Origin of the sequence: Prevotella sp. tc2-28 (assembly GCF_900107705.1) — a bacterium.
Classification (GTDB): Bacteria; Bacteroidota; Bacteroidia; order Bacteroidales; family Bacteroidaceae; genus Prevotella.
The window spans coordinates 230,687-271,784 of sequence record NZ_FNRE01000003.1; the positions used below are offsets into that span (position 1 = coordinate 230,687).

Annotated in this window: 32 protein-coding genes (1 of these 32 only partly in view); 17 read left to right on the top strand and 15 right to left on the bottom strand. The window is 47.9% G+C overall.

Features of this window, described 5'->3' with window-relative positions:
• A protein-coding gene (locus tag BLU47_RS04270; RefSeq protein ID WP_176780448.1) for a DUF4270 domain-containing protein crosses the window boundary here: on the top strand, positions 1-938 show its 3' portion. The gene continues 517 nt to the left of window position 1, outside the view; the window shows 938 of its 1,455 coding nt (coding positions 518-1,455); the start codon falls outside the window, past its left edge; it ends in the stop codon at positions 936-938.
• Positions 938-1,069 carry a dehydrogenase gene (locus BLU47_RS04275; RefSeq protein ID WP_091958872.1) on the top strand — a complete coding sequence of 44 codons (132 nt, stop codon included), beginning with the start codon at positions 938-940 and terminating at the stop codon, positions 1,067-1,069. The genes BLU47_RS04270 and BLU47_RS04275 overlap by 1 nt, the downstream gene beginning before the upstream one ends.
• 21 nt (positions 1,070-1,090) lie before the next feature.
• Here the strand turns inward: BLU47_RS04275 and BLU47_RS04280 are convergent, their stop codons facing one another.
• Positions 1,091-3,415 (bottom strand): ATP-dependent helicase, encoded by a 2,325-nt coding sequence (locus BLU47_RS04280; RefSeq protein WP_091958875.1) that lies wholly within the window; start codon positions 3,413-3,415, stop codon positions 1,091-1,093.
• 470 nt (positions 3,416-3,885) lie between these two features.
• Between BLU47_RS04280 and BLU47_RS04285 the strand changes: the two genes are divergently transcribed.
• Positions 3,886-5,394 (top strand): leucine-rich repeat domain-containing protein, encoded by a 1,509-nt coding sequence (locus BLU47_RS04285; RefSeq protein WP_143025463.1) that lies wholly within the window; start codon positions 3,886-3,888, stop codon positions 5,392-5,394.
• A 604-nt stretch (positions 5,395-5,998) separates the two neighbouring features.
• On the opposite strand, the gene BLU47_RS04290 is transcribed toward BLU47_RS04285, so the two are convergent.
• The 3 genes from BLU47_RS04290 to BLU47_RS04300 are packed head-to-tail and all read right to left on the bottom strand — an operon-like array spanning position 5,999 to position 7,583.
• Positions 5,999-6,349 (bottom strand): DUF4293 domain-containing protein, encoded by a 351-nt coding sequence (locus BLU47_RS04290; RefSeq protein WP_091958881.1) that lies wholly within the window; start codon positions 6,347-6,349, stop codon positions 5,999-6,001.
• 6 nt (positions 6,350-6,355) lie between these two features.
• Complete coding sequence (locus tag BLU47_RS04295) at positions 6,356-6,697, bottom strand: DNA-directed RNA polymerase subunit omega (protein ID WP_091958884.1); 342 nt, start codon at positions 6,695-6,697, stop codon at positions 6,356-6,358.
• 58 nt (positions 6,698-6,755) lie between these two features.
• Positions 6,756-7,583 (bottom strand): outer membrane protein assembly factor BamD, encoded by an 828-nt coding sequence (locus BLU47_RS04300; RefSeq protein ID WP_091958887.1) that lies wholly within the window; start codon positions 7,581-7,583, stop codon positions 6,756-6,758.
• A 116-nt stretch (positions 7,584-7,699) separates the two neighbouring features.
• Between BLU47_RS04300 and uvrB the strand changes: the two genes are divergently transcribed.
• The 4 genes from uvrB to BLU47_RS04315 all read left to right on the top strand — a co-directional run bounded on the left by uvrB (position 7,700) and on the right by BLU47_RS04315 (position 12,988).
• Positions 7,700-9,721 carry an excinuclease ABC subunit UvrB gene (gene uvrB, locus BLU47_RS04305; RefSeq protein WP_091958890.1) on the top strand — a complete coding sequence of 674 codons (2,022 nt, stop codon included), beginning with the start codon at positions 7,700-7,702 and terminating at the stop codon, positions 9,719-9,721.
• A 108-nt stretch (positions 9,722-9,829) separates the two neighbouring features.
• Positions 9,830-10,453 carry a DUF4468 domain-containing protein gene (locus BLU47_RS04310; RefSeq protein WP_143025460.1) on the top strand — a complete coding sequence of 208 codons (624 nt, stop codon included), beginning with the start codon at positions 9,830-9,832 and terminating at the stop codon, positions 10,451-10,453.
• Positions 10,454-10,455: 2 nt separating this feature from the next.
• Complete coding sequence (locus BLU47_RS14705; protein WP_176780430.1) at positions 10,456-10,626, top strand: hypothetical protein; 171 nt, start codon at positions 10,456-10,458, stop codon at positions 10,624-10,626.
• Positions 10,616-12,988 (top strand): putative porin, encoded by a 2,373-nt coding sequence (locus BLU47_RS04315; protein ID WP_091958896.1) that lies wholly within the window; start codon positions 10,616-10,618, stop codon positions 12,986-12,988. The genes BLU47_RS14705 and BLU47_RS04315 overlap by 11 nt, the downstream gene beginning before the upstream one ends.
• On the opposite strand, the gene BLU47_RS04320 is transcribed toward BLU47_RS04315, so the two are convergent.
• Complete coding sequence (locus tag BLU47_RS04320) at positions 12,985-13,617, bottom strand: HD domain-containing protein (protein WP_091958899.1); 633 nt, start codon at positions 13,615-13,617, stop codon at positions 12,985-12,987. The genes BLU47_RS04315 and BLU47_RS04320 overlap by 4 nt on opposite strands.
• 43 nt (positions 13,618-13,660) lie before the next feature.
• On the opposite strand from BLU47_RS04320, the gene menA reads away from it, so the two are divergent.
• Positions 13,661-14,572, top strand: a complete 912-nt coding sequence (menA, locus tag BLU47_RS04325; protein ID WP_091958901.1) for a 1,4-dihydroxy-2-naphthoate octaprenyltransferase — start codon at positions 13,661-13,663, stop codon at positions 14,570-14,572.
• On the opposite strand, the gene BLU47_RS14710 is transcribed toward menA, so the two are convergent.
• Genes BLU47_RS14710 through BLU47_RS04340 form a run of 4 tightly spaced genes read right to left on the bottom strand, consistent with a single transcriptional unit; the run spans position 14,565 to position 18,397 of the window.
• Positions 14,565-14,720, bottom strand: coding sequence for a hypothetical protein (locus tag BLU47_RS14710; protein ID WP_176780449.1), 156 nt, complete (start codon positions 14,718-14,720; stop codon positions 14,565-14,567). The two genes, menA and BLU47_RS14710, sit on opposite strands and share 8 nt — an antisense overlap.
• 6 nt (positions 14,721-14,726) lie before the next feature.
• A complete protein-coding gene (locus BLU47_RS04330; protein WP_369796963.1) occupies positions 14,727-15,617 on the bottom strand; it encodes an RluA family pseudouridine synthase in 891 nt (296 codons plus the stop codon).
• 15 nt (positions 15,618-15,632) lie between these two features.
• Positions 15,633-17,306, bottom strand: coding sequence for a glycoside hydrolase family 43 protein (locus tag BLU47_RS04335; RefSeq protein ID WP_091958907.1), 1,674 nt, complete (start codon positions 17,304-17,306; stop codon positions 15,633-15,635).
• Positions 17,303-18,397 carry a hypothetical protein gene (locus BLU47_RS04340; protein WP_091958979.1) on the bottom strand — a complete coding sequence of 365 codons (1,095 nt, stop codon included), beginning with the start codon at positions 18,395-18,397 and terminating at the stop codon, positions 17,303-17,305. Before BLU47_RS04340 ends, BLU47_RS04335 begins: the two co-directional genes overlap by 4 nt.
• A 151-nt stretch (positions 18,398-18,548) precedes the next feature.
• On the opposite strand from BLU47_RS04340, the gene BLU47_RS04345 reads away from it, so the two are divergent.
• From BLU47_RS04345 to nifJ, 7 genes are all read left to right on the top strand, one after another.
• Entirely contained in the window at positions 18,549-19,721 is a 1,173-nt protein-coding gene (locus BLU47_RS04345) for a PP2C family protein-serine/threonine phosphatase (RefSeq protein ID WP_091958909.1), read from the top strand.
• Entirely contained in the window at positions 19,718-21,262 is a 1,545-nt protein-coding gene (locus BLU47_RS04350; protein WP_091958912.1) for a WD40 repeat domain-containing protein, read from the top strand. Before BLU47_RS04345 ends, BLU47_RS04350 begins: the two co-directional genes overlap by 4 nt.
• Positions 21,259-24,027 carry a sensor histidine kinase gene (locus BLU47_RS04355; protein ID WP_091958915.1) on the top strand — a complete coding sequence of 923 codons (2,769 nt, stop codon included), beginning with the start codon at positions 21,259-21,261 and terminating at the stop codon, positions 24,025-24,027. The genes BLU47_RS04350 and BLU47_RS04355 overlap by 4 nt, the downstream gene beginning before the upstream one ends.
• A 12-nt stretch (positions 24,028-24,039) precedes the next feature.
• Positions 24,040-24,864 carry a sensor histidine kinase gene (locus tag BLU47_RS04360; RefSeq protein ID WP_091958918.1) on the top strand — a complete coding sequence of 275 codons (825 nt, stop codon included), beginning with the start codon at positions 24,040-24,042 and terminating at the stop codon, positions 24,862-24,864.
• Positions 24,861-27,308, top strand: a complete 2,448-nt coding sequence (locus BLU47_RS04365; protein WP_091958921.1) for a TonB-dependent receptor plug domain-containing protein — start codon at positions 24,861-24,863, stop codon at positions 27,306-27,308. The genes BLU47_RS04360 and BLU47_RS04365 overlap by 4 nt, the downstream gene beginning before the upstream one ends.
• A 131-nt stretch (positions 27,309-27,439) precedes the next feature.
• Entirely contained in the window at positions 27,440-28,627 is a 1,188-nt protein-coding gene (locus tag BLU47_RS04370) for an ATP-binding protein (protein WP_091958924.1), read from the top strand.
• Positions 28,628-28,668: 41 nt separating this feature from the next.
• On the top strand, positions 28,669-32,238 hold the full coding sequence (gene nifJ, locus BLU47_RS04375) for a pyruvate:ferredoxin (flavodoxin) oxidoreductase (protein WP_091958926.1): 3,570 nt from the start codon (positions 28,669-28,671) through the stop codon (positions 32,236-32,238).
• Positions 32,239-32,314: 76 nt separating this feature from the next.
• On the opposite strand, the gene BLU47_RS04380 is transcribed toward nifJ, so the two are convergent.
• The 5 genes from BLU47_RS04380 to BLU47_RS15100 all read right to left on the bottom strand — a co-directional run bounded on the left by BLU47_RS04380 (position 32,315) and on the right by BLU47_RS15100 (position 37,685).
• Positions 32,315-33,820: a radical SAM protein gene (locus BLU47_RS04380; RefSeq protein WP_091958928.1), complete on the bottom strand. Its 1,506-nt coding sequence runs from the start codon at positions 33,818-33,820 to the stop codon at positions 32,315-32,317.
• Between the two features lie 2 nt (positions 33,821-33,822).
• Positions 33,823-35,580 (bottom strand): MATE family efflux transporter, encoded by a 1,758-nt coding sequence (locus BLU47_RS04385; protein WP_176780450.1) that lies wholly within the window; start codon positions 35,578-35,580, stop codon positions 33,823-33,825.
• Positions 35,564-36,949 carry an N-acetylmuramoyl-L-alanine amidase-like domain-containing protein gene (locus tag BLU47_RS04390; RefSeq protein WP_091958935.1) on the bottom strand — a complete coding sequence of 462 codons (1,386 nt, stop codon included), beginning with the start codon at positions 36,947-36,949 and terminating at the stop codon, positions 35,564-35,566. The genes BLU47_RS04385 and BLU47_RS04390 overlap by 17 nt, the downstream gene beginning before the upstream one ends.
• Positions 36,936-37,463, bottom strand: coding sequence for a hypothetical protein (locus BLU47_RS04395; protein WP_143025461.1), 528 nt, complete (start codon positions 37,461-37,463; stop codon positions 36,936-36,938). Before BLU47_RS04395 ends, BLU47_RS04390 begins: the two co-directional genes overlap by 14 nt.
• A gap of 87 nt (positions 37,464-37,550) precedes the next feature.
• Positions 37,551-37,685, bottom strand: coding sequence for a hypothetical protein (locus tag BLU47_RS15100; protein ID WP_255402087.1), 135 nt, complete (start codon positions 37,683-37,685; stop codon positions 37,551-37,553).
• Positions 37,686-38,221: 536 nt separating this feature from the next.
• Between BLU47_RS15100 and BLU47_RS04400 the strand changes: the two genes are divergently transcribed.
• Positions 38,222-39,160, top strand: coding sequence for a class I SAM-dependent methyltransferase (locus tag BLU47_RS04400; RefSeq protein WP_143025462.1), 939 nt, complete (start codon positions 38,222-38,224; stop codon positions 39,158-39,160).
• Positions 39,161-39,203: 43 nt separating this feature from the next.
• Positions 39,204-40,802: a dicarboxylate/amino acid:cation symporter gene (locus BLU47_RS04405; protein WP_176780451.1), complete on the top strand. Its 1,599-nt coding sequence runs from the start codon at positions 39,204-39,206 to the stop codon at positions 40,800-40,802.
• Between the two features lie 50 nt (positions 40,803-40,852).
• On the opposite strand, the gene BLU47_RS14715 is transcribed toward BLU47_RS04405, so the two are convergent.
• Positions 40,853-40,969 (bottom strand): smalltalk protein, encoded by a 117-nt coding sequence (locus tag BLU47_RS14715; RefSeq protein ID WP_176780414.1) that lies wholly within the window; start codon positions 40,967-40,969, stop codon positions 40,853-40,855.
• Between the last annotated feature and the right edge of the window lie 129 nt (positions 40,970-41,098).

A 41,098-nucleotide genomic window follows, 5' to 3' on the forward strand; every position in this document is an offset into this window, starting at 1 on the left:
ACGTCTACTCGATGGTCGACCTGACTAATAGTGACAGTCTGCGCAACGTTTACCGAACAAAAGGTTATTACGAAAGCATTGACGTCCCCTTGAACAAGACATACATCGACAAGGATGGCAATAGCTATATGAACTACGGTACTTATATCATGGAGACCTATTATAAGCATCCGGAGTATTTCAAGAATTCCCAGACCTTTATCCGTAAGGTATGCCCGGGGTTCTACTTCAAATGCATTGACGGACTGGGCGTTATGTCGGAAGTCGCCTACACCCAGCTAAGGGTTTTCTACCACTACTCCATCGGTGACGTAATCTACTCAGTAAGCCGCAATTTCAACGGAACGGAGGAGGTATTGCAAACTACCCATATCACCAACGACAAGACACGCATCGACCCCTTGGTTGAAGACGACGAATGTACCTATCTGAAGACGCCTGCGGGCATCTGTACGGAGGTTACACTGCCCGTCGAAAACATCAAGATGGGACATGAAAGCGACTCACTGACCTCTGCACGCATCGTTTTCAGCCGAATGACGGAGAAGAACGATTTCAGCGACTATGTATTGGAGGAGCCCACCAACCTGCTGATGGTGCCAAGCGACAGCCTTTACAGCTTCTTCGAACGTAACGGCATGCCCAACAACAAGACATCTTATCTGGCCACGTTCAACTCAACGTACAAGACCTATACATTCAACAACCTCTCCGCGCTGATTAACCACATGTGGGCACAACGCAACAAGACGCCCAACTGGAACAAGGTGATACTTATTCCCGTACAGGTGGAGACGACAGGTTCTTCTACAACAACGACAACTGTGGCTACCGTTTCCAACGAGATGAACATCAACAGCGTAAGACTGGTAGGCGGAAAAGCCAACAAGCACCAGCCCGTACGCATCAGTATCATCTACAACAGAGGATATGACTGATGGCAGATAATTTCCTGGAAAAGCACTACGAGGAGTACGAAGCGCGCAAGGCAGCCTATCTGCGTAAGAAGAAGCATCTGCCCAAAATAAAGCATCATCTTCCGGAACGTCCAGAGGATGATGCCTTATAGTATCTGACTCCTAGCGGTTGCCTATCCGACAATCGTATATTTCGCAAACTTCAAGAGCAGTTGCTTTGTGCCTGCATTCTTGAACTCCACGGTGGCTTTGGTGTTCTCGCCTGAGCCTTCAATCTTTATCACCCTGCCAATGCCAAAACGCTGGTGCTCAATGACGTTACCTTCTTGCAAGCCAATATTGCCGATGGCTGACTGGGCGCGTGGCGCCTCTTGACGGACAGGCACCAGACGAGGTTTCGGTTCTGCCATAAACTGGGTGGCAACAGGGCGTGGGTTCTGAACGGGACGACGGTAACTTGCGGAACTGCCAAAGCTCGGTGCTGTCGTACGGCTGCTCATACCAGGCAAGCCCGAATTTCCTTCTACCCGCAGCAGACTCGGGTCAATATCCTTGATGAATCGCGACGGGGTGTCATACTCCATCTTACCATAGCGAAAGCGGTTCTGCGCACAGGTCAGAATGCAATGTTTCTCCGCACGCGTGATGGCCACATACAGCAGACGACGCTCTTCCTCCAACTCACGGGCAGAGTTCACACACATGGGTGACGGGAAGATATTCTCCTCCAAGCCGACGACAAACACAGTAGGGAACTCCAAGCCCTTGGCTGAGTGAATGGTCATCAACGTCACCTTAGGCTGTTCCTCGTCACCCTCACTGTCCAGGTCGGTCAGCAAGGCCACCTCCTGCAAGAAGTCACTCAGTCCCAGTTCCTCCTCGCGGCCTTCCTCTCTGCGACTCTCCACAAAGTCCTGCATACCGCCCAGGAATTCCTCCAGATTTTCCTGTCGCGACAAGTCCTCCGGGTTGTTCGAGCTATAGATATCCTTGCTGATGCCACTCTCCATAATGATGCTGTGACCCAGTTCGTAGGCATCCTCTTTATCAATGCGCTCACGCCATCCCTCTATCAGCTGTTTGAACGCCTCCAGTTTCGTCAGCGTTCCCTTGGCCAATTTCAAGTCGAAGACGATTGGCTGACTGATGACCTGCCACAGGCTGACATTGTTTGCGTTGGCTGTCTCTACAATCTTACCCACCGTTGTATCTCCGATGCCACGAGTCGGATAGTTGATGATGCGTCGCAAAGCCTCCTCGTCATTGGGGTTTGCCACCACGCGGAAATAGGCTATCACATCCTTGATCTCCTTGCGCTGATAGAAGCTCAAGCCTCCATAGATACGATATGGAATACCATCCTTGCGCATCTGTTCCTCGAACGAACGGCTCTGGGCATTCGTACGGTAGAGAATGGCAAAATCACTATACTCACACCTATCCTGCCTGCGTAACCGTTTGATATCGTTGCACACGATGATTGCCTCCTCCTTATCGCTGTAGGCGGGTTTCAAGGTCAGGCGCTCGCCCTGTTCATTCTCGCTGAACACATCCTTGTGAATCTGCCGTTCGTTCTTGCGTATCAAGCTGTTGGCAGCCTGCACGATAAGTTGTGTCGAACGGTAGTTCTGTTCCAGCTTATACAACTTCGCACCATTGTACTGCTTCTGGAAGTCCAGGATATTGTCAATGTTAGCCCCACGGAAACTATAGATACTTTGTGCATCGTCGCCAACCACACAGACGCGTCCATGCTCCTTGGTCAGTTGCAGCACGATGGCCTGTTGCGCAAAATTCGTATCCTGATACTCGTCCACCAGCACGTATTGGAATCGCTCCACATACTTCTGGCGAATGTCCTCGTGGTCTCTCAGCAGCACGAAAGTATATACCAGCAGGTCGTCAAAGTCCATCGCATTCGCCTGTCGGCATCTTTCCGCGTACCTATTATATATATTAGTCACCATGGGGCGCTTATGCTGAATATCATCCTTCGACCACGAACTGACGGCATACTGCTGAGGGAGCAGCAAGTGGTTCTTCGCCATCGATATACGGTCAGCCACCGAAGCAGCCTTGTACACCTTGTCGTCAAGTTGCATTTCCTTGATGATGCTCTTCACCAGCGAACGAGAGTCCGACTGGTCATAGATAGTGAAATTGGAGCCAAAACCAATCTGCTCAGCCTCAGCCCTCAAAATGCGGGCGAATACCGAGTGGAACGTTCCCATCTGCAGACGCATAGCACGCTCTTGGCCAACCAGTCTGCCTATGCGCTCCTTCATCTCACGTGCGGCCTTGTTGGTAAACGTCAGCGCGAGAATATTCCACGGAGCCATATTGTACTGCGCTAGCAAATAGGCTATCTTATACGTCAGCACACGCGTCTTTCCCGAACCAGCACCGGCAATCACCAGCTGTGGACCGTCGCAATATACCACCGCCTCCCGCTGACTCTCGTTCAGTTGCGCCAACAAACTATCATCGAAATCTCCCATACCTTTTTTCTTTTAGCCCACAAATTTACAAAGAATCCATGAGATAACCAAATTTGTTTTCAGTTCTTCACTTACTTAATTCATCAATATGCCAAATTTTTGCATTTTGCCATATTACCATATTTTTCATCAAATTCTTTGCCGTTCCAGAATCTTTTACTATCTTTGCAAGCAGAACAATAATGTTTAACCCCTAAAACGATAGTTGCCTATGGGCTGAAGAAAGATATAAATTTAAAAAGGACATATAGGATGAATATCCACTTTTAGATTCTTGTTGTTCGAAATCGGCAAAATTTCACAAACAGTTTCAAGAACTGAAGTTGGAGTTCGCGCCTGATGGCGTGGGCTTTTACTCGTTTAAGAAACTAGGTGTTTGCCGATACCTGAACAACGTAGACGAAGTAAGTAGTCCACGTTTTCTTTTTGTATATATTCAATCTAAAAACAATATTAAAACTATGATGATTATGAAAAAACAACTACTTTTACTCGCTATGATTTTGCTACCTTTGGTGGCGAATGCTCACGACATTGAAGTTCAGAATGCCGATGGTGTGACTATTTATTACAACTACACTAATAATGGTACGGAACTATCAGTCACCTTTAAGGGGGCTAAATACAATTATTATTCAAACGAATATCAAGGCAATGTTGTTATCCCTGAGGAAGTAAACTACATGAACAGGACACGCAAGGTGACGAGCATTGGAAATTCTGCGTTCTCTGATTGCTCTAGCCTTACCTCTATCACCATCCCCAATGGTGTGACGAGCATTGGAGGTAGTGCGTTCTCTGGTTGCTCTGGCCTCACCTCCGTCACCATCCCCAACAGTGTGACGAGCATTGGAAATAGTGCGTTCTCTGGTTGCTCTGGCCTCACCTCCGTCACCATCCCCAACAGCGTGACGAGCATTGGAAATGATGCGTTCCATGGTTGCTCTAGCCTTAACTCCTTCACCATCCCCAATAGCGTGACGACTATAGGAGAACGCGCATTCCATGGTTGCTCTAGCCTTACCTCTTTAACCATCCCCAATAGCGTGACGAGCATTGGAGATCGTGCGTTCGAGGGTTGCTCTGGCCTTACCTCCGTCACCATCCCCAATAGTGTGACGTTCATCGGAGTTTATGCGTTCAGTAATTGCTCTGGCCTCACCTCTATCACCATCCCCAACAGTGTGACGAGAATTGGATATTATGCGTTCAGTAATTGCTCTGGCCTTACCTCCGTCACCATCGGCAATAGTGTGACGAGCATTGGAGATCGTGCGTTCGATGGAGTCGATATTCCAACTATCATTTCTCTGATAGAGAATCCATTTAAGATAACAGGAAAGACATCGGATTATAGAACTTTTACACAAAACACATTCAATAATGCGACGCTGTATGTTCCGAAGGGTACTATAGATAAGTACAAGGCAACTGATGGTTGGAAAGACTTCCTGTTTATTGAAGAAGGAACGGGCGGTGGTGACACACCAACTACGCAGAAGTGCGAGAAGCCTACCATCAGCTATGAGAATGGAAAACTAACGTTTAGTAGTGCTACAGATGGCGCCGTCTGCCAATACTCCATAACCGATACGGACATCAAGGCTGGAAGTGGAAATGAGGTGCAGCTAAACGTCACTTATACCATCAGTGTCTATGCCACCAAGTCGGGCTACGACAACTCTGAAACAGCAACGGCTACCCTTTGCTGGATAGATGCTACACCACAGACGGAAGGTATCACCAACGGCATCGCCAACATCCCTGCCCAGGCTGTACTGATTCAAAGTGAGGGTGGAGCCATTCACGTGCAAGGTGTAGATGAAGGCACGCAGGTCAATGTATATAGCGTCAATGGCACTCAGGCTGGTTCAGCTATCAGTCAGAGTGGTGCAGCAACTATCAATACGAACCTACAACCTGGCTCTATCGCCATCGTAAAGATTGGCCAAAAGAGCGTTAAAGTCGTGATTAAGTGAGAATAAAGCAGAGCTCTGGGTCGTGATTAAGTAAGAGAAGAACCAACATTTCTCCGAAAGTAATTTCAATTACTCCGAATAGAAATTAAATTTCTCCAAAAGTAACGAAAATTACTTTCGGAGAAATAGAAATTTCAATTTTACCCTAACATCCTAACCTTTTTGCGTCAAACCACGATATACAGGGTGTTTGAGCACGTTAGGGACAAAGGGTTGTCCCTAACCTCTCCCTAACGTTTTTGCCTCTGGAGACTCACATCATTGAAACCCCAAGGTGAAAATGTAATAGGTTACCCAAAATGTGAGGGAGACGTTAGGGAGAACTAAAAAGGGTAACGTGGTTCAAACGCCCTGTACATCGGCATTTGAGAGGGGTGACGTTAGGGTGTTAGGGTAAATTTGAAAAAACTTTTTTCTGCGTCGAATAAGGGACACTTATTGATCAATAAGGAACGGTTATTGCAAAATAACCTTGGGTATTAATGGTAGCCGGGAGTCCGTAGGCTTCGGACTCTCAGTCCGAGCCGTTCGGACTGGCAGTTCGTCGGGACGGACAAAAAAAAGAGGCTGACTCAATGTGGTCGGCCTCTTTTGTGTATCAGTTTTATCGAATGCGGTCAGCTGAGCGGACTAGCTTTTCATCTGCAATGATGCCTCGTCGTGCCAAGAAGCACAGGATGGCTGCAATGATGGGGAAGCAGGCTGTGATGGGCAATTGCTCGGCGGCTTTACCTTGCTGGATAAGCGCTGCCAATGCAATGTACCATGCGAAGTTGGCAACGATGCTTACCAGACAGAGGGTGGCCTGTCGCTTGCGGTTCTTATAAAGGAATATGGCGTAGAGGGCTATAGCCGATGCGAAAATCTGTATCACGAAAAGGGGCCATGCCTGAAAATGTACCATTCCCAAGATAACGGCAACGAGCAGGAATAGCGTTTGCTTGCGCTGTATCATACCGGATTAGTCGTTAGCTTGCATTTGAGCCTCATGGGCAGGATCACGCCAATAAATCTTGTTCTCTACAAACTCTTGCGTTGCCAGGAGTGATGGTTTCGGCAGCTTCTCATAATAGCGTGAAATCTCTATCTGTTCGCGGTTCTCGAAGACCTCCTCGAGAGAATCGTTATAGGAAGCGAACTCTGCCAGTTTCTTTGACAGGTCTTCCTTGATCTGAATGCTAATCTGGTTGGCACGCTTAGAGATAATGGCGACACTCTCGTAGATGTTGCCAGTCTCTTCACAAAGATCCATAATGTTGCGGGTAACGGTGTTTACCGGTGCTTTTGATTTCTTGTAATCCATCTTTATTATTTGTTTGACTATTTACGTTTTGACTATTTTCTGTTGTCACTTTAACCATTTAATCGCCGGTGATGCGCTTGCATTTTGCGATATATTTCTGAGCAGTTTCACACTCCTTGGAATCGGGAAACTCGTTGAGGAATCCGTAGCACTCATCCTCAGCCTCACGATAGCGGTCTATGCGCTTTTCCTCAGAGCTATTCTCAGCCAACTGGTACTTGCTCTTCATGATGAGGACGGAGAATTTCTCGCGCAAATCCGTATAGGGATAAGCCTTGAGGGCGTTCTGAGCCGTGATGATACATGACTCGTAGTTCGACTCGGTATTGGAGTTGATATTACCGAAATAACCACCCAGGTTGTAATAGAGCTTAGCTGACAGATATTCCTTTTGAACCAAGTTGTCCTGCAAGACGAAAAGATGCTGCTGGGCATCTTCACGGCGTGGAGAGTCAGGATAGTTGTCAATGAAGTTCTGGTAGGCATTGATAGCAGCAATCGTAGGACTCTGGTCCAAACGCGGCTCGGGAACATTCTCGTAGAGAGACTGACCGATGTAGAAAGAAGCCTGCTCAGCAAAGTCGCCCTTGGGATAGCTGCTGTAATACTTTCGGAAGGTGGCACTGGCAGCATCGTAGTCGCGGTTGCAGTATTGTGCCATTCCCAGCATATAAAGGCTCTCCTGGGCATTTCCACGTCCTTTCTGGACGGTGACCAGTTCTTGCAGCAAGGCAGCACTCTGCTGGAACTTACCCTTGGCATAGCATTCTTTGGCATATTCGTACTTATAAGCGTTGTCGGCAACCTTATAAACACGGTTAAACTCAGTAGCACATCCAGTAAACAGGACAGCCATGCAGAGCGTTATGATATTGTTCTTTTTCATCAACAATCGATTTTGACGTGCAAAATTAATCATTTTCCCGCGAAAAGCAATGGTTTTTTGATAAAAATTAGGGAAATTAGCAGCGAATTAGGATATTTTTCGTACTTTTGCATGATATGAACTTTCAATTAACATCAAAATACAAACCCACAGGTGACCAACCGGAGGCCATCCGTCAGCTGACTGACGGACTGGAACGGGGTGACAAGGCACAGGTATTATTGGGCGTGACGGGATCAGGCAAGACCTTCACGGTGGCCAACGTGATAGCCAACGTGAACAAACCGACGCTCATCTTATCGCATAACAAGACGCTGGCAGCCCAGTTGTATGAAGAGATGCGAGGATTTTTTCCGGAGAATGCAGTAGAATATTATGTCAGTTATTATGACTACTATCAACCGGAAGCTTATCTGCCTACGACTGACGTCTACATAGAAAAAGACTTAGCCATCAACGAAGAGATAGACCGGCTAAGACTGCGCGCCGTAAGTGCCTTGATGTCAGGACGGAAAGATGTCATTGTGGTATCTTCGGTTAGCTGTATTTACGGAATGGGGAGTCCCGTTGCGCTCAACGAGAACATCATCGAGATTCATCGTGGACAGATTCTAGACCGCAATGCGCTGTTAAGAAAATTGGTTACTTCGCTTTATGTCAGAAACGACCTGGAACTGAAGCGTGGAAACTTTCGCGTGAAGGGTGACACCATTGACATTGCAATAGCCTATAGCGAAGTGATTCTACGTGTCACATTCTGGGATGACGAGATAGACATGATAGAGGAACTGGACAGCATGACCATGCAACGCATGGCGTCTTTTCAGGAATACAAGCTATACCCTGCCAACCTCTTCATGACCACTCAAGAGCAAACGAACATCGCCATCCGGCATATACAGGACGACCTGGTGAAGCAGGTGGCCTTCTTTGAAGAACAAGGTGATTCGCTGAAAGCCCAACGCATCAAAGAACGTGTAGAGTACGACATGGAGATGATTAAGGAACTGGGGCACTGCTCTGGTATCGAGAACTATTCACGCTATTTTGACGGTCGAGAAGCAGGAGAACGCCCCTATTGTCTGCTGGACTTCTTCCCCGAGGATTACCTGATGGTCATTGACGAGAGTCATGTCAGCGTGCCGCAAATCAGTGCGATGTATGGAGGCGACCGGGCAAGAAAGACCAATCTGGTAGAATACGGATTCCGACTGCCCGCAGCCTTTGACAACCGTCCACTACGTTTTGAGGAGTTCCAAGAGATGACGCACCAGGTCATCTACGTCTCAGCAACACCCGCAGACTACGAACTGAACGAAGCCGAGGGTGTGGTGGTAGAGCAATTAATACGTCCCACAGGACTGTTAGACCCCATCATCGAAGTTCGGCCTACAGAGAACCAGATTGACGACCTGATGGACGAGATACAGACGCGTATCAGCAGGAAGGAACGCGTGCTGGTGACGACGCTGACCAAGCGCATGGCCGAGGAGACCAGCGAATTCTTACTAAACCACGGTATCCAAACGGCCTATATCCACAGCGAGGTCAAGACGCTGGAACGAGTACAAATCTTAGAGAACCTGCGTAATGGCACCTACGACGTATTGGTTGGTGTCAATCTGCTGCGCGAGGGACTTGACTTACCCGAAGTGTCACTCGTTGCCATCCTTGATGCCGACAAAGAAGGTTTCTTGCGCTCACATCGTTCGCTGACACAGACAGCAGGACGAGCAGCCCGCAATGTCAACGGCAAGGTGATCATGTATGCCGACAACATTACAGCATCCATGCAGTTGACCATTGACGAGACCCTGCGCAGACGCTCGAAGCAGATGAAGTACAACGAGGAACATGGCATCACGCCTACACAAATCAAGAAGGCGCTGAACACATCACTTGTTGAATTAGAAAAACAAGCCAACGGTCAGAAACCAGAGACAAGCACGAAGAAAGCCACGGTCACCTTTGCTGCCGACCCGATTATTGAGCGCATGACACGCCAGCAACTGGAGAAGAGCATCAATGAGACGACCCGACTAATGAAAGAAGCAGCTAAAAACATGGACTTCCTGCAGGCTGCCCAGTATCGTGACGAAATTGTACGGCTGCAGCAAGAATTGGAGCTGAAGGATTAAAAAAATAAAAAAATGTAGAATTGAAAGGTCCGATGTCCTATTTTAAAAATATTATTTGTACTTTTGCAGCATCATAACAACAACGAAAAAACTTCAATACAAATATCTATGAGAAAGTTCATCCTATCATTGCTGGCATTGGCACCCATGGTTATGTATGCACAAGACAACACATGGGAACGTCCTGAAGAAGAACAACAGGAAGAAGTGGTAAAGCAAAAAGAAAACCCCAATGCAAAATACCTAAGGGGAGCTGTTCCCGAGGTTGACGGAAAGGTTGTATTCAGCACACATATCGCTGCTCCTGGCAAGACTGCTGCTCAGGTCTACGACATCCTGCATACCTACATGCAAAAGATGATGAAGGAAAAGAACCAGTTGGAGAACACGCGGTTCATTGAAGAAGACGCCCAGAAGCATGTGCTGACTGCCAGCTTTGAGGAATGGCTCGTGTTTAAGGCATCAGCCATCGTGTTGGACCGCACCCGTTTCTATTATGCGCTCAAGGCCGAGTGCAAGGACGGTGGTGCAGATGTATCGATAAGTCATATCCGCTATCTGTATGAAGAGGAGCGCAACCCAGAGCGTTACACCGCAGAGGATTGGATTACGGACAAGGAGGCTGTCAACAAGAAAAACACCAAGCTCTATCCTGGTTCGGGCAAATTCCGCAGGAAGACCATCGACCGCAAGGACTTTTTGTTTAACAAATTCGAGTCGTTGCTGAAATGAGCATGAAGGTTTTACGCAATTGGCTGAGCTTTATCTTTATAGTTGGCGCCATCGTGGGACTGATAGTCTATTTCTACCATTCCCGTGAGACGGGTATCTACATCATCCTTGCCTCGATGATTGTGAAGTTCACGGAGGCAGCACTCAGAATGATTAAACAAAATGAAGAATAAAAAACTCCTAATACTCCTGCTTACAGCCTGCATTGCCTCGTCATTGCAGGCTCAAGTGTATAATGAGATGGATGCCAGCGGCAATATTACACAACGTGGCTTTGGCAATGAAACAGATCTCTTCAACCCGAACAAGCGAGACAGTACCAAGGCCAGCAATAAAGTAGTGCCGAAAGGAGTCTGGGCGTGGACTGTGGACCGTCGGTTTGGCGATATCACCAAAATGCCCTTGGACACCATGCCACACCTGTATCAGAACACGATATACAACACAGGAATATACGGAGAATACAATTCTATAGGCAACAACTATACCGCTCGCCAGAACCGTATTTTCATCGACCGGAAGAAGTTCAGCGAGTTTTTCTTCATCGACCCCTATGACTATACAACCAAGGAACCAGACCAGTTCCTTTATCTGAACACCCTGTCGCCCTATACCAATATCAGCTACGACAACTGTGGTGACAAGCAGAATGGCGAGGACCACATCGATGCCAAGTTCGGCGTGAATGTCAATAAGCAACTGGGATTAGGATTCGACCTGGACTACTATTATGCGCGAGGATATTACCAAAACCAAGCGAACTCACACTTCCGCGCCTCGCTGTACACGACTTATGTGGGCGACCGTTACCAATTGCATTTCCTGGGGTCAGCCTATCATCGTAAGGCCAGTGAGAACGGTGGTATCACCAATGATAATTACATCACCCATCCGGAATTGGAAACCACCCAATATTCAGAGGAGGAAATTCCCACCGTGCTCTCGAAAAACTGGAACCGCAACAACTCACAGCACTTATTTCTGTCACACCGCTATAACATCGGCTTTTACCGTAAGGTGAAAATGACTGAAGAAGAAATCAAGGCGCGTCAGTTTGCCCAACAGTCGGCCAAGAAGAAAGAGGAACGCGAGATGAAGGAGAAAGGCGGTGTGATGCGCAATGAAAAATTGGGGCGCAAGGGCAACGAACCGGTAGCAGAAGTTCCCAAGGGTCGTCCTTCAGATGCAAAGATTATGGGTGATGAACCTGGCTCCAAGAAGACGGAGATAACGACGGACAGCACCCGTGTGAAAGTGGAGTCGCAGGAAATGATGGACAGTCTGATGGCGGCAAAAGCCATACAAGACTCCATCGATGCCACAATGAAGCGGGAATATGTACCAGTGACAAGTATCATCCACACCCTGGACTTGAACAACTACGACCGCATCTACCAAGCCCACACATCGCCAGAGGACTACTATGCCAACACGTACTACGACAAGAATTATGAAGGCGAGGCTGGCGGATTAGCCATCTACGACAAATACCAGTTTACTTCTATCAAGAATACCTTCGCCTTGGCATTGTTGGAGGGATTCAACAAATACATGAAGGCTGGCCTGAAAGGCTTTGTCGCTTATGAAATGGAACATTACAAGATGCCCGCACTCATGGATGGCGCCACCGACTATCATCTAGGCAAAAACACAGAAGGTGAATTGTCTGTGGGTGGACAGCTATCGAAGACACAAGGCAGGACATTCCATTTCAACGTAGGAGCAGAAGTAAACGTGGCTGGTAGAAAGCAAGGTGCGTTGGCACTCGACTTTAGTACTGATGTGAACTTCAAGTTCTTGGGTGACACCGTGCGACTTGCGGCAAAGGCATTCTTCCACCGTACGATGCCCAGCTATTTCCATGAGCATTTCTTGTCGAAGCACCTCAAATGGGATCAAAGCTTGAAAGGTGAAACGCATACGCACCTGGAGGGACTGTTCTCCTATGACAAGACAAATACCCAGTTACGCATTGCCGTCGACGAGTTGCAGAATCATATCTATTATGGTATGAGCTATGAGACAACGAGTAATGGTCGCGAGCAACTGACAGGTGGTGTTTTTCAGGAGAGTGGCAATATCAATGTACTGACGGCTCAGCTGAAACAGACATTTACGCTGGGCGTGCTGAATTGGGAGAATGTGTTGACCTACCAGAATTCTAGCAACAAAGACGTGCTTCCCCTACCCGACTTTAACGTTTTCACCAACCTCTTCCTAAAATTCAAAGTCGCCAAGGTGCTCTTGGTGGAGTTAGGCGGATGTGCTACCTACTTCACAAAATACAACGCACCAGACTATCTGCCTCAGATTGGACAGTTTGCCGTTCAACAGAACGCTGAAAGCAGGATGGAGATTGGAGGATATCCCTTTGTAGACGTCTATGCCAACATGCATCTGAAGCGTGCACGATTCTTTGTTTCAATGAGTCATGTGAATGCAGGATCAGGCAACAAGGGCTACTTCCTGGCTCCCCACTATCCTACCAATACGCGTGTGTTGCGCTTTGGTGTCAGCTGGAATTTCTACAACTAAGCTTCTTCGGAAAATATACGGTCAAAGACCTCACGCATTTTGGAGGGATTCACGATTAGCGAGCGCAACTCATTGAGTTTGCGCTCGTTTTCTGACCCTTGTATCCAAAGGCGCAGATAACCATTGACGGAATATTTCTCGTCCATGTGTTTCATGAATCGGTGCCAATGTCCTTCCTTGTCCAATTGCGGATAATTAGACAGTCCAAACTGAATGGTACGGCGTATGACCAGCTCAGGGTCGATATCACGGTCTGCTTCTGCTACAATTTTCCCGTAAATGCTGCGCGGAGCACGTGATGCAGAGGCCCGATGGTCTTCGACGGCTTCCTTCATCAGCTTTAACTGCTCAGGAGAAAACCAACGCTTCAGTCTGGCATCAGCCATCAGAATCTTTCCGCTTGTAATATGATGGATTGCTCGCGGACCTGTCAGTCCGAGGTCATGATAAGCAGCTATCGCATAGGCCATGTCAAGGTCGGCTCCTGTACGACGTGCCAAATCAAGTGAAGAACGGATAACCCTTGTTACGTGCTCCATATTATGAGCCTTATCAAACTGAGCATATTGAGGCAGAATCTGCGTCTCAACAAACTCCACCAAGTCAAGTGAGGGATTATTTGTCATCATATCGCTTGCAAAGATAATATTTTTTTGTAATTTTGCAAGCGTTATGGAAGAAAAAAACGTAAAACAAGACTCTTTCAAGGCATGGTTACTGGCTGCACGGCCCAAAACGCTGACAGGTGCAGCTGTGCCTGTAATCATCGGATTGGCGCTTGCATGGACTGATGCCCGTGAATATGGCGACGACGTATTTAGTTATTTTGCAGCAGCATTGTGTCTGTTGTTTGCCCTGACGATGCAGGTAGACGCCAATTTCGTCAACGACTTCTTCGACTATGCAAAAGGCAATGACGATGCAGAGACGCGTCTGGGACCATTACGTGCATGTACGCAAGGATGGGTAAAGATTGACTCTATGAAACGCGCAATAGCCTCAACAACTATTTTAGCATGCGTAATAGGTCTGCCCTTGGTCTATTATGGAGGATTGGAGATGTTGTTGGTTGGTGCCTTATGTGTACTTTTCTGCTTTCTGTATACCACTCATCTGTCGTATATTGGCATGGGCGATGTACTCGTGTTGGTATTCTTCGGTATCGTTCCTGTTTCTATAACCTATTATGTACAGCTTCACACCGTTACCTGGCAGGTATTCTGGGCTTCGATAGCCTGTGGACTAGTCATTGACGGATTACTCATCGTGAACAACTACCGCGACAGAGACAACGACAAGAGAGACGGCAAGAAAACACTGGTAGTGAAAATCGGTGCCAAGGCAACAGAGTGGCTTTACCTCACGTTGGGCATCGTTGCTGTGTTAATAGGCGGTGTGTTCTGGTGGAGCGGACATGTGCTGGCTTTCGTCCTGCCTTTTATCTATTTGGTGCTTCACACATTTACATGGCTGAAGATGCGCCGGATAAAAGAAGGACGAGCATTGAACGAGTGTCTTGGTGAGACCGCCCGTAACATGCTCGTCTATGGCTTATGTGTCGCTATTGGACTACTGGCTATCTGAGGTAGTAATAATAAATAGCAGCAGCTATCACTAGGAGCACGATGGTAAAGATGCTCTTAATAAGGCATGATGCAACTTTCTTAACTACGACAACGCCAATGATAACCAGTATCAGCAGGGCAATGTAATAAGTGATATTCGATTCCATATTTCTTTATTTAAACAGGTGACGGAATGCCGCAGGCACGGTGGTTTCAAACTCCATCGGCTCACGGGTAACAGGATGGTAGAAGCATAACAGCCAGGCATGTAGACAAAGCCGGTGAAGTGGGTCGTCGCCATTACCATATTTGACATCGCCACACACAGGATGTCCCATGTCAGCCGCATGCACACGAATCTGATTCTTACGACCAGTCTCTAACTTGAATTCCACTAATGAATGGTCCGTCGTCCGGTCCATCACATGGAAATGGGTAATAGCCAGTTTTCCGCCATTATCTACGGGAGACGAATAGGTGACGTAAGCTTTGTTATCCTTCAGCCAATTTTGTATGGTTCCCTCGTCCTGTTCCATTTCTCCGCTAAGCACGGCAACATAACGACGGTCATATACGATATCGTGCCAGTTATGCTCCAGTATCTGCTCGGTGTCAATGTCTTTTGCATAGACCATCAGTCCTGATGTGTCGCGGTCCAGCCGGTGAACCACATGAGCACGGCATTTCTGATGTGACTTATGGAAATAGTCGTCAAGTACTGATTTTACGTTGAGTGACGAATGTCCACCTGCCATCGAGAGAATGCCTGGCTGTTTTTCGATGACGATAAGCCACCGGTCTTCATAGACAATTCGCACATAGCGGCTCTTGAAGGTCACTTGGTTGCGTTTTGTCTTGCTTACAGCCACCTTCATGCCAGGCTGTAGCATATAGTCGAACTGCGTTATCGTCTTGCCGTTCACACGGATACCCTGTCCTTGCAAGGTTTGTTTGATTTTGGTACGTGTCTGATGGACATTGTCCAAGAGGAACTCCAATAATGGCCGTTCCTCGTTGACAACGTAATGTTCGTATTCTCCTGGTGAGTTTGCGTTATATCTCATTATGCTGTTATTGAATTACTTTGTTACGCGAATCCAGTCGGCTTCCAGCCAGCCCTTATCGACTTTCGGGTTTGTCTCAGCTGCCACAAAACCGAACTTGGCACCAATCCATTTGCCTTCCTTCATCTGATAAGCCGAACCGCAGTCATTGAATTTCTTGCCGTTCTGACTCCAAGCAAAGCTGACCTTGGGTTTTCCGCCGCCTGCTTGTCCGGCCTCCTCGTTGCGTACTTTCAGTTGCAAGTAGATGTCCTCGTGAATGCCGGGCTTATAGTCAATCTTATCTTCAGCAGTTGGTTTTAGTGTGGTTACCAGCTCTTCTTTCTGAACTTTTCCTCTGTCTGCATCCTCACAGGTCAGGATGAGCAACTGGAACTCCTTACCTACCCGCTTGACAACCAAAGCCTGATAGTTATGTCCCATCATGATGATGCCACCAAACTGACCGTCAGCCTTGGATGTGAAACGAACCTTCGCTGTTACGGTGAACTCGTCGCCAGGAGTCTTCTGCAACAGTAAGTTAGGTACTTCCCAAAGGTTCTTCCAGTGTTCGCTGAGTTTGTGGGTGTGAATTCTCATGGTTCCGAAAGCGGTTGGCATACCGTAGAACTGATGATAGTTTGCGTGCCATTGCCACTGCTTACCTAGAACAGGCGTATTGAACTCGTCACTTTCAACAGGGTTGACGACAACACTAGACGACGATTTCGGTTTTTTGTAAGTGGTGACAGGCTCACCTTTCTTGCCCATGATTGGCCAACCTGTAGACCAGTCGACAGGGTTTAGGTGAACCACACGTCCATAGGCTTCCTTATCCTGGAAGTGCAGGAACCAGTCTTCACCATATTTTGTGTGTACCCAAGCACCTTGGTGAGGTCCGTTGATATTCGTCTTTCCTTGTGCCAACACAATCTTATGCTCATAAGGTCCATAGGGCGACTTCGAACGCATGGCCAGCTGAAAACCTGTTGGCACACCGCCAGCAGGACACATAATCCAATACCAACCGTCACGCTTATAGAACTTAGGACCTTCACAGGTACGATTCTCCGTACCGTTTCCGTCAAACACGATGACAGGATTGGAGATAGCCTTCGTTCCTTCCTTGTTTAACTCACGGACACATAGCACAGAAGCAAACTTGCCACGAGAATTGGCCCAACCATTGACGAGATAGCATCGTCCGTCCTCATCCCACAGCGGAGTCGTGTCAATCATGCCTTTTCCTTCTATAACGCAGACGGGATTTTCCCATTCACCAGCGGGGTCTTTGGTCTTTACCATATATACGCCATAGTCGGGATCACCCCAATAAATGTAGTATTCACCATTATGATAACGGATAGAGGGAGCCCAGACACCTTCACCGTGACGAGGTTTCATAAAATGCTCAACCTTCTCTTTGTCACCCGTATAAAGTTCCTTCAGGGCATAGCCAACGATTTCCCAGTTAACCAAATCTTTGGAATGTAGGATGGGCAAACCTGGTGTACATTGAAACGACGAAGCTGTCATGTAATAGTCTTCTCCACTGGCTCCCACGCAGACGTCAGGGTCAGAATAGTCAGCATTGATGACAGGATTAGTATAGGTGCCATCTCCGTTATCAGGCGACCACACTCGTGATTTGTACTGTGCATTGGCAGATAATGCAACTCCTGTAAGTAGTAAAGCGATTGTTTTCTTCATAGTTTGTTTATTTTGAGTTTGTAGTGATCATTCAGTTCTATGCGCATCACACGCACCAGTTCGTCATCGTCAGGCATCAGCGAGAGTGCCACATGTCCCATCGTCCGACGCAGGTTGATTTCTATGCAAGGGTGCAACAGGCATCCGTCGTTACTGGCGACAATCATCATGTCAATACCGAAGGGACCCTCATAGCCTTTGAGGTTCAGAACTCTACAAATTTCTTGTTGAACATCATCAACCCATTCTACTGGAATATAACGACTTATCAAATTCCTCTTCGCACTCTCTGTAGCGAGAATGTTACCAACATAAGCACCATTTACTGTATGAAAAAGTGAGAGTCCTTCAAAACGGATTTGTCCCATACTGTCAGCATGGAATTCCATACCGAAATCTTTCACCTTATGATAAAGCGGTTCTACCATCACTGACCCTTGACGGGCAATAACGTTATTGAACCAACCTGCCTGCATGCTGAAAGGCGTCTGTTCGACAGACAAGAAACGGAGTCCTCTCCCACTCGACGACCAAGGAGCTTTCATGACTACTTGTCCATATTTAGCAAGTAAGGATTCTACCTCACTAGCCTCACGGCATTCAAAAGCCTCGCCGACGGTATATGAAGACTGTAACTGCGGCAACAACCAGGCTGCTGTCCGCCGATGCGACAACTGGCGGATATTTTCCAATTGGGCATCCGTAGGCAATAGCGAATCGGTGACACCCCTACGCTTCAGCTGTGCCTTAAGTGCTTTGTCCCATCCCCAAACGCTGATGCCAACCTCTTCTTGAGGTATTGAAGACAGCACTTCTCTTGGCGCATTGGTGTACGTCCCGAAGCGCACAAAATTGCTGTTACAATGTCCAGGCCCTAATGAGCGGGAAATTCTGCGTTGCACATTTCTCCATTCCTTTTCTGCGTATTCCACATTGTCCACCAACACGACATCACCCTCGTTAGCCCATAAAACAGGGAGGAACCCGAGGTCAGCCCTCAGCTGACGACCTGCGTGAGGAGCGGTAAAATTGGCAAGGTTGGAGGCCAATGCTATATCATGTTCCGGATTGAAAATGTGCAGTTTCTTCATAATCATGGGCAAAATTACAAAGAAACGGGGAAAAAGCCAAATTTAATGCAAAAAAAACATTTTTCTTTTAATTGTTTGCATATTTAACAAAATATCGTTACTTTTGCATCATTAAATAATTTAGTTCGCGAACATAAATAAATAAAAACCGATGAAATTACCCATCAAGATTTTAAGCGTCGATGACGAAACTGATTTGGAGCTGTTGCTGACCCAGTACTTCCGCAGACAGATTCGCAAAGGCCAATATGAGTTTTATTTTGCCCACAACGGACTCGAGGCGCTCACCATTCTTTTAAACCAGAAGGATATTGACATCATTCTGTCGGATATCAATATGCCCGAAATGGACGGACTGACCCTGCTGACAAAAATCAATGAGATGCAGAACCCGGCATTGAAGTGCATCATGGTCAGTGCTTATGGCGATATGGGTAATATTCGCTCGGCCATGAATAACGGAGCATTCGACTTCGCCACCAAACCCATTGACCTCGACGATCTCAGCGTGACCATTGAGAAGGCAATCGAACAAATTGACTATATCAAGAAAGCACAAGAGGAACACTCACAACTGGAGTCGTTGAAGACCGACCTGGCTGTTGCTGCAGAGATACAGCAAGCCATTCTGCCTCGTATCTTCCCGCCATTCCCCGAGAATGAGCAGGAATTGGACTTGGCGGCGCTGATGACTCCGGCAAAGGACGTAGGAGGTGACTTCTATGACTTCTTCCGCATTGACAACGACCATATCGGACTGGTTATTGCTGACGTCAGCGGAAAAGGCATTCCTGCAGCTATCTTCATGGCTGTCAGCAGGACACTGATCCGTACTGTTGGATTGCAAGGAGGTACTCCAGGCTACTGTCTGACTAAGTCTAACGAACTGTTAAGTAAAGAATCAGTAGACTGCATGTTTGTCACCGTATTCTACGCCATCTACAATATCCGTACCGGCGAACTTGAATTCAGTAATGGCGGACATAACTCACCATATATCCTGAGAGCAAACGGGAATGTAGAACAGTTGCCTGTAAGCACCAACTGCATCGTAGGAGCAATCAGTGACGTGGAGTTCAGCAACGACAAGACCTCATTAGGGGTTGGCGATACGCTCATCCTCTACACTGACGGTGTCAACGAAGCCACCAATGCGGACAACCAGGAATATGGTGACGACCGCATGGAACGTCTGCTCGGCACCTTGGCTGGCAAATCATGCCAGGATATCATCAACGCACAACGGGAAGATGTGAAGAACTTTGTCGGAGACGCTCCACAGAGTGATGACATTACGCTGATGGCCATCAAGCGAAAAGCATGAAAATCTTCAGAAGAACAGCACTGCTACTCATCGTGTTGCTATTAGCTGGAATCTGCATAAGTCTCTATCAGAAAGACAGCGATAAGCAACAAAGAATCAGCGAGTTGGAATCCGAGCTGATTAACCTTACTGCAAAGGAAAAACGCTCTGCAGTCATGCAGAGTATGAATGCGCAGATGGAGGAAATTGCTAACCAGCAATGGATTATCAGCGATGAGCAACGACGGGAAGCAGAGGAACAGACCATTGTGGCCAATGAGCAACGCCAACAGGCAGAAATAGAGCGCAAGAACGCACAAATTGCCGAGTACAAGGCCGTAGAGGCATCCAAGGTTGCCCAAAACCAGCGAGAAATAGCAGAGCAGCAGCGTCTGGAGGCAGAACATTCAAGACGAATAGCCGACACGTTGAGCTACGTAAACCTTGGGCGTACTTTAGGAACCCTCTCGCTCAACCAGTTGGAGATAGGCAACAAAGAATTGGCTAACCTGTTGGGATATGCATCCTACCTCTTCACACAGCGGTACAATGGTGACATATACAATGCCGCCGTTTATCAGGCACTCACCAGAAACAGTCAGAGCACCCGTTCGTGGATAAGGCACAAAGGTTGCGTCACCAACCTCGATTTCTTCTCTGCCGACCATCTGGTTAGCGTCAGCACTTATGGAGAAATCATGGAACATAAGTTGAAAGGCGAGACCCTCAACACCAAAAGTTTGTTTAGCAACAAGGAAGAAGACTTCCGCGATGTGATGATTAACAAAGGTGACATTTATGCCGTCAGCCGTAATGGACATGTGGTAGTGATCACACCGAAGGGAAGAACCATCATCCAAATGAACGAGCTATACCACCCTATTGGCATAACGCCGATGGACGATTACTTGTTGGTTGTGGGTGAAGAAGGTATCGCTACCATTGACCCAAAGACCAAGACCGTCGTCAAGACCAAGAAACTGCCTTTCAACATTGTGTTCTATAGCCGTTATGACTATTCGCCAACGCTGTTCGACGACAAGGGCAACATGCATATCGTAAGAAGCCTGGAGAATATTCCTGCTGAAAAGTTACCTTTCTCCGGACAAGTGACCGCTTTCGCCAGTTCCAAGAACACCAAGACCATAGCTTACGGAATGAAAGACGGAAGCATTTACTTAGTTAACAGCAAAGGAAAACTGACGAAACTACAAGGGCACCGCTCACGCATCAGCAAACTCAAAATCAACGGATGGCATCTCTATTCTTCCAGTTACGACGGAACGATCAAGATGTGGATGTGCAATCAGGCGAAGATTGATCCAATGGAACTATTCTCTACCAATAGCTGGATTATGAACTTCACCTTTGATAAGGCCAAGGACTACGTATGGACTGTCGAACAGAAAGGAGGATTGACAGAAGCATTCATCTCTGTGCCGATGATGGTTGCTAAGCTCAAGAGCCAGCTTAAGCGTAACTTTACGCGTGAAGAGTGGAATTACTTCATTGGTTCGCACACACCTTATGAGACATTCATTGGAAAGGAGGTGCAACAATGAAACGTTTGATTATTCTTGTCTTTATCTGCATGACCAGTCTGTCTGGTATTCATGCACAAGGACTTCCTTTCATCCGAAACATCTCCTCCAAGGAGTATCATGCCCATAATCAAAACTTTGACATCATCACTGGAGAGGATGGCACTATCTTTGTTGCCAACTTCGAAGGACTCTTATATTACGACAATGCCGATTGGCGTGTTATTCACACCCCGAATGTCACCCGCATCACATCAGTCTTCCGCGACTCCAAGAATGTCGTGTGGGCAGGAGGTTACAACTTCATCGGCTACGTGACAATCGGAAATCGTGGAGAACTGAAATTATATAGTCTGAGAGCCTCCAGGTTCCACGGTGAAGTACAGTGGATATGGGAACGTGACGGTCAGATTTCGTTCCTGACTAGTGAAAGCAAGATTTTCCATGTCAATGGCGAGGAGATTGTCTTTGACCCGAAGGGAAAAGTCCCTACCTCTGGTTTCGCGACCATCAGTACCGTATCACATATCAACCAGATACAACAGATGGACGAAGGACTGCAGGCCATAGCAACCAATGGTGAAGGAATCATCATCACCGACCAGTCGGGCAAGCCACTTTACAACATCAACGAAGGCAACGGTCTTTGTTCCAATAATGTCACACACATTACCTACAATAGAATGGGACAACTCTGGGGCGCTACGGATAATGGTGTCTTCGTGATATCCCTCCCTTCTATCTATTCACGCTTCACCCTGACTGAAGGTTTACGCAGTGAGGTGACATCTCTTGAGAAGTTGGGTAATGACATCTATGCAGGTACGCTTAGCGGTCTTTATCGCAGGTCAGGAACCTCCTTCGTTTCGGTTTCTGCTATTAACCACACCTGTTGGCAGATTGTCAAGGATGGTCAGGGTCAGTCGCTACTAGTTGCCACAATGGACGGTGTCTATCGTATCTTCTCCAATGGAAGCGTTCGCCAGCTTACCACCTCGACAACCCTCTCGTTAATGGTTGACGGAAACAATTTCTATAGTGGTGAGATGGACGGTCTGTATTACAATACGCCCGACGGTCAACACAAAAAACTGAACAATACGGAAAAGGTCATTACCATTCTCAAGGACCGCTCAGGTTGCATCTGGTTGAAAACAATCTATGGTAAAGTTCTGAAACGTAATAGGAATGGAATGTTTGTACCCTTCACGTCGAGCAAGGATGCACAGGAAGTCGCTACGCTGATATATGACAAAGGTAACGTAAAGCCCATTCTGGCCAGCGCTACTAAGCCTTTCCCTTACCCGATGTACAACTACACGGATAAGAACAACACCTTCTGGCTGACCAACAACAAAGGAAAAGAACTCTATGCCATCAAGAACGGTGTTCGCGATGAGCAGCTATCACTCATCTTAAAGCCTTTCCGCAACTACGCGACAAGAGCCATCTTGCTTGACAACAAGCATTTGTGGATAGGTGGAGAGAAAGGTATCGGCATCGTCGATTTCAACAAGAAACCTATCCAGTTAAAGGAAAAGCCTAAAGTGGTGATACGTTCTATCTATCTTCGCAGCGACAGCCTGTTATGGGGAGGTTATGGCAAACAACCCGAAGTATTGCCAAAGTTAGCGAGCAACGAACGAGAGCTGTCCTTCAACTTCAGCCTCAACTTCACCTATGTCGTTGAGAAGCCTCTCTTCCGCTATCGTATCAATGGCGCTAAATGGAGTCCTTGGGATGAAGAGACCAGTGCTATGCTCTACAACCAGCCCTACGGAAAAAACACCTTTGAAGTACAGGGTCAGGACTCCTGGGGACGGATCTCTGAAATTACGAAGATAACCTTCATCTATGAATACCCGTTATATCTGCGCTGGTATAGTATTGTATGCTACATTATCCTACTCGTCCTGATTATCTATATCGTTTTCCAGTACCGTCTGAGACAACTGGAGAAAGACAAAATACGACTGGAGCATATCGTCAAAGACCGCACGGCAGAGGTTGTCAGACTAGAGAAAATGGCAACAGTGGGCAAACTGACGCAAGGACTTATCGATCGTATTCTCAACCCACTGAACTACATCAACAATTTTGCCAAGCTCTCGCAAGGTCTGGTAAAAGACATCACGGCAAATATTGAAGATGAGAAGGAAAATATGAATCCCGACAATTACGAGGACACGATGGACGTTCTCAACATGCTGGACGGTAATCTACAGAAAGTCAGCGAGCATGGAGCCAATACCACGCGCACGCTGAAAGCGATGGAAGAAATGCTGAAAGACCGCTCTGGCGGTATGACGGAGATGGACCTGACTCAACTGATGAAGCAAGCCCACGAGATGCTGTTAACCTACTACGAGAAGGAAATTGCAGATTGCCATATCGACATCCAATTCGACTTGCCTGAGAAGCCACTGACGATTCTCGGTAACCCGGAGCAGTTGAGCAAGACCGTGATGAGCCTTTTGGCCAATGCCGTCTACGCCATCGTCAAGAAAGACGACCGAGGCACCACGTCGCCAATGAGTCTCGCCCTGGCACTGAAGACCGAAGGCAAGATGGCTCACCTTACCATACGCGATACTGGTACAGGTATCAGCGAGAACATCATCAACAAGATTTTCGACCCGTTCTTCACCACGAAGACAACAGCCGAAGCCTCTGGTGTAGGACTCTACCTCAGTAAGGAAATCGCCCAGAACCATGGTGGTGACATCACCGTCCATTCAGTAAAAGGCGAATATACAGAATTCACGATAACTTTACCAACCCTTTAAATCCTGAAGGTCATGGAGAAACAGATAGAAACATTACAACAACAGTTGAAACAACAAGAGAAACTGGCTTCATTGGGTATGCTCAGCGCTGGTATTGCGCATGAGATACAGAATCCACTGAACTTTGTCATCAACTTCAGTAAGATGTCTGAAAAGCTACTAAAAGACCTGACAGAGATTGTGGAAGACAATGAAGACAAGTTACCTGCGGATGATCGTGAGGAAATTGACGACATCGTGGCAGACTTGAAGGAGAACATGGAGAAGATCGTGGAACACGGTGAGCGCGCCATCAGCATCATACAGGGCATCTTACTCGTTTCACGAGGCAAGGAGAACGAAATGTTACCGGCAGACATTAACCACATCGTCAAGGAGTATGTCTGGCTCTCCTATCATGCCTTGCGCGCCAATCACAAGGGTTTCAACGTCAGCATTGTCGAGAACTATCAGCCTGACATCCCCAAAATGATGGTCATTCCCCAAGACCTGAGCCGGGCTGTTCTTAACCTGATGAACAATGCTTGCTACACTGTTTGGAACCGTTCACAGAAAGAAGGTGAAGACTACAAGCCGACTATTAGCGTCAAGACTTCTTTCAAAGACAATCAGATAGAGGTAAGCATTGCTGATAACGGCGAGGGAATGTCATCCGAGGTAGTCCAGCGACTCTACGAAAACTTCTTCACTACCAAACCCATCGGACAAGGAACAGGTTTGGGAATGGGCATTACCCGCGATATTATTGAGAACAAGCACGGCGGTCACTTAACTTTTGAGAGTGAGGTCGGCAAAGGCACCTGTTTTACATTTACTATTCCCGCTAAAAAACCATGAGGAAACGTCTATACCTTATTATATTATATATAGGGTGCTGTGTTCTGACCACTTTCGCACAGACTACCGAAGAAAAGTATCGTAATATCTATGATGCTGCAGAGAAGGCATACCAGATAGGACGCATCGAACAAGCCGAGGGTGAACTTGTGAAGCATCTTGGCGATTTCCCGTTGTCACTCCGCCAGAGTGCATACCGCATGCTAGCACTTTGCTACATCTCCATGGACCGTAACAAGGATGCAGAGCGATATGTCCAGATGCTACTCGACGACAACCCCTACTATAGTGTGACCATCTCAGACCCGCAGCGTTTCATTGATATGGTGGAAGACGTCAAGAACGGACGAACAGCAACCATTACTACAGCATCAAGTCAGGCGGAGGTGTTAGCAGAAGTACCGGTGCCGACAACACTGATTACGGAAGAGATGATACGCAATTCCGGGGCACGCAACCTGCAAGAAGTGCTTGCCACCTTTGTTCCCGGTATGACTGCTGTCGACTGCAATGATGACATCAACATCGCCATGCGAGGCATTTACAGCAATGGTCAGGAAAAGATTCTCATCATGCTTAACGGACACCGACTGAACAGCTATTGTACGAACATCGCAGCACCAGACTACAGTATTGGACTGGAGAAACTGAAACAAATTGAGGTACTGCGCGGTCCGGCATCATCCCTTTATGGCGGTGTGGCCTTGACGGCGGTTGTCAACCTGATTACTAAGCAGGGTGCCGACGTTGACGGTATCCAAGCCCGAGCAGGAGCCGGAAATTACGGACAGTTCCGTGGCGACCTCTTAATGGGAAAACGCTATTTTGACCTCGATTTGCTCATGTGGGGAAATATCTACACATCAAAGGGAGAAGTCACGGAGACATCAGCCCAGAAAAGTATCTATAACGCTGAACACACGGAATGCAGGATTGGGCAGATTGGTCACAAGCCCTCCTATGAATTTGGTATAAACATGAAATGGAGAGACTTGCAGTTCCTGTATAGCACGCAGTTCTCACAAATCATCGCGCCCTATACCATCAGTACAATGGGAATCCCTTATGACGACGAAAAGTTCATGACCTTCAATGGAAAACATCCCAGTTACGCTACACAAGCCCACCACGCTGATATCAATTACAGCCATAAGTTCAAGAACCTGTATTTGAAGGGCACTCTGACATACGACAACAACGACCTGACACACTACCAGGTTATTTCGGAGATTCCTCTTCCCGGATTCAGCGGAATACCCTATTTCCCCGATGAGGTCAGTAAACTGATTGAAGACCATTCAGGAACAGCCCGATATATCAATGGTCAGGAACAGACCTTTGGTATTCAACTCAAGGGTGATTATAACTACGTCAACAGCGAAAACCACAAGGGAACACTGTCCTTTGGTGCCGAATACTCACACTTCTCACTTGACGACATGCGCTATGCCGTTGTCTACGAATACGAGAAGCTAGCCCCTGAGATGACACAGCTGAAGGATTTTGGTAAAGGTCATGAGAACAGCCATAACGCATTCCTACAACTAAAGCACCAGTGGAAATCACTCATCTTGAATGCAGGCCTTCGCTACGACCACCGTACTCGTTATGACAAGACGGAATATAACGTATTCTCACCGCGCTTGGCGCTTATCCTGCTCCGGAACAAGTGGAACTTAAAGCTCAGTTACTCTAAGTCATTCGTGGATGCTCCCTATCTATATCGCAAGACGAACAAGATGATGACATTATGGGATCCAACTGCCAATCTGACCGAACTGAGTGCTGAGACGCTTCACTCGCTCCAGATAACCTTTGCCGGTACGAATTGGATTAAGGGACTGAACTTTGAAGTCAATGGATTCTACAACTATGGTGATGACATTATTGGCACGCAAGTTGTGGAGCATTTGAACATGGGAGCCAACAAGACGATAGGTCTTGAACTGATGGCCGACTACCACAGACGTAACTTCACGGCAAACTTCAACCTCACATGGCTGAACACCTACAAGGCCCGATTCTCACTGAAAGACATCAATACGAATAACAGCGTGCCACATGTCATCTCTAACCTGGTACTTGGATGGCATCCTATTCCCAAGTTGAGACTATCCACGAAAGCCGTCTTTGAGAGCAGACAGAAAGCATATAGTGTCTATATGCCCGTCATGCTCCAACTGCTCAACTTGGAAGACCAAGGCATCCAACCGGAAGACCTTCCCCTCATCGAAGAATTGATGAACAAACTGGTGTTCGAGCAAACTGTTAAGGCGCGAGTCATCTTCAACATCGGCGCCGAATATCAGCTGACTCCTCATGTTCAAATAGGACTCAATGTCCGCAACCTGTTCAATACCCAATACAATCAGAGCGGCATGAATACCGTACTCGTACCCCAGCGCGGACGCTGGTATATGGCAAGTATCGGGATCAAGATATAAAGCAAAATCACCCTTGCTACTATTTAGATAGTGCAAAAATAACGCTTTTTAGCAAGATTTTGCAATCTCCGCTTTGCAATTTGCGGAAAAGTTAGTACCTTTGTGGCTGTTTTAAAACAAATCGATACTTAATGGAAGCTTTCTTTCGTACACATCGCTATCTGGTTGAGCATGTCAATGCACCTGTCCGTCGCACCTTGATGGATGAGATTGACTGGAATGACCGATTGATTGGCATTAAGGGAACGCGTGGCATCGGAAAGACAACCTTCCTATTACAGTTTGCCAAGGAGAAGTTTGATATCAACGACCGCCAGTGTCTGTATATCAACATGAACAACTTCTATTTCCAGGGACATGGTATCGCTGATTTCGCCGGTGAGTTCTGCCGATGCGGCGGTCGTGTGCTACTGATCGACCAAGTATTTAAGCAGCCTAACTGGTCACAGGAGCTCCGTTTATGCTACGACCGCTATCCTCATCTGCAGATAGTATTCACCGGTTCCAGCGTGATGCGTCTGAAAGACGAGAATCCCGAGCTTAACGGTATTGTCAAGTCCTACAACCTGCGCGGTTTCTCTTTCCGTGAGTTCATCAACCTGATGACGGGCAATGACTTCCACCCCTATTCTCTAGAAGACATTTTGCAGAATCATGAGCACATCATCAAGCAGATACTGCCCAAGGTGTCGCCCAACCAATATTTCCAGGACTATATTCATCATGGCTTCTACCCCTTCTTCCAGGAGCACCGTAATTACAGCGAGAACCTGCTGAAGACCATGAACATGATGACGGAGGTTGACATCCTGCTCATCAAGCAGATAGAGTTGAAGTACCTGACTAAGATTAAAAAGCTGTTCTATAATCTGGCCGAGGCAGGTGCCAAAGCGCCCAACATCTCTAAGTTAGCCAACGATGTCGAGACCAGTCGTGCCACGGTGATGAACTACATCAAGTACCTGACTGACGCACGTCTGCTGAACATGATATACCCTGTGGGCGAGGACTTCCCTAAAAAGCCCGCCAAGATCATGCTCCACAACTCCAATTTGCTCTATGCCATTTACCCCATTCACGTGGACAAGCAAGAAGCGATGGAGACGTTCTTTGTCAATTCTATGTGGAAAGACCACAAGGTGAACATACAAGGTCGCGACAACCACTACCTGGTTGACGGTCGTTTAAAGTTCCGCATCTGCGATGCGTTGGCCACCGGCAAGGTAAGGTATTCACCCGATACGATCTATGCCCGCTACAATACTGAGATAGGGCGCGACAATCAGATACCACTATGGTTATTAGGATTCTTATACTAAACAAATATTTTATTCATTAATACATTTATTTTACTAAACAAATGGCTAAAGAAAAGAAATTTATCACTTGTGATGGTAACGAGGCTGCGGCTCACGTGAGCTATATGTTCTCGGAGGTAGCTGCTATCTACCCCATCACCCCGAGCTCACCTATGGCTGAGCACGTTGACGAATGGGCTGCCCGTGGTCGTAAGAACCTCTGGGGTCAGACTGTCTCAGTTCAGGAAATGCAGTCAGAGGCTGGTGCTGCCGGTGCCGTTCACGGTTCACTGCAGGCTGGTGCCCTCACCACTACATTCACCGCTTCTCAGGGTCTTCTTCTGATGATTCCTAACATGTACAAGATTGCCGGTGAGCTGATTCCTTGCGTATTCGACGTTTCTGCCCGTACGCTGGCTTCTCACTCTCTGTGTATCTTTGGTGACCATCAGGACGTAATGGCTTGTCGTCAGACTGGCTTTGCCATGCTCTGCGAAGGTTCAGTACAGGAGGTTATGGACATGACCGCTGCTGCTCACCTGGCATCTCTGGAGACTTGCGTTCCCTTCGTTAACTTCTTCGACGGCTTCCGCACCTCTCACGAGTATCACAAGATTGAGCTGCTCGACCAGGAGGATGTTCGTCCTTTGGTTAAGGAAGAGTACATCAAGCGTTTCCGCGATCGTGCTATGTCACCTGAGCGTCCTATCACTCGCGGTACTGCTGAGAACCCCGAGACTTTCTTCACACACCGCGAGGCCAGCAACCCCTACTACGATGCAGTTCCCGAGGTTGTTGAGAAGTATCTGGGCGAGCTCTCTAAGATTACCGGTCGTGAGTATCACCTGTTCTCTTACTATGGAGCCGAGGATGCTGACCGCATGATTATCCTGATGGGTTCTGCTACTGATGCAGCCCGCGAGGCTATCGACTACCTGAACGCTAACGGTCAGAAAGTTGGTATGATCAGCGTACACCTCTATCGTCCGTTCTCTGTTAAGCACCTGTTGGCTGCTGTTCCCAAGAGCGTCAAGAAGATTGCCGTTCTCGACCGCACCAAGGAGCCCGGAGCCAACGGCGAGCCTCTGTATCTCGACGTTAAGGATGCCTTCTTCGATGTTCAGGATCGTCCTGTTATCGTTGGCGGCCGCTACGGTCTTGGTTCTCACGACACCACTCCCGCTCAGATCATCAGCGTGTTCAACAACCTCGCTATGCCCGAGCCCAAGAACCACTTCACTATCGGTATCGTAGACGACGTCACCTTCACTTCTCTGCCTGAGGTTGAGGAGATTGCTCTCGGTGGCGCAGGCATGTTCCAGGCTAAGTTCTACGGTCTGGGTGCTGATGGTACCGTAGGTGCTAACAAGAACTCAGTTAAGATTATTGGTGACAACACCGACAAGTACTGCCAGGCTTACTTCTCTTATGACTCTAAGAAGTCAGGAGGTTTCACCTGCTCTCACCTGCGTTTCGGTGATACACCTATCCGTTCTACCTATCTGGTAACCACACCTAACTTCGTGGCTTGCCACGTACAGGCTTACCTGCACATGTACGACGTGACTCGCGGTCTGCAGAAGAATGGTACGTTCCTGCTGAACACCATCTTCGACGATGCTGAGCTGGAGAAGTTCATGCCTAACAAGGTTAAGCGTTACTTCGCACAGAACAACATCACTGTTTATACCATCAACGCTACCAAGATTGCACAGGAGATTGGTCTGGGCAACCGCACCAACACCATCCTGCAGTCAGCCTTCTTCCGTATCACTGAGGTGATCCCCGTAGAGTTGGCTGTCGAGAAGATGAAGGCTGCAGCCTTGAAGTCTTACGGTGCCAAAGGTCAGGACGTTGTCGACAAGAACTACGCTGCTATCGACCGCGGTGGTGAGTTCAAGAAGTTCGAGGTAAAGGCTGAGTGGGCTAACCTGCCCGACGATGAGGTGAAGGAGGACAACGCTCCCGCATTCGTTAAGGAGCTCGTTCGTCCTATCAACGCTCAGGCCGGTGACCTGCTGAAGGTTTCTGACTTCGTTAAGCATGGCACTGTTGACGGTTCTTGGGAGGTTGGTACCGCCGCTTACGAGAAGCGTGGTGTTGAGGCCTTCGTTCCTGCTTGGAACAAGGACAACTGTATCCAGTGTAACCAGTGTGCTTACATCTGTCCTCACGCTGCTATCCGTCCGTTCGTACTGACCGACGACGAGCTGAAGGACTTCCAGATCGATACCCTCGAAATGAAGGCTCCTGCCGCTATGAAGGGCATGCACTTCGTTATCGAACCTTCAGTACTCGACTGTCTGGGTTGCGGCAACTGTGCCGACATCTGCCCGGGCAACCCGAAGACCGGCAAGGCCCTCACGATGGTTCCGTTCAACCCCGATGCTGCCGACATGAAGAAGATGGCTGCCGACTGGGACAAGCTGGTTAAGGTACCTTCTAAGCAGCACCTCGTTGACATCAAGTCTAACGTTAAGAACTCTCAGTTCGCACAGCCGCTGTTCGAGTTCTCTGGCGCTTGCTCTGGTTGCGGTGAGACTCCTTACGTGAAGCTGCTCTCTCAGCTGTTCGGTGACCGTCAGATGATTGCCAACGCTACTGGTTGCTCTTCTATCTACTCTGCTTCTATTCCTTCTACTCCTTACACCAAGAATGAGAAGGGTCAGGGCCCAGTCTTCAACAACTCACTGTTCGAGGACTTCTGCGAGTTCGGTCTCGGTATGGCTCTGGGTAACAAGAAGATGAAGGAGCGCGTTGCTAAGCTGCTCGCTGAGGCTTGCGAGAAGTGCGATGTTACTCCTGAGTACAAGGCACTTGCTGAAGAGTGGATTGCCAACAAGGACGACGCTGACAAGACCAAGGAGATTGCTCCGAAGCTGCGTGCAGAGATTGCTGCTTGCGCTGCCAAGGGTTGCGAGATCTGCAAGGAGCTCCAGACCCTCGACCACTACCTCGTTAAGCGTTCACAGTGGATCATCGGTGGTGACGGTGCTTCTTACGATATCGGTTACGGCGGTCTCGACCACGTCATCGCTTCTGGTGAGGACGTTAACATCCTCGTGCTCGATACTGAGGTTTACTCTAACACTGGTGGTCAGGCATCTAAGGCTACTCCTCTCGGCGCTATCGCTCAGTTCGCTGCTCAGGGTAAGCGCATCCGCAAGAAGGATCTCGGTATGATTGCTACTACTTACGGTTATGTATATGTCGCTCAGATTGCTATGGGTGCTGACCACGCTCAGACCCTGAAGGCTATCCGCGAGGCTGAGGCATGGCACGGACCTTCTATCATCATCGCCTACGCTCCATGTATCAACCACGGTCTGAAGGCCAAGGGCGGCATGGGTAAGAGCCAGGCTGAGGAGAAGAAGGCTGTTGAGTGCGGTTACTGGCACCTGTGGCGTTACAACCCCGCTCTGGCTGAGGAAGGCAAGAATCCGTTCTCACTCGACTCTAAGGAGCCTAACTGGGAGAACTTCCACGACTTCCTACTTGGCGAGGTTCGCTACCTGTCAGTTAAGAAGGCTTATCCTAACGAGGCCGAGGAACTCTTCGCCGAGGCTCAGAAGATGGCTCAGCTGCGCTACAAGACCTACGTCCGCAAGACGCAGGAGAACTGGGAGGATTAATCCCCTATCCTATCTATATGCAAAGGAGCACCCATCGCTGGGTGCTCCTTTAATTTTCAAAAATCATTAAACGGCTTCAGATTCTAACCTTCTTACGGAACACCGGCACTTCTTCTACAGGCTGCGCAGCCAGACAATCCTCCAGGCTCTTGCCGCCCAGCGGATCGATGCCCTGTTCTATTTGCCGACACAGTTCCATACGTATTTGGGCTGTCACACAAACGTCTCCTTGTATCTCTCTCAGCGTGAAGGTGCCGTCGGCATGCTTTTCAAATGACTCGCCAGCATAACAGGGCACTTGGCAATACTGACAATAATCGTGCTGGCCACAAACGGGGAATGCCTTTTTCTGATCGGCTTGGAGCATCTGCAGGCGCTGTGGGCTCAGAATAGCCTCCTTGAGCGACACATGATGCACATTGCCAAACTTGAAGGGGATATTACCGCACCCACTGACCACCCCACTAGGAGAGACGATGATCCTTCCATTGACAAAACAGGGGAAACCACGCTTGTTGCCAAACACATAGCCGTCGGCTTTCCCATCGGCAGACACATGACTTATCCCAAGCGGGTCCAATAAGATGATACGCAAGGCTTCAGGGCGTGTCTGCAGATGTTCAATCAAAGATACGTCACCGTCGGCACCAGGTTTCAGTACACATGAAACCTCAGTCTCTGCCCCCAACTGGCGGGCTATTTCGCGCACCCCGTAATAGCTGCGGGTATTCAAGCGGAACACGGGTGTCTTGATATTCAGGGGCACCGGCCAAGCAGCCATCTCCCTCAGCACCTTCATCGACTGTTCCCACGAGCCGCGACGGCGTGTTATCTGGTCGTGCACTTCTGCATCAGTGCTGTAGATTGACACGCTGAACTGTTGGAGTCCCATGCGTGCCACGCGGCGAATCTTTTCGCTGCTGTTCAGCGCCTGGGCGTTGGTGAGTAGGTTGACCGCCAGATTGCGCTCGTGCATATAGTCAAGAATGTCCCAGCAGTGTGGATAGCTGAACGGGTCGCCGCCCGTGACGGTTACCTCAGGTATTCCTAATGCTACCATTTCATCAATGATACGCTTGTAATCGGCCAGTGTCAGCATGTCAGGGCGCAGGCGGTTCTCCTCGTGCAGGTCACTGCGCGCAGCGCCTTCGTTAAAGCAGTGCAGACAGCGTTCGCTGCAGGCATAGGTCAGTTCAAAAGCAAGTGATACCCGAAGTTCCTCAGGCAAGGAATCCATATAGTCGCCCTCAGGCTCATAACCTTTTGCGCCAATGCACGGTGGATTATCCTTGCGATACTGCTGCCACTCCTCGTCGCTCCATACATGGTCGTGAACGAGTCCGACAGGCATCAGTTGCTCGCGACAGAATGCGACGACTTGTTCTTCAGTAGTTCGCGTCACATCAGCGATATGCGCGGTGTCAATAGGACATTCCCTCTTGCCTGCCAACACCTCGTTGACCAGCAGTGCAGTCACGTCCTCAAACGTGTAGCAAGTGCCGTGTGCCGTATTGTACATCACGGCTCTCTGTGCCTGTCGGTTAAAGGCGCCACAGGTGTATCGTGGTCGGAAAAACGTCATGCTCAGCTTCGTTTATAATTCAGATAGATGCAGTTGATGCCGTTCATGTACTTGTGATTGATATTCTTGCACAAGCGCGAAAGAATGGCTCGTCGCAGGTTGTTCTCGTCGATATCCGCTAATTCCTCATCAGTATATTTATAAATCGGATTACGGATAGGACCCTTGCTCTTGACCACCACGGTGAATTCTCTTTCCTTATCGATGATACGCACATCAAAGGTCTCATTATCCTTTGAGCCATGCGGTTCATGTGTCTCCACAATCTCATAGAGCAGTTCCTCCAGAGCCATGTCAACAGCCATACCGTCGGGCAACTCGCATGTTTCTACAAAGGGGTGCACCTGGGCAAGGAAATCCTCGACACCTTTGGTGGTATAGGGCACTGAGAAAGTGACGGCGGGATTCGACGGCACCGTATTCTCCAAGGTAGGCCAGGCATAGAGGGGATTCTTGCGATGCACCACATACGCCATAGTGACCATCACCAGCAGCAGGAGCCAGGAGGTGACGGGCAGGATGTACCAGATAAGTTCGGGGGTGAAGATTGCCATAACGACAATAATGCCGATAGCTCCCACGTTGGTCACAATCTCTATCCAACGGCAGAGCTTCTTATGGTTCTGTACGAAGTAAAGCACGCTCAGTGTCTCAGATATGGCGTTGGGCAGGAAGGCGAGGCTCATCAGACGGAACGGGGTGTAGCACTGTGCAATCAGACTGTCGTCAGCACCATAGATCCTTGCCAGCACATCGGGGAAGAGGAATATCAGCAGACTCACCGCCACCATCACCAGTATCAGCATGCGGAAGATGCGCCGCGTGAGAAGGCGGAAACTGTCAAAGTCTTCTTCGCCCAACAGGATGCCGCCAATATTCGTGATGGCGGTATTCGAACCGGACAATGCCAGCATACAGATGCCGTTAATCTGGAAATAGATGGTAAAGAAATACATGCCGTCGGCGCCGAGCTTTCCGATGACCATCGAGTTCATGGTGAAGGCCAGAGCTGGTGCCAACAAGGCAGATATCAGCATGGGGAGTCCGATGGAGAAACATTCACGATATTGCTTGATGCTGCATATCTTCTCCGGGCGTCTCAGACGGAATATCTTACTGTTCTTGCGCATATAGTCGACCAGCGAGGTGAACGCAAGCAGATTGCTGAGTCCTGAGGCAACCGATGCACCAGGCAAACCCATATCGAGCACGCCGCAAAACAGCAGGTCGAAAATGACATTGAGTATCTGAGAGATGATGATACGTCGGGTGACAAGACGCGGACTGCCGTTGGTGATGACATAGGAAACGGGCACACCACAGACGGCAGCAACGAAGATGGCGAACATGTCGGCATGAATATAGGGTTTCAGCATGGGCAGCAACCGCTCATCGTCTGTTATCAAGCCTGCCAACACGTCGAGGAAAGGCAATAAAAGCGCAATGACCAATAGCGTAGAGAAGAGGACATAGTACAGGTGATTGTTGAACACGCGGTTCACCTTGTTGTAGTTCTGGGCACCAATGCCTCGTGCGCTCAGGAAAGTGGCGCCGGCACTCATCATGCCGATGAAGATAAACATACAGCTCGCTATGGGCTGCCAGATACGGACTACTGACAGTGCATCAGGCGACACCAGATGAGACACTACGATGGAGTCGGTGAAACCACCCAACTGTCTCATCAGCGCCGACATGACGGTCGCCAGAAAGAACGAACCGAACATGATCTTTAATACATATTCATTTTGCTGCATCATCATCATTCAATCTATAAACCGCCACACCTATCATCGTGAACTTATCCTTCATAAAGGTGTAGGCATCCATGTTTGCAAGTCCTAATCCATCTGCGCTAGCATGATAGAAGTGCAGTCTGCCGTCCATCCATTTGGCTATCAGCAGGTGCTTAACCTCCACGCCTCTTGCCCAGGTATGTTGATCACACACCACAGCCAAGATGTCGCCATCGTGAATCACGCCCAACTCCGAATCCTGAGGCATGTCCAGCAGTTCACGGGGGATATAGGTAAAGCGCACGCGCTGCTGCTGGCGAAGGGCGATGGCATTGTAGTTTTTTTCGTCATCCATCTGGGGGCTGAACAGATGCTTGTTTCTGGTCATGTAGCTCGGCTGCAGGTCCATCACCCCCGTAAATGGAAAGGCGGGCTCGTCGGGACTGATACGCTTCACGAATCCCTCTTTGATGGCCGACTGCATAATCCAGGTGAAGTAGTGGTTGCGGGTGGCAAACGAGACCACACCGTCCTGATAGTGCATGCGCCGGTAGTAGTCCTTCAGGTCTGCCAGCGTGGTGCGGCCGTCTCTGTAGCACAGTGCCAGTGCCAGTACATCTTCTATCACGGTGGTACAATCCACATGACTAAGGCTCACCATCAGATGTTCTTCTTCCATCGGCTGAGTGAATTCCGTTGCAACGCCCTCCATCAGTTGTTGGAAGAAGTATTCAGTCGGCGGCATCGACTTATCCACATTTTTCATTGCGCGCTGCAGTATCTGCTCGTTTTGCGCGTCAAACTGCTGCTCGTTGCGTCGCAGGCGGCGGAGTAGTCTGTTATGGAAAAAACTTGTTGAGATACGACCGAGGGGCGTCCTGATGCAGAACACCAGCCACAGCGAGCGCAGCGCTGCCAACTGTTCGCGCCAGAAATAGGGGTTGCTCTTCACCTTCTCATAGTCGCTGATGTCAATGCCCCAGGCATCATAACCCAGCCATCGGGCAATGCGCAGCGAACGAGCTATGTGGAAGCTGCTGGTCAGGATGTAGAATCGGGTTTGCCCGAAATACATCTCCATGTTCCATAACGAGCGAAAGGTGTTATAGCCACAGGAGTCGAGCACAAAGCGCTCTTCAGGAATATGGTATTCCTCAACCAGTGTGCGGTAGATGACGGTAGTGTCGGCACGACAACCGGAGATGTAGAACAGCCAGTCAGGATAGGCATTCGCCAGGATGCTCACCATCCTCACCCGCAGTTGCAGGATGGGCGATAGCGAGTTATCGGGACGCAGTTTGGCACCTAACACCAGGCATACCTTCATGCCTTCAGGTACCTGTTCGCCCTTCAGTCCTTGCAACCTGTCGTTATGTAGCCTAACACACCGCATGGTCCGATTCGTGCATTTGCTCTCTGATGTCTATAAGAAGTTCTATCTGTTCCCTAATGCAGGTGGCAAACGCGTCACTGTTTTCCAGAATGTAGGCCTTCAGTTCGGCGATGTCCTTACACTTCAGATGGTGTATCACCATAAAATGCAACCCATGCCCTTCAGCATGATGCCCAGCACCGTCGAAGAAAGTCGCCCTGCCTTCAAACACATCCTGATTGGAACGCGCCCACACATGGAATATCCTGTCAATCGCAAGAGTCATATCGTTGTCGTAATGGCAGAAACATAGCAAGTCGTCGGGATGTTCCACCAGATATTGGGTAATAACAGCCACTATCATCCGTCCCACCTCCTTGTCAGCTGCACCGTCCCGCTTCCCGTCGGCAAGATTGAGCATAAAGTAGAGCACGCGATGATTGCCTATCTCTGCCACCTCCACAAAATGAAGCACATAGAGACGACTCGCGGCATTGTAAAACTCCACCGCCGAATCGCCTCGTCTTCTTAACACCAGTTTTGATGTGGCGTTGACTTTCGCTATTCCTTCTTCAGATATAGAATTCGTTGTTCCTGTCTATAGAGAGATGGTACTTATTTCTTAATCCACTGTTGTACAAACACTTACACGATCTCCGTCATATATCGTTTTCTGCACATAGTCGTCGAGGTTCACTGCCTGAGCGGTAATAATACTTACAGGTGATTTTCTGATTGCAAAAGGATTCTTGTTCATAATCATTATTTTTTAGGTGTTAATATATTATTACGCTGCAAAGATACGATATTTTTTTGAAATCCAATTAATTTTCTAAAAAAAATGATTTGCAAGCTATCCGTTGCTCTTGTTTTTGAAGATAAACACTCCGATAACCACTAAGGCGATGACTGCTATTACATGTATTAAATCCATAAAGCTATTCCTTTTTTTTGAGTGCAAAGTTAAACATTATTTATAAATATACAAATAAAAACAAGATAAAATGAGCAAGAATGTCAACGGAGTGGCAGGGGACTGGAGTGGCAGGGGTTGATTCACGCTAAGGAGTTGTATCAGTTGACCCGATGATTCGCGGAGCAGCCTCGTAGGTTGCCCCACTTTCTCTTTGTGTCACCACCATTTATTCTAACAAAGATTTTCAAAAAAAAAGGCTATCACCTTGTCTGTTCTAAAAAAATATGTATCTTTGCACATAATATAAAAACCTAATTCAAGTTTCGCTGTATTGACTCTAATTGTTTTTAAGTATGAAAAGGCTTCAAAAAGAATGGATGATTAAAAACATTTTCGTTTCTGCCGCTATATTATGCCTGATGCTGGCAAGTGGCTGTTCTACAGTATCGATGCCGTCGGTTTCATATACGGCTTACACTTCTCTCTATTGGCTTAGAGAGGCTGGCGTTCCAGAGGCAGCTGAATTTTCCGATGCCATTGGCAATGCCAAAGTCAACCTATCTAAAGACACCGTTGCAAATTACGACGAACTGGCACCTGTGAACAAACTTTATATAGAGATGCGTTATGCTGCGCTCAACGAATATATTATCGGCAACAATTATCAAAACAATTTGGATATAGCGTGCGGATTTGCTCCTCGTAGCATTGCGATGGCACGTCACAACCGCATGTTTGTCGGGGCAGATTTTGGCCCGTCGGTATCAGAAATCAAACGCATCTTGCCTGATTGCTTGTCTCGCAAGCAGCAGAAACGTGCTTGTTATATTGTAGCTGACGCGACAGATCGTACCAGTATGATGAAAGCCGCCGACAAGATGGATGGCCGTATCTGTATCACGATGGATGGACTGATGATGTATCTGACAAGAGAAGAACAGGCGGCAGTATTGCAGAACATACGGGCTATCCTGGAGAATCATGGCGGTGCATTTGTCACATCCGACTTTTCGGCTCGCGAATTTGTCAAGGCAGCTGCTGAAGTTGTCTATCATGAAGCTGAAGCTCAGCGGATATACCGTAATTCTGCTGAAATGTATGAGAAGACAGCATCGGCAGATTTCGACAAGGCTTTTTTCTCTCATGCAGATGAAGCACAGCGCTTTATAGAGTCCCAGGGACTAAAGGTGAAAAGGATTCCCCTTTTCCCAAAGCCATGCTCTATTTACTGTGCCAAGGAGTTGAATATAGAGCAATACCAAAAGTTGGAAGGATTGAAAAAAGCCGCATTTATGTGGGAGATTACTGCCGAATAACCGAATCCTTGAGTGACATTTCCTTACTTCCTGCAAAATGACTATGATGACGAATGATACCACATATATATTAACGGAATCGAATTATTCTGATGCTATTGGCTGGTTAGAGGAACATCTTTCTAAAATGAATGTTCCACACCATGAAATTATCATGGCAGAACTGCTTTTAGAAGAAAACTTCTATAGCCTCTCAGAAGTTGCCGACCAGCAGCCTTTCGAGGCGACAATCTCCCTGCATAAACGATTTGGGAATGTGAGACTGCGTCTCTCCGCACAAGGTAAAGAATTCAATCCTCTATTATTCGATGAAACTGCGGACGACGATCCCGACACTTTTTCTCATGTTGACATTCTGAGATCATATCATCAGTATCTGAGCTATTTCCACAGAGGCAACAAGAATATCATTGAGATATTGGTGCATAAGTCGGAAACCAAGGAAATCAGGAATACACTTTTGGGGCTCGTCTTAGGACTCTTATTGGGTGTGTTGCTGAAACAATTTGTTGATGTAGAGGTGCAGGAATGGATTAACTATAATGTGCTTGATTCCCTACAGATGATATTTATGAAAGCGCTCATGCTGGTAGTTACTCCTATGATTTTCTTTTCTGTCATTACGGGTATTTCCAGTATGTCGGACGTCACTTATATCAAGCGAATTGGAGGCAAGCTCGTTGCTTATTCTTTGCTGAAACTGTCTTTTTATATAATTGTAGGCATGATAATTGGTCAATTGATAGGCGTGATGCCTCAGTTAATGAAAGTCTTTCAATATGGTGGTGAAACCGTGCCGCCTACCCTGTCAATACGTAACTTAATTGTCGATATTGTGCCGGGTAGCATCATGTCACCATTCGTAGAGAATCACATGCTGCAAACACTATTTCTCGCCTTTCTCTTCGGCGTCATGCTATCCCGTCCTGGCGAGCATATGGATTGGGCAAAAAAGGGCGTGGAGTTTATGAGCAGTTTCACCATCGACGTGTTGGGAGTCATTTCAAAGTGTATCCCCTTGGTTGTTATGGTATCGATGACAGAACTGATGATCAAGGCCGATGTCTCCATACTGCTTTCTTACGGCAAGCTTATTTTCTTTGCCGCATTGGGATTGCCGCTGTCACTTCTTGTGTCATCTGCACTTGTAGCCCTTTTCGGTCACATAAGTCCAATGGACTTTTTGGGCAAGATATCCCGTTTTATCGTCTTGCCTTTTTCGACAAGCAATTCTAGTGTGTGTATGCCTGCTACGATGAAATTCTGTATAGAAAAACTTGGCATGGAGAAAAATTTTGTAAGATTCTCCATATCCATGGGTATGCAGTTCAATATGGCAGGGACGGCGTTTTATGTGGCTATTATTTCCATGATGATGGTGCATACCTTTGGTATCAATCTGAGTCTGGATTTCTTGCTCTCCCTGTTTGTCGCAGAATTATTCCTGGCTCTTACAGGTGTAGGTATTATCGCAATGCCAACGCTTTTGGGATCTATGGGTATCCCTACTGAGGCCATCATGTTTTTCATAGGAGTTGAGCCACTTATGGATATGCCTGGTACTGCGCATAGCGTCACGGAGAATATCACTTCATCTTATCTCGTGGCATGTCAAGAGAAACGTATTAGAGACCAGAAATAAAGTGAGCATAAAGCGGAGCAGCCTCGTAGGTTGCCCCGCTTTCTCTTGTGTCACAGCAGCGCCAGTGGACCGTGTCCCATACACGATGCCGTCCCAAATGCCGTCAGCGCAGCCGTCAGAATACTGACAATGAACTGCAAAATCGTCTTCCAAGTCTCTCGTTTCATAGATTAAAAATTAAAGATTCAATTCTTCACTTCTTGATGTTTCACATCGAGCCTGCTCACGCTCGGCAAAACCCAAGCAAGCTTGGTTCTGCTCTCGCTTAATCGCAGCCTTCAATTCTTCAATTCTTC

What these genes read in the sequence shown, in the direction of transcription:
- BLU47_RS04280 (WP_091958875.1), bottom strand. Translation starts at nt 3,415, where the DNA reads ATGGGAGATTTCGATGATAGTTTGTTGGCGCAACTGAACGAGAGTCAG.
- BLU47_RS14710 (WP_176780449.1), bottom strand. Translation starts at nt 14,720, where the DNA reads ATGGAATCGAATATCACTTATTACATTGCCCTGCTGATACTGGTTATC.
- BLU47_RS14705 (WP_176780430.1), top strand. Translation starts at nt 10,456, where the DNA reads ATGAAGGTTTTACGCAATTGGCTGAGCTTTATCTTTATAGTTGGCGCC.
- BLU47_RS04295 (WP_091958884.1), bottom strand. Translation starts at nt 6,697, where the DNA reads ATGGATTACAAGAAATCAAAAGCACCGGTAAACACCGTTACCCGCAAC.
- BLU47_RS04275 (WP_091958872.1), top strand. Translation starts at nt 938, where the DNA reads ATGGCAGATAATTTCCTGGAAAAGCACTACGAGGAGTACGAAGCGCGC.
- BLU47_RS04340 (WP_091958979.1), bottom strand. Translation starts at nt 18,397, where the DNA reads ATGAAGAAACTGCACATTTTCAATCCGGAACATGATATAGCATTGGCC.
- BLU47_RS04390 (WP_091958935.1), bottom strand. Translation starts at nt 36,949, where the DNA reads ATGCGGTGTGTTAGGCTACATAACGACAGGTTGCAAGGACTGAAGGGC.
- uvrB (WP_091958890.1), top strand. Translation starts at nt 7,700, where the DNA reads ATGAACTTTCAATTAACATCAAAATACAAACCCACAGGTGACCAACCG.
- BLU47_RS04285 (WP_143025463.1), top strand. Translation starts at nt 3,886, where the DNA reads ATGAAAAAACAACTACTTTTACTCGCTATGATTTTGCTACCTTTGGTG.
- BLU47_RS04385 (WP_176780450.1), bottom strand. Translation starts at nt 35,580, where the DNA reads ATGATGCAGCAAAATGAATATGTATTAAAGATCATGTTCGGTTCGTTC.
- BLU47_RS04310 (WP_143025460.1), top strand. Translation starts at nt 9,830, where the DNA reads ATGAGAAAGTTCATCCTATCATTGCTGGCATTGGCACCCATGGTTATG.
- BLU47_RS04405 (WP_176780451.1), top strand. Translation starts at nt 39,204, where the DNA reads ATGATGACGAATGATACCACATATATATTAACGGAATCGAATTATTCT.
- nifJ (WP_091958926.1), top strand. Translation starts at nt 28,669, where the DNA reads ATGGCTAAAGAAAAGAAATTTATCACTTGTGATGGTAACGAGGCTGCG.
- BLU47_RS14715 (WP_176780414.1), bottom strand. Translation starts at nt 40,969, where the DNA reads ATGAAACGAGAGACTTGGAAGACGATTTTGCAGTTCATTGTCAGTATT.
- BLU47_RS04315 (WP_091958896.1), top strand. Translation starts at nt 10,616, where the DNA reads ATGAAGAATAAAAAACTCCTAATACTCCTGCTTACAGCCTGCATTGCC.
- BLU47_RS04380 (WP_091958928.1), bottom strand. Translation starts at nt 33,820, where the DNA reads ATGACGTTTTTCCGACCACGATACACCTGTGGCGCCTTTAACCGACAG.
- BLU47_RS04360 (WP_091958918.1), top strand. Translation starts at nt 24,040, where the DNA reads ATGGAGAAACAGATAGAAACATTACAACAACAGTTGAAACAACAAGAG.
- BLU47_RS04365 (WP_091958921.1), top strand. Translation starts at nt 24,861, where the DNA reads ATGAGGAAACGTCTATACCTTATTATATTATATATAGGGTGCTGTGTT.
- BLU47_RS15100 (WP_255402087.1), bottom strand. Translation starts at nt 37,685, where the DNA reads ATGAACAAGAATCCTTTTGCAATCAGAAAATCACCTGTAAGTATTATT.
- BLU47_RS04290 (WP_091958881.1), bottom strand. Translation starts at nt 6,349, where the DNA reads ATGATACAGCGCAAGCAAACGCTATTCCTGCTCGTTGCCGTTATCTTG.
- menA (WP_091958901.1), top strand. Translation starts at nt 13,661, where the DNA reads ATGGAAGAAAAAAACGTAAAACAAGACTCTTTCAAGGCATGGTTACTG.
- BLU47_RS04330 (WP_369796963.1), bottom strand. Translation starts at nt 15,617, where the DNA reads ATGAGATATAACGCAAACTCACCAGGAGAATACGAACATTACGTTGTC.
- BLU47_RS04350 (WP_091958912.1), top strand. Translation starts at nt 19,718, where the DNA reads ATGAAAATCTTCAGAAGAACAGCACTGCTACTCATCGTGTTGCTATTA.
- BLU47_RS04370 (WP_091958924.1), top strand. Translation starts at nt 27,440, where the DNA reads ATGGAAGCTTTCTTTCGTACACATCGCTATCTGGTTGAGCATGTCAAT.
- BLU47_RS04300 (WP_091958887.1), bottom strand. Translation starts at nt 7,583, where the DNA reads ATGAAAAAGAACAATATCATAACGCTCTGCATGGCTGTCCTGTTTACT.
- BLU47_RS04335 (WP_091958907.1), bottom strand. Translation starts at nt 17,306, where the DNA reads ATGAAGAAAACAATCGCTTTACTACTTACAGGAGTTGCATTATCTGCC.
- BLU47_RS04355 (WP_091958915.1), top strand. Translation starts at nt 21,259, where the DNA reads ATGAAACGTTTGATTATTCTTGTCTTTATCTGCATGACCAGTCTGTCT.
- BLU47_RS04400 (WP_143025462.1), top strand. Translation starts at nt 38,222, where the DNA reads ATGATTAAAAACATTTTCGTTTCTGCCGCTATATTATGCCTGATGCTG.
- BLU47_RS04320 (WP_091958899.1), bottom strand. Translation starts at nt 13,617, where the DNA reads ATGATGACAAATAATCCCTCACTTGACTTGGTGGAGTTTGTTGAGACG.
- BLU47_RS04345 (WP_091958909.1), top strand. Translation starts at nt 18,549, where the DNA reads ATGAAATTACCCATCAAGATTTTAAGCGTCGATGACGAAACTGATTTG.